Annotated in this window: 62 protein-coding genes (2 of these 62 running past the window's edge); 43 read left to right on the forward strand and 19 right to left on the reverse strand. The window is 68.4% G+C overall.

Annotated elements, in window-relative coordinates:
• A protein-coding gene (pptT, locus tag G6N58_RS20505) for a 4'-phosphopantetheinyl transferase PptT (RefSeq protein WP_115277487.1) crosses the window boundary here: on the forward strand, positions 1-217 show its end. The gene continues 446 nt to the left of window position 1, outside the view; the window shows 217 of its 663 coding nt (coding positions 447-663); its start codon lies beyond the left edge, outside the window; it ends in the stop codon at positions 215-217.
• Positions 214-1,104, forward strand: a complete 891-nt coding sequence (gene truB / locus G6N58_RS20510) for a tRNA pseudouridine(55) synthase TruB (RefSeq protein ID WP_264037778.1) — start codon at positions 214-216, stop codon at positions 1,102-1,104. Before pptT ends, truB begins: the two co-directional genes overlap by 4 nt.
• A gap of 1 nt (position 1,105) precedes the next feature.
• On the opposite strand, the gene mntR is transcribed toward truB, so the two are convergent.
• Positions 1,106-1,804 (reverse strand): manganese-binding transcriptional regulator MntR, encoded by a 699-nt coding sequence (mntR, locus tag G6N58_RS20515; RefSeq protein WP_232068127.1) that lies wholly within the window; start codon positions 1,802-1,804, stop codon positions 1,106-1,108.
• A gap of 91 nt (positions 1,805-1,895) precedes the next feature.
• Between mntR and G6N58_RS20520 the strand changes: the two genes are divergently transcribed.
• The 5 genes from G6N58_RS20520 (at position 1,896) to bla (ending at position 8,044) form a co-directional block, all read left to right on the forward strand.
• Complete coding sequence (locus tag G6N58_RS20520) at positions 1,896-2,873, forward strand: bifunctional riboflavin kinase/FAD synthetase (RefSeq protein WP_068916448.1); 978 nt, start codon at positions 1,896-1,898, stop codon at positions 2,871-2,873.
• A gap of 103 nt (positions 2,874-2,976) precedes the next feature.
• Positions 2,977-3,246, forward strand: coding sequence for a 30S ribosomal protein S15 (gene rpsO / locus G6N58_RS20525; RefSeq protein WP_060999682.1), 270 nt, complete (start codon positions 2,977-2,979; stop codon positions 3,244-3,246).
• A gap of 328 nt (positions 3,247-3,574) precedes the next feature.
• A complete protein-coding gene (locus G6N58_RS20530) occupies positions 3,575-5,842 on the forward strand; it encodes a polyribonucleotide nucleotidyltransferase (protein ID WP_115277486.1) in 2,268 nt (755 codons plus the stop codon).
• Positions 5,820-7,148 carry a M16 family metallopeptidase gene (locus tag G6N58_RS20535; protein ID WP_163908302.1) on the forward strand — a complete coding sequence of 443 codons (1,329 nt, stop codon included), beginning with the start codon at positions 5,820-5,822 and terminating at the stop codon, positions 7,146-7,148. The genes G6N58_RS20530 and G6N58_RS20535 overlap by 23 nt, the downstream gene beginning before the upstream one ends.
• A gap of 17 nt (positions 7,149-7,165) precedes the next feature.
• Entirely contained in the window at positions 7,166-8,044 is an 879-nt protein-coding gene (gene bla, locus G6N58_RS20540; protein ID WP_115281378.1) for a class A beta-lactamase, read from the forward strand.
• Positions 8,045-8,046: 2 nt separating this feature from the next.
• Here the strand turns inward: bla and G6N58_RS20545 are convergent, their stop codons facing one another.
• Entirely contained in the window at positions 8,047-8,601 is a 555-nt protein-coding gene (locus G6N58_RS20545; RefSeq protein ID WP_115277485.1) for a DUF4334 domain-containing protein, read from the reverse strand.
• Positions 8,602-8,703: 102 nt separating this feature from the next.
• Positions 8,704-9,816 (reverse strand): alanine dehydrogenase, encoded by a 1,113-nt coding sequence (gene ald / locus G6N58_RS20550; protein WP_115281377.1) that lies wholly within the window; start codon positions 9,814-9,816, stop codon positions 8,704-8,706.
• Positions 9,817-9,914: 98 nt separating this feature from the next.
• On the opposite strand from ald, the gene aldR reads away from it, so the two are divergent.
• The gene (aldR, locus tag G6N58_RS20555; RefSeq protein WP_068916454.1) at positions 9,915-10,430 is read left to right on the forward strand and encodes an HTH-type transcriptional regulator AldR; all 516 of its coding nucleotides are present in this window, start codon (positions 9,915-9,917) and stop codon (positions 10,428-10,430) included.
• A 10-nt stretch (positions 10,431-10,440) separates the two neighbouring features.
• On the opposite strand, the gene G6N58_RS20560 is transcribed toward aldR, so the two are convergent.
• Positions 10,441-11,028 (reverse strand): tRNA-specific adenosine deaminase, encoded by a 588-nt coding sequence (locus G6N58_RS20560; protein WP_115277484.1) that lies wholly within the window; start codon positions 11,026-11,028, stop codon positions 10,441-10,443.
• A 49-nt stretch (positions 11,029-11,077) separates the two neighbouring features.
• Entirely contained in the window at positions 11,078-11,911 is an 834-nt protein-coding gene (locus tag G6N58_RS20565) for an SDR family oxidoreductase (protein WP_115277483.1), read from the reverse strand.
• Between the two features lie 83 nt (positions 11,912-11,994).
• Between G6N58_RS20565 and G6N58_RS20570 the strand changes: the two genes are divergently transcribed.
• Genes G6N58_RS20570 through G6N58_RS20590 form a run of 5 tightly spaced genes read left to right on the forward strand, consistent with a single transcriptional unit; the run spans position 11,995 to position 14,729 of the window.
• Positions 11,995-12,594, forward strand: a complete 600-nt coding sequence (locus tag G6N58_RS20570) for a TetR/AcrR family transcriptional regulator (RefSeq protein ID WP_115277482.1) — start codon at positions 11,995-11,997, stop codon at positions 12,592-12,594.
• A 14-nt stretch (positions 12,595-12,608) separates the two neighbouring features.
• Positions 12,609-13,343 carry a 4-hydroxy-tetrahydrodipicolinate reductase gene (gene dapB, locus G6N58_RS20575; RefSeq protein WP_115277481.1) on the forward strand — a complete coding sequence of 245 codons (735 nt, stop codon included), beginning with the start codon at positions 12,609-12,611 and terminating at the stop codon, positions 13,341-13,343.
• 4 nt (positions 13,344-13,347) lie between these two features.
• Positions 13,348-13,803: a hypothetical protein gene (locus G6N58_RS20580; RefSeq protein ID WP_115277480.1), complete on the forward strand. Its 456-nt coding sequence runs from the start codon at positions 13,348-13,350 to the stop codon at positions 13,801-13,803.
• A complete protein-coding gene (locus tag G6N58_RS20585; RefSeq protein WP_115277479.1) occupies positions 13,800-14,252 on the forward strand; it encodes a flavodoxin family protein in 453 nt (150 codons plus the stop codon). The genes G6N58_RS20580 and G6N58_RS20585 overlap by 4 nt, the downstream gene beginning before the upstream one ends.
• 9 nt (positions 14,253-14,261) lie before the next feature.
• The gene (locus G6N58_RS20590) at positions 14,262-14,729 is read left to right on the forward strand and encodes a hypothetical protein (RefSeq protein ID WP_115277478.1); all 468 of its coding nucleotides are present in this window, start codon (positions 14,262-14,264) and stop codon (positions 14,727-14,729) included.
• On the opposite strand, the gene G6N58_RS20595 is transcribed toward G6N58_RS20590, so the two are convergent.
• Positions 14,723-15,640 (reverse strand): HpcH/HpaI aldolase/citrate lyase family protein, encoded by a 918-nt coding sequence (locus G6N58_RS20595; RefSeq protein WP_494337752.1) that lies wholly within the window; start codon positions 15,638-15,640, stop codon positions 14,723-14,725. The two genes, G6N58_RS20590 and G6N58_RS20595, sit on opposite strands and share 7 nt — an antisense overlap.
• A 19-nt stretch (positions 15,641-15,659) precedes the next feature.
• Positions 15,660-16,397 carry a dienelactone hydrolase family protein gene (locus G6N58_RS20600; protein WP_115277476.1) on the reverse strand — a complete coding sequence of 246 codons (738 nt, stop codon included), beginning with the start codon at positions 16,395-16,397 and terminating at the stop codon, positions 15,660-15,662.
• A gap of 42 nt (positions 16,398-16,439) precedes the next feature.
• On the opposite strand from G6N58_RS20600, the gene G6N58_RS20605 reads away from it, so the two are divergent.
• The 8 genes from G6N58_RS20605 to G6N58_RS20640 all read left to right on the forward strand — a co-directional run bounded on the left by G6N58_RS20605 (position 16,440) and on the right by G6N58_RS20640 (position 24,465).
• Positions 16,440-17,240, forward strand: coding sequence for a thymidylate synthase (locus G6N58_RS20605; protein WP_115277475.1), 801 nt, complete (start codon positions 16,440-16,442; stop codon positions 17,238-17,240).
• Positions 17,237-17,716, forward strand: coding sequence for a dihydrofolate reductase (locus tag G6N58_RS20610; RefSeq protein WP_115277474.1), 480 nt, complete (start codon positions 17,237-17,239; stop codon positions 17,714-17,716). Before G6N58_RS20605 ends, G6N58_RS20610 begins: the two co-directional genes overlap by 4 nt.
• Positions 17,713-18,918 carry a winged helix-turn-helix domain-containing protein gene (locus G6N58_RS20615; RefSeq protein WP_115277473.1) on the forward strand — a complete coding sequence of 402 codons (1,206 nt, stop codon included), beginning with the start codon at positions 17,713-17,715 and terminating at the stop codon, positions 18,916-18,918. The genes G6N58_RS20610 and G6N58_RS20615 overlap by 4 nt, the downstream gene beginning before the upstream one ends.
• A gap of 40 nt (positions 18,919-18,958) precedes the next feature.
• Entirely contained in the window at positions 18,959-20,140 is a 1,182-nt protein-coding gene (locus G6N58_RS20620; protein WP_115277472.1) for an acyl-CoA dehydrogenase family protein, read from the forward strand.
• Between the two features lie 285 nt (positions 20,141-20,425).
• Entirely contained in the window at positions 20,426-20,989 is a 564-nt protein-coding gene (locus tag G6N58_RS20625) for a sigma-70 family RNA polymerase sigma factor (RefSeq protein WP_115277471.1), read from the forward strand.
• A gap of 218 nt (positions 20,990-21,207) precedes the next feature.
• Positions 21,208-22,017, forward strand: coding sequence for an alpha/beta hydrolase (locus tag G6N58_RS20630; protein WP_115277470.1), 810 nt, complete (start codon positions 21,208-21,210; stop codon positions 22,015-22,017).
• 250 nt (positions 22,018-22,267) lie between these two features.
• Entirely contained in the window at positions 22,268-23,806 is a 1,539-nt protein-coding gene (locus tag G6N58_RS20635) for a GMC family oxidoreductase (RefSeq protein WP_115277469.1), read from the forward strand.
• Positions 23,807-23,850: 44 nt separating this feature from the next.
• Complete coding sequence (locus tag G6N58_RS20640) at positions 23,851-24,465, forward strand: sigma-70 family RNA polymerase sigma factor (RefSeq protein ID WP_115277468.1); 615 nt, start codon at positions 23,851-23,853, stop codon at positions 24,463-24,465.
• On the opposite strand, the gene G6N58_RS20645 is transcribed toward G6N58_RS20640, so the two are convergent.
• Positions 24,443-24,946: a molybdopterin-binding oxidoreductase gene (locus G6N58_RS20645; RefSeq protein WP_232067943.1), complete on the reverse strand. Its 504-nt coding sequence runs from the start codon at positions 24,944-24,946 to the stop codon at positions 24,443-24,445. The genes G6N58_RS20640 and G6N58_RS20645 overlap by 23 nt on opposite strands.
• A 128-nt stretch (positions 24,947-25,074) precedes the next feature.
• On the opposite strand from G6N58_RS20645, the gene thyX reads away from it, so the two are divergent.
• The 4 genes from thyX to G6N58_RS20665 all read left to right on the forward strand — a co-directional run bounded on the left by thyX (position 25,075) and on the right by G6N58_RS20665 (position 29,728).
• Positions 25,075-25,827 carry an FAD-dependent thymidylate synthase gene (thyX, locus tag G6N58_RS20650; protein ID WP_068916472.1) on the forward strand — a complete coding sequence of 251 codons (753 nt, stop codon included), beginning with the start codon at positions 25,075-25,077 and terminating at the stop codon, positions 25,825-25,827.
• 31 nt (positions 25,828-25,858) lie between these two features.
• Positions 25,859-26,761, forward strand: a complete 903-nt coding sequence (dapA, locus tag G6N58_RS20655) for a 4-hydroxy-tetrahydrodipicolinate synthase (protein ID WP_115277466.1) — start codon at positions 25,859-25,861, stop codon at positions 26,759-26,761.
• A gap of 15 nt (positions 26,762-26,776) precedes the next feature.
• Positions 26,777-28,453, forward strand: coding sequence for a ribonuclease J (locus tag G6N58_RS20660; protein WP_068916474.1), 1,677 nt, complete (start codon positions 26,777-26,779; stop codon positions 28,451-28,453).
• A gap of 75 nt (positions 28,454-28,528) precedes the next feature.
• Positions 28,529-29,728, forward strand: coding sequence for a TerC family protein (locus G6N58_RS20665; protein ID WP_115277465.1), 1,200 nt, complete (start codon positions 28,529-28,531; stop codon positions 29,726-29,728).
• 5 nt (positions 29,729-29,733) lie between these two features.
• Here G6N58_RS20665 and G6N58_RS20670 read toward each other — a convergent pair whose 3' ends face one another.
• Positions 29,734-30,552 (reverse strand): mycofactocin-coupled SDR family oxidoreductase, encoded by an 819-nt coding sequence (locus G6N58_RS20670; RefSeq protein ID WP_115277464.1) that lies wholly within the window; start codon positions 30,550-30,552, stop codon positions 29,734-29,736.
• Position 30,553: 1 nt separating this feature from the next.
• The gene (locus G6N58_RS20675; protein ID WP_115277463.1) at positions 30,554-30,868 is read right to left on the reverse strand and encodes a putative quinol monooxygenase; all 315 of its coding nucleotides are present in this window, start codon (positions 30,866-30,868) and stop codon (positions 30,554-30,556) included.
• 159 nt (positions 30,869-31,027) lie between these two features.
• Here G6N58_RS20675 and G6N58_RS20680 point away from each other — a divergent pair, with 159 nt between their 5' ends.
• Entirely contained in the window at positions 31,028-33,565 is a 2,538-nt protein-coding gene (locus G6N58_RS20680; protein ID WP_115277462.1) for an FtsK/SpoIIIE family DNA translocase, read from the forward strand.
• Positions 33,566-33,912: 347 nt separating this feature from the next.
• Positions 33,913-34,527 carry a DUF559 domain-containing protein gene (locus G6N58_RS20685; RefSeq protein ID WP_232067944.1) on the forward strand — a complete coding sequence of 205 codons (615 nt, stop codon included), beginning with the start codon at positions 33,913-33,915 and terminating at the stop codon, positions 34,525-34,527.
• Here G6N58_RS20685 and G6N58_RS20690 read toward each other — a convergent pair.
• Positions 34,524-35,021: an amino-acid N-acetyltransferase gene (locus G6N58_RS20690; protein ID WP_435406127.1), complete on the reverse strand. Its 498-nt coding sequence runs from the start codon at positions 35,019-35,021 to the stop codon at positions 34,524-34,526. The genes G6N58_RS20685 and G6N58_RS20690 overlap by 4 nt on opposite strands.
• Positions 35,022-35,075: 54 nt before the next feature.
• Between G6N58_RS20690 and pgsA the strand changes: the two genes are divergently transcribed.
• The 5 genes from pgsA (at position 35,076) to pspM (ending at position 38,347) form a co-directional block, all read left to right on the forward strand.
• On the forward strand, positions 35,076-35,672 hold the full coding sequence (gene pgsA / locus G6N58_RS20695; protein ID WP_068919767.1) for a CDP-diacylglycerol--glycerol-3-phosphate 3-phosphatidyltransferase: 597 nt from the start codon (positions 35,076-35,078) through the stop codon (positions 35,670-35,672).
• Entirely contained in the window at positions 35,650-36,150 is a 501-nt protein-coding gene (locus G6N58_RS20700; protein WP_115277460.1) for a CinA family protein, read from the forward strand. Before pgsA ends, G6N58_RS20700 begins: the two co-directional genes overlap by 23 nt.
• 80 nt (positions 36,151-36,230) lie before the next feature.
• Positions 36,231-36,563 carry a transcriptional regulator ClgR gene (gene clgR, locus G6N58_RS20705; RefSeq protein WP_068919768.1) on the forward strand — a complete coding sequence of 111 codons (333 nt, stop codon included), beginning with the start codon at positions 36,231-36,233 and terminating at the stop codon, positions 36,561-36,563.
• Between the two features lie 138 nt (positions 36,564-36,701).
• Positions 36,702-37,517: a phage shock protein PspA gene (gene pspA / locus G6N58_RS20710; protein WP_068916481.1), complete on the forward strand. Its 816-nt coding sequence runs from the start codon at positions 36,702-36,704 to the stop codon at positions 37,515-37,517.
• 11 nt (positions 37,518-37,528) lie between these two features.
• Entirely contained in the window at positions 37,529-38,347 is an 819-nt protein-coding gene (pspM, locus tag G6N58_RS20715; protein ID WP_115277459.1) for a phage shock envelope stress response protein PspM, read from the forward strand.
• On the opposite strand, the gene G6N58_RS20720 is transcribed toward pspM, so the two are convergent.
• Complete coding sequence (locus G6N58_RS20720) at positions 38,344-38,772, reverse strand: limonene-1,2-epoxide hydrolase family protein (RefSeq protein ID WP_115277458.1); 429 nt, start codon at positions 38,770-38,772, stop codon at positions 38,344-38,346. The genes pspM and G6N58_RS20720 overlap by 4 nt on opposite strands.
• Before the next feature lie 41 nt (positions 38,773-38,813).
• On the opposite strand from G6N58_RS20720, the gene G6N58_RS20725 reads away from it, so the two are divergent.
• From G6N58_RS20725 to recX, 4 genes are all read left to right on the forward strand, one after another.
• Positions 38,814-39,968, forward strand: coding sequence for a glycosyltransferase (locus G6N58_RS20725; protein ID WP_115277457.1), 1,155 nt, complete (start codon positions 38,814-38,816; stop codon positions 39,966-39,968).
• Between the two features lie 9 nt (positions 39,969-39,977).
• Positions 39,978-40,172 carry a DUF3046 domain-containing protein gene (locus G6N58_RS20730; protein ID WP_068916485.1) on the forward strand — a complete coding sequence of 65 codons (195 nt, stop codon included), beginning with the start codon at positions 39,978-39,980 and terminating at the stop codon, positions 40,170-40,172.
• A gap of 152 nt (positions 40,173-40,324) precedes the next feature.
• On the forward strand, positions 40,325-41,368 hold the full coding sequence (recA, locus tag G6N58_RS20735; RefSeq protein ID WP_068916486.1) for a recombinase RecA: 1,044 nt from the start codon (positions 40,325-40,327) through the stop codon (positions 41,366-41,368).
• Positions 41,337-41,870 (forward strand): recombination regulator RecX, encoded by a 534-nt coding sequence (gene recX, locus G6N58_RS20740; RefSeq protein WP_115277456.1) that lies wholly within the window; start codon positions 41,337-41,339, stop codon positions 41,868-41,870. Before recA ends, recX begins: the two co-directional genes overlap by 32 nt.
• A gap of 5 nt (positions 41,871-41,875) precedes the next feature.
• Here the strand turns inward: recX and G6N58_RS20745 are convergent, their stop codons facing one another.
• The 5 genes from G6N58_RS20745 to G6N58_RS20765 all read right to left on the reverse strand — a co-directional run bounded on the left by G6N58_RS20745 (position 41,876) and on the right by G6N58_RS20765 (position 46,238).
• The gene (locus G6N58_RS20745; RefSeq protein ID WP_115277455.1) at positions 41,876-42,862 is read right to left on the reverse strand and encodes a ketopantoate reductase family protein; all 987 of its coding nucleotides are present in this window, start codon (positions 42,860-42,862) and stop codon (positions 41,876-41,878) included.
• Positions 42,863-43,035: 173 nt separating this feature from the next.
• Positions 43,036-43,926: an amino acid ABC transporter permease gene (locus G6N58_RS20750; RefSeq protein WP_115277454.1), complete on the reverse strand. Its 891-nt coding sequence runs from the start codon at positions 43,924-43,926 to the stop codon at positions 43,036-43,038.
• A complete protein-coding gene (locus G6N58_RS20755; protein ID WP_115277453.1) occupies positions 43,926-44,606 on the reverse strand; it encodes an amino acid ABC transporter permease in 681 nt (226 codons plus the stop codon). The genes G6N58_RS20750 and G6N58_RS20755 overlap by 1 nt, the downstream gene beginning before the upstream one ends.
• A gap of 40 nt (positions 44,607-44,646) precedes the next feature.
• The gene (locus G6N58_RS20760; protein WP_115277452.1) at positions 44,647-45,486 is read right to left on the reverse strand and encodes a glutamate ABC transporter substrate-binding protein; all 840 of its coding nucleotides are present in this window, start codon (positions 45,484-45,486) and stop codon (positions 44,647-44,649) included.
• A 23-nt stretch (positions 45,487-45,509) separates the two neighbouring features.
• A complete protein-coding gene (locus tag G6N58_RS20765) occupies positions 45,510-46,238 on the reverse strand; it encodes an amino acid ABC transporter ATP-binding protein (RefSeq protein WP_170314379.1) in 729 nt (242 codons plus the stop codon).
• Between the two features lie 177 nt (positions 46,239-46,415).
• Here G6N58_RS20765 and miaB point away from each other — a divergent pair, with 177 nt between their 5' ends.
• Positions 46,416-47,927 (forward strand): tRNA (N6-isopentenyl adenosine(37)-C2)-methylthiotransferase MiaB, encoded by a 1,512-nt coding sequence (gene miaB, locus G6N58_RS20770; protein WP_115277450.1) that lies wholly within the window; start codon positions 46,416-46,418, stop codon positions 47,925-47,927.
• Positions 47,924-48,511: an Rv2732c family membrane protein gene (locus G6N58_RS20775; RefSeq protein ID WP_115281375.1), complete on the forward strand. Its 588-nt coding sequence runs from the start codon at positions 47,924-47,926 to the stop codon at positions 48,509-48,511. Before miaB ends, G6N58_RS20775 begins: the two co-directional genes overlap by 4 nt.
• On the opposite strand, the gene G6N58_RS20780 is transcribed toward G6N58_RS20775, so the two are convergent.
• A complete protein-coding gene (locus tag G6N58_RS20780; RefSeq protein WP_115277449.1) occupies positions 48,508-49,878 on the reverse strand; it encodes a DUF349 domain-containing protein in 1,371 nt (456 codons plus the stop codon). The genes G6N58_RS20775 and G6N58_RS20780 overlap by 4 nt on opposite strands.
• Positions 49,879-50,084: 206 nt before the next feature.
• Between G6N58_RS20780 and G6N58_RS20785 the strand changes: the two genes are divergently transcribed.
• From G6N58_RS20785 to hflX, 5 genes are read left to right on the forward strand one after another with little or no spacing between them, the layout of a single operon-like run.
• Positions 50,085-50,954 carry a DMT family transporter gene (locus G6N58_RS20785; protein ID WP_115281374.1) on the forward strand — a complete coding sequence of 290 codons (870 nt, stop codon included), beginning with the start codon at positions 50,085-50,087 and terminating at the stop codon, positions 50,952-50,954.
• 11 nt (positions 50,955-50,965) lie between these two features.
• The gene (locus tag G6N58_RS20790) at positions 50,966-51,634 is read left to right on the forward strand and encodes a class III extradiol ring-cleavage dioxygenase family protein (protein ID WP_115277448.1); all 669 of its coding nucleotides are present in this window, start codon (positions 50,966-50,968) and stop codon (positions 51,632-51,634) included.
• Complete coding sequence (gene miaA, locus G6N58_RS20795; RefSeq protein ID WP_115281373.1) at positions 51,631-52,551, forward strand: tRNA (adenosine(37)-N6)-dimethylallyltransferase MiaA; 921 nt, start codon at positions 51,631-51,633, stop codon at positions 52,549-52,551. The genes G6N58_RS20790 and miaA overlap by 4 nt, the downstream gene beginning before the upstream one ends.
• Positions 52,552-52,555: 4 nt before the next feature.
• Positions 52,556-53,446, forward strand: a complete 891-nt coding sequence (gene dapF, locus G6N58_RS20800; protein WP_115277447.1) for a diaminopimelate epimerase — start codon at positions 52,556-52,558, stop codon at positions 53,444-53,446.
• Between the two features lie 45 nt (positions 53,447-53,491).
• Positions 53,492-54,892 carry a GTPase HflX gene (hflX, locus tag G6N58_RS20805; RefSeq protein WP_115277446.1) on the forward strand — a complete coding sequence of 467 codons (1,401 nt, stop codon included), beginning with the start codon at positions 53,492-53,494 and terminating at the stop codon, positions 54,890-54,892.
• Here the strand turns inward: hflX and G6N58_RS20810 are convergent.
• On the reverse strand, positions 54,889-55,797 hold the 3' portion of the coding sequence (locus tag G6N58_RS20810; protein ID WP_115277445.1) for a molybdopterin guanine dinucleotide-containing S/N-oxide reductase. It continues 1,389 nt past the right edge of the window; the window shows 909 of its 2,298 coding nt (coding positions 1,390-2,298); the start codon falls outside the window, past its right edge — the gene reads right to left on this strand; the stop codon is at positions 54,889-54,891. The genes hflX and G6N58_RS20810 overlap by 4 nt on opposite strands.

Raw genomic sequence — 55,797 nt, forward strand, 5'->3', positions numbered from 1 at the left:
GGAGGCCACCTACAAGGCCTGGTTTCCGCTGACCCACCGCTGGTTGGGTTTCGAGGACGCCCACATCACGTTCGCGGTGGACGGCCCGGGGCACACCGGTAGCTTCGAGTCCGAGATCCTGATCGACCCGGCGGCCGAGCGCGGGCCTCCCGTGGCCCGGCTGCGCGGCCGGTGGTCGGTGGCGGGCGGCCTGGTGTTGACGGCGATCACCCTGTGACAGCGCCTCCGGAACCCGGCATCGTCGTGGTGGACAAGCCGGGCGGGATGACCAGCCACGACGTGGTGAGCCGGTGCCGGCGCATCTTCGGTACCCGCAAGGTGGGGCACGCGGGAACGCTGGACCCGATGGCCACCGGCGTGCTGGTGATCGGAATCGAGCGGGCCACCAAGCTCCTGGGGCTGGTGGCCGGCGAGTCCAAGACCTACCTCGGCACCATCCGGCTGGGTCAGTCCACGTCCACCGATGACGCCGAAGGTGAAGTGCTGCAGTCTGTTCCGGCAGATCTGCTCGCCGACGACCAGTTGCACGCCGAGATCGCCGCGCTGCGCGGCACCATCGAGCAGGTGCCATCGACCGTCAGCGCCATCAAGGTGGCAGGCAAACGCGCCTACCAACTTGCCCGCGACGGCGAGACGGTGGAACTGGCCGCGCGGACGGTGACCATCGACCGGTTCGACGTCCTCGACATCCGGCGCACCCCGGGCCGCATCGATCTGGATGTGGTGGTGGACTGCTCGTCGGGCACCTACATCCGCGCGCTGGCCCGCGACATCGGTGCCGCGCTGGGCGTCGGCGGGCACCTGAGCGCCCTGCGCCGCACCCGGGTGGGTGGGTTCGGCTTGGCCCAGGCCCGCACGCTGGACCAGCTCGCCGACGTCCCGCACCTGAGTTACTCGCTGGATCAGGCGTGCCTGCAGGCGTTTCCGCGCCACGATCTCAGCGATGACGAGGCAGTGGCGGTCAGTCACGGAAAGCCGTTGCCGGCAACGGGACTCGACGGGATCTACGCCGCGGTGGCTCCGGACGGGCGGGTGATGGCTCTGCTGCGCGACAGCGGCCGTCGCACCACGTCGGTGGTGGTCATCCGGCCGTCCACGCTATAGCTCAGGTGCACCGGACGATGAAGATCGACTGAGCGGCGGGGCTGCCGAGCTCAACGGTGCGTTCGCCGCCGTCCCCGTCGCGGATCGACACCGACACCGTGCCGGCGAAATCCCGGCGCGCCAGCACCGACACGTGGGCGTCCAGGGCGATGCCCACATCGTCGAAGTACCGCAGCATCTCCGGATCGGAGTCGCTGATCCGGGCCACAGCGCCGTGGTCCCCGTCGCGGCATTCCGACAGCGGCTGCGCGGGCGGCGTGGGCACCTGACCGTCCGATCCCGGGATGGGGTCGCCGTGCGGGTCGCGCTGCGGGTAGCCCAGCTTGGCGTCGATGCGCGCCATCATCAGGTCGGAGACGGCGTGTTCCAGGATCTCGGCCTCGTCGTGCACCTCGTCCCAGCTGTAGCCGAGTTCGCTGACCAGGAACGTCTCCAGCAGCCGGTGCCTGCGCACCACCGACACCGCAGCCCGGCGGCCTCGTTCGGTGAGCGTCACCGCACCGTACTTCTCGTGGTCCACCAGGCCCTGATCGGCCAGCTTGCGGATGGACTCCGACGCAGTGCTGGCCGACACGCCGATGCGTTCGGCCAGCATCTTCGTGCTGACCTTGTCGTGTGACCACTCCTGCGCCGTCCAGATGGTCTTGAGGTAATCCTGGGCCACTGTCGAGAGGTCGGGGGTCCCGGTCTCGGGGCTCACGTCCGGCGTCACACCCGAAAGTTTAGGCATCCTTCACCTGTCGTGGGACTCCAGAGGCGCCGGCCCGGGCCGGGCACCGTAGGCTGGGCGCGTGTTGCGGTGGCGGGGACAAGACGAGATTCCCTCTGACTGGGGCAGGTGTGTTCTCACCATCGGCGTGTTCGACGGGGTACACCGGGGGCACGCCGAGCTGATCGCGCGTGCGGTCAAGTCGGCGCGGGCGCGGGGAGTGCCCGCAGTGCTGATGACCTTCGACCCGCACCCGATGGAAGTGGTGTTCCCGGGCAGCCACCCCGCGCAGCTCACCACACTGACCCGGCGCGCCGAACTCGCCGAGCAACTCGGTATCGACGTCTTCCTGGTGATGCCGTTCACCACCGACTTCATGAAACTCACCCCCGAGCGCTACATCCACGAACTGCTCGTCGAGCGGCTCCATGTGGTCGAGGTGGTGGTGGGGGAGAACTTCACGTTCGGCAAGAAGGCCGCCGGCGACGTCGCGCAGCTGCGCAAGGCCGGCGAACGCCTCGGCTTCGCCGTGGAGGGGATGTCGCTGGTGGCCGACCAGCATTCGACCGAGACGGTGACCTTCTCATCGACCTACATCCGCTCCTGCGTGGACGCCGGTGACGTGGTGGCCGCCACCGAAGCGCTGGGACGCCCGCACCGCGTCGAGGGTGTGGTGGTGCGCGGTGACGGCCGCGGCAAGGTGCTCGGCTTCCCGACCGCCAACGTGGCGCCGCCGATGTACTCGGCCATCCCGGCCGACGGCGTGTACGCCGCGTGGTTCACGGTCCTCGGTCACGGCCCCGTGATGGGCACCGTCATCCCGGGCGAGCGGTACGAGGCCGCGGTGTCGGTGGGCACCAACCCCACCTTCTCCGGACGCACCCGCACGGTTGAGGCCTTCGTGCTCGACACCGCGGCCGACCTCTACGGCCAGCACGTGGCCGTCGATTTCGTCTCCCGCATCCGCGGGCAGGAGAAGTTCGAGGACGTCGACGACCTGGTCACCACCATGAAGCGCGATGTCGAGAAGACCAGGGCGATCCTCGCCGATTCTGTCTGAGCAGGGTCTCGCTGCTAAGCTCTGCGGCGGTATCCACCCGTGCTGCAGTTCGCGGCGGCCGGGGTTGTCGTTCCTACGCGGACCGTGAGAAAAGAGTGACATCGTGGCGCTTACCGCCGAGCAGAAAAAAGAGATCCTGGGCCAGTACGGTCTGCATGACACCGACACCGGTTCCCCCGAGGCGCAGGTCGCACTGCTGACCAAGCGCATCTCGGATCTCACCGAACACCTCAAGCAGCACAAGCACGATCACCACTCGCGGCGCGGTCTGCTGCTGCTGGTGGGTCGTCGTCGCCGGCTGCTGAAGTACGTTGCCCAGGTCGACGTCGCGCGCTACCGCTCGCTGATCGAGCGTTTGGGCCTGCGTCGCTGACGCAGACACTCCGCACCCGCCACCGTGCCGCGCACGGTGGCGGGTTTTGTGGTGCCTGCACAGATTCTCGAACCCTGCAAGTCGGGGTGTAGAGTAGGGCTGTTCTGCGCCGGTCAGCCGGCGCAGGCGGCAGGTACGAGACGCACACCGCGTCGCCGTTCCGGCTCGTCATGATCGACCCATCCAGGTGGGCGGTCTTCGGTAGTGGCTGCCGGGCTCCTCAAGGAGAGCCCGACAGCTTCGATCGACGGCCGTAGCCACTGGGGTTGACGCGTGACGACGCGAAACCATGTGAAGAAACAACCCAGGAAGGCCCAGACGGTCCTCTATGTCTGCAGCTGAAATTGACGAAGGCGTGTTCGAAGCCACCGCCGTCATCGACAACGGGAGCTTCGGCACCCGCACCATCCGATTCGAGACCGGCAGGCTGGCCCAGCAGGCCGCCGGCGCCGTCGTTGCCTACCTCGACGACGAGACCATGCTGCTGAGCGCCACCACCGCCAGCAAGACCCCCAAAGACCACTTCGATTTCTTCCCCTTGACCATCGACGTCGAGGAGCGGATGTACGCCGCGGGGCGCATCCCCGGATCCTTCTTCCGCCGTGAAGGCCGCCCCTCCACCGACGCGATCCTGACCTGCCGTCTGATCGACCGGCCGCTGCGCCCGACGTTCATCTCGGGTCTGCGCAACGAGATCCAGGTCGTGGTCACGGTCCTGAGCCTCGACCCCAAGGACCTGTACGACGTGCTGGCGATCAATGCCGCGTCGGCATCCACCCAGATCTCCGGTCTGCCGTTCTCCGGCCCGGTCGGCGGCGTCCGCGTCGCGCTCATCGAAGGCCAGTGGGTCGCCTTTCCGACGGTCGAGCAGCTCGAGAACGCGGTGTTCGACATGGTGGTCGCCGGGCGTAAGGCCGGCGATGACGTCGCGATCATGATGGTCGAGGCCGAAGCCACCGACAACGTGATCGACCTGATCGCCGCCGGTGCCGGTGCCCCCACCGAAACCGTTGTGGCCGAGGGCCTCGAGGCCGCCAAGCCGTTCATCGCCACCCTGTGCGACGCCCAGCAGGCGCTCCATGAGGCCGCCGGTAAGGCGACCGCCGAGTACCCGGTGTTCCCGGACTACCAGGACGACGTGTACTACGCGGTGGCCTCGGTGGCCACCGATGAGCTGTCCAAGGCCCTGCAGATCGCCGGCAAGGCCGAGCGGGACGACCGCACCAACGAGATCAAGGCCGAGGTCCTCGAGCGCCTCGGCGAGCAGTTCGCCGGCCGCGAGAAGGAGATCGGCGCTGCCTACCGGTCACTGACCAAGAAGCTGGTGCGCCAGCGCATCCTGACCGACCACTTCCGCATCGACGGCCGTGGGGTCACCGACATCCGCGCGCTGTCGGCCGAGGTGGCCATCATCCCCCGCGCGCACGGCAGCGCGCTGTTCGAGCGCGGCGAGACCCAGATCATGGGCGTCACCACCCTCGACATGGTCAAGATGGCCCAGCAGATCGATTCGCTGGGACCGGAGACGTCCAAGCGCTACATGCACCACTACAACTTCCCGCCGTTCTCGACCGGTGAGACCGGCCGCGTCGGCTCGCCCAAGCGCCGCGAGATCGGCCACGGAGCGCTGGCCGAGCGGGCCCTGATGCCCGTGCTGCCCAGCGTCGAGGAGTTCCCCTACGCCATCCGCCAGGTGTCGGAAGCGTTGGGCTCCAACGGTTCCACCTCGATGGGCTCGGTGTGTGCCTCCACCCTGTCGCTGCTGAACGCCGGTGTGCCGCTCAAGGCTCCGGTGGCCGGTATCGCGATGGGTCTGGTCTCCGATGATGTCGAGGTCGACGGCAAGACCGAGCGTCGTTTCGTCACGCTGACCGACATCCTCGGCGCCGAGGATGCCTTCGGCGACATGGACTTCAAGTGTGCAGGTACCAAGGATTTCGTCACCGCCCTGCAGCTCGACACCAAGCTCGACGGCATCCCCTCCCAGGTGCTCGCGGGCGCCCTGGCCCAGGCCAAGGACGCGCGCATCACCATCCTCGAGGTCATGGCCGAGGCCATCGACGCGCCGGACGAGATGAGCCCGTACGCGCCGCGGATCACCACCATCAAGGTGCCCGTGGACAAGATCGGCGAGGTCATCGGGCCCAAGGGCAAGATGATCAACTCGATCACCGAGGAGACCGGCGCCCAGATCTCCATCGAGGACGACGGCACGGTGTTCGTCGGTGCGGCCGACGGCCCGTCGGCGCAGGCGGCGATCGACAAGATCAACGCCATCGCCAACCCGCAGCTGCCCAAGGTGGGCGAGCGCTTCCTGGGCACCGTGGTGAAGACCACCGACTTCGGTGCCTTCGTCTCGCTGCTGCCGGGTCGCGATGGGCTGGTGCACATCAGCAAGCTGGGCCGCGGCAAGCGGATCGCCAAGGTCGAGGACGTGGCCAAGGTGGGCGACAAGCTCCGCGTGGAGATCGCCGACATCGACAACCGCGGCAAGATCTCGCTGGTCCTGGTGGCCGAGGATGAGACTGCTGCGGAAGGAAACGGAACGGGTGCAACCGATTCCGCACCTGCCGATGCTGCGACCACCAGTTCGTAACAACGGAGAGTCCGTCGCGGAGGCCACCGGGGTTCGGCGTACCACGCTGCCCGGTGGTCTCCGCGTCGTCACCGAATTCGTCCCGTCCGTGCGCTCGGCGTCGGTCGGGGTGTGGGTCGGTGTCGGGTCCCGCGACGAGGGGCCGACGGTCGCAGGTGCGGCCCATTTCCTGGAACACCTGCTGTTCAAGTCCACGCCCACCCGGTCCGCGGTGGACATCGCGCAGTCGGTGGATGCCGTCGGCGGGGAGCTGAACGCTTTCACGGCCAAGGAGCACACCTGCTACTACGCCCACGTCCTGGACAACGACCTGTCCCTGGCCGTGGACCTGGTGGCCGATGTGGTGCTCAACGGGCGTTGCGCGCCTGAGGATGTCGAGCTCGAGCGTGACGTCGTGCTCGAGGAGATCGCCATGCGCGACGACGATCCCGAGGATGCGCTGGGAGATGTGTTCTTGGCGGCCATGTTCGGTCGCCATCCCGTGGGGCGCCCGGTGATCGGCAGCGTCGAATCCATCGAGGCGATGACCCGCGCCCAGCTGCACTCCTTCCACGTGCGGCGGTACACCCCGGAGCGCATGGTGGTGGCGGTGGCGGGCAACATCGACCACGACGAGGTGGTGGCGCTGGTGCGCGAGCACTTCGGCCCGCACCTGGTGACCGGTAAGGAGCCCCAGCAGCATCGCAAGGGCACGGGCCGGGTCGGGGGTTATCCGAACCTGCAAGTGGTGCAACGAGATTCAGAACAGACTCACATGCTTCTCGGGGTGCGTACCCCCGGTCGGTACTGGGAGCACCGCTGGGCGCTGACGGTGCTCAACACCGCGCTCGGCGGCGGGCTGAGTTCTCGCCTGTTCCAGCAGATTCGCGAGTCGCGCGGGTTGGCCTACTCGGTGTACTCCTCGGTGGACACCTTCTCCGACAGTGGGGCGCTGTCGGTGTATGCCGGATGTTTGCCGGAACGCTTCGACGAGGTGGTGGCCGTCACCGCCGACGTGCTCGAGGTGGTTGCGCGCGACGGGATCACCGAGAACGAGTGCCGCATCGCCAAGGGCTCGCTGCGCGGCGGAATGGTGCTCGGACTAGAAGATTCCGCGTCCCGGATGCACCGGTTGGGCCGTGGTGAGCTGAACTACGGGCGTCATCGCAGTCTCTCGGAGAGCTTGGAGCAGATCGACGCAGTGACACTGGAAGAGGTGAACGCGGTGGCGCGGTCTTTGCTGACCAAGCAGTTCGGCGCCGCGGTACTGGGTTCCGGCGTCACCAAACGGACTCTGCCGCAACGTCTTCGACGCATCACAGGCTGACGTGTAGCGTGGCGGTCATGCATCGACTGTCGCGGAGAAACGTCCTGGCCGGAGGCCTCACCCTGACGGCGATGGCCGCGCTGAGTGCACCTCTGGCGCGCGCCGAGGCGGCCCCGGCAGCCGAGCGGCTGGCCGAACTGGAGCGGCGCCACAACGCGATGGTGGGGCTGTACGCCGTCGACCTGCAGACCGGGCGGACGTTGGTACACCGCGAGAACGAGCGGTTTGCGGTGTGTTCGACGTTCAAGGCCTATCTGGCTGCCCGCACGTTGCAGGCGGCGGCGCGTGGTGAATTCGCGATGACCGACACCGTGACCGTCCGCGCCGAAGACCTGCTGCCGAATTCACCGGTCACCGAGACCCGGGTCGGACACACCATCACGCTGGCCGAGCTGTGCGCGGCCGTGCTGCAGGTCAGCGACAACGCCGGCGCCAACTACCTGTTGCACCAGATCGGCGGTCCGCCGGCCATCACGGAATTCGCCCGCAGCATCGGCGATCAGGAGACCCGGCTCGATCGCTGGGAGACCGAGTTGAACTCCGCGGTGCCCGGGGATCCGCGCGACACCAGCACCCCGACAGCGCTGGGCAACGGTTTCCGGGCGCTGATCACCGGGGATGCCCTCGAGCCGCAGGCCCGCACGCAACTGATGGACTGGATGCTGGCCAACACCACGTCGAGCCTGCGCCCGGGGCTACCAGCTGACTGGACGTTCGCCGACAAGACCGGCAGCGGCGATTACGGCACCACCAACGACATCGGCGTGGCCTTCGGTCCCGACGGGCGCGCGGTGCTGCTGTCGGTGATGCTGCGCTCGGCCTCCGACGACCCCGACGCCGAGGGCTTCCGTCCGGTCATGCCGGAGATCGCGACCCTGGTGCTACAGAACCTCTGAGGCTAGACAAGTCTGCGCGAGTCGTCGCGGCGCAGTACGAAGAAATACGGACGCGACGAGCCGCGCAGGTCCATCGCGCCGATCACGGCGTCCTCGGACAGCTGCCGGAACACGTCGCTGATGGGCAGCTGGTCGTAGATCATCGTGGCGGTGTCGGTACCGCGGTAGCGGGTGGTGCGCAGCCGGGCCTTCGGGGCGCGGGTCTGCAACACCGACCGCATGGTGGAGATCGGTTTCTTGAACGACCGGCTCTTGACCCCGGGTAGCTTCGCGGCCACCCCGAGGCCGCCGAACGCCAGCACCGGATTGAGTGCCCACAGCCCGGCGCCGTCCGCGGTGGGGAACAGCAGCGGGTGCACGGTCTCGGAGTCGAGGAACTGCTTGCCCCACCAGCCGCTGGCGGCCAGGAACCCGTCGAGGGGGTGGCCGGTGGGCAGTTCGGCGCCGTGCCAGGTGCCGATCATGAACTCCGGAGCCACCGGCGGGGCGGCGTCGAAGACGGCCAGCGCCTCGGCAGTGGTGGTGGGTGCGCTCGGGAGGACGTCACTCAGCATCATGGCTCCACCATACTTGACACCTGTCAATTGACGATCGGGTGTGGGAAACGACATCGCCCGGCCGGCTTGTCAGCCGACCGGGCGAGTTGCGGAGCGAATGGTCTAGAGCACCGAGGCGGGATCGGTGAACGGCAGCTCCAGATCGGTGGCCACCTGTTCCGACAGCAGCGCACCTTCGTGAGTGGACAGGCCCTTGGCCAGTGCGGCGTCGGTCCTGCAGGCCTCCTGCCAGCCCTTGTCGGCGAGCTTGAGCACGTACGGCATGGTCGAGTTGGTGAGCGCGAAGGTGGAGGTGCGCGGCACCGAGCCCGGCATGTTGGCCACGCAGTAGAACACCGTGTCGTGCACGGTGAACGTCGGGTCGTCGTGCGTGGTGGGCCGGGAATCCTCGAAGCAGCCGCCCTGGTCGATGGCGATGTCGACCAGCACAGCGCCCGACTTCATCTGTGCCACTGTCGAATTGGTGATCAGCTTGGGGGCCTTGGCGCCAGGTACCAGCACGGCGCCGATCACCAGGTCGGCGGCGGTGACGGCGGCCTCGAGATCGAGCGCTGATGAGTAGCGCGTGGCGATGGTGCCGCCGAATTCGGCGTCGATCTTGCGCAGCGTGTTGATGTTCAGGTCGAAGACGGTGACCGCCGCGCCCATGCCCTTGGCCACCCGCGCGGCGTTGACGCCGGCCATGCCGCCACCGATCACCACGACGTTGGCCGCGGCGACACCGGGCACGCCGCCCATCAGGACACCGCGTCCACCCTGGGTGCGCATCAGGTGGTAGGCGCCCACCTGGGCGGACAGTCGGCCGGCGACCTCACTCATCGGCGCCAGCAGGGGCAAGGCCCCGTCGGCGGTCTGCACGGTCTCGTAGGCGATGGAGGTGGTGCCCGAGGCCAGCAGGGCGTCGGTGCACGGCTTGGACGCGGCCAGGTGCAGATACGTGAACAGGGTCTGGCCCTTGCGCATCCGGGCGTACTCGGCCTCGATCGGTTCTTTCACCTTCAGCAGGAGGTCGGACTCGGCCCACACCTGCTCGGCGCCGGTCACGATCTCGGCGCCCGCGGCCTTGAAATCGGTGTCGGCGATGGCGGATCCCTCGCCGGCGCCGGCCTGGACGGCGACATCGTGGCCGCGGCGGACGAGTTCGGCCACACCCGCGGGGGTGATGGCGACGCGGAACTCGTTGTTCTTGATCTCGGTCGGGATGCCGACGCGCATGATCACTCCTGTGTGTGGGGCTGTCTGGTTGTCATCAATTTTGAAGAAACATCGATCGGATGGCAACGATCTCGACGATGATTCGCTAGGTTGCTTACATGGCAGAAGAATCGGCGGGAATGCGCGATCGTGGACCGTCCACGTCGAAGGATGTTCGGCCTGGTGATCTCGACGAGGTGGACCGGCGGATTCTCAACGTCCTGCATGGTGATGCGCGCATCTCCAACAGCGCCCTGGCCGAGGCGGTCGGGATCGCGGCGTCGACCTGCCACGGCCGGGTGCGGCGGTTGCAAGAGCTGGGGGTGATCCGGGGCTTCTACACCGACATCGATCCCGCAGCCGTCGGGCTCTCGCTGCAGGCCATGATCTCGGTGAGCCTGCAGTCCAACGCCCGCGGCAAGATCCGGCACTTCATCGGACAGATCCGGCGCAAGCCTCAGGTGATGGACGTCTACTTCCTGGCCGGCGCCGACGATTTCATCCTGCACGTCGCTGCCCGCGACATCAACGACCTGCGGGCCTTCGTGGTGGAGAACCTCAACGCCGATACCGACGTGGCCGGCACCCAGACCTCGCTGATCTTCGAGCATCTGCGTGGTGCCGCGCCGCTGTGACCGCCGTGCGTCAGTTCAGCGGAATGTTGTTGTCGCCCTTGCTCTTCTGATACTGGTCCGACATCGCGTCGTATTGCCTGCGGATACGGTCACGCTGTGCTGAGAGCTCCGGCTGGTCCACGGCCGCGATGAGGTCATCGATCGCATAGGCCGTCCAGAACTCATTGCGCCGGCGATAACCACCGGGTTCGAGACCGAACAGCTCCTTGAGGATCACCAGGTCGTGTGGGATGGCGAACGCGTCGCGGGAGTCCTCGTGGCTGTAGAAGTAGTAGAAGTTGTCGAATCCCGCCCAGGTGATCGCCGACATGCACAGGGTGCAGGGCTCGTGAGTGGTCAGAAAGATCAGCTCCCTGGTCGACGGACGCTCGGGCCGCTCGTAGAACTGGCGCAGGGTATTGATCTCGCCGTGCCACAGGGGATTGTCGGTCTCGTCGTTGGTGCCTGCGATGACCAGGGACAGGTCCGATTTGCGCAGCAGCGCCGCGCCGAAAACTTTGTTTCCGGCAGCGACGCCGCGTTCGGTCAGGGGCACGATCTCGTTCTCGATGACGTCGAGCAGTCGCGCCACCATCGCGCTGGATGTCTGGTCGGGCATGGAGAACCCTAACGTCGCGGGGCCGGCTGCGCTGGCTGGCCGGACCGTCTCAGAAGCTGGTATCCAGCGACCGCTCGCGCCAGGGGGCCAGGTCGGCGGCATCGGAGGCCACCCGGCCCTCGGTCGCAGCAACGGCGTCCGGGCCGATCGGCAGCCGGGTCGGCGGATCGCCCGCGGTCACCACGTCGAAGACCAGCGCTGCCAGCTTGGCGGGGTCACCTTCCTGGGTCTGGTTCATCGGCCCGATCCCGGCCAGGGTCTCGCGCGCCGGGCTGCCGTCGTAGTCGGCGATCGCACCGTCATCCTCGGGCGTCCACACCGTGTCGGATTCCAGGAAGTCGGTGCGGAACGCGCCCGGTTCGATGGCCAGTACCGAGATGCCCAACGGGGCCAGATCGTGGCGCAGCCCGGCAGTCAACCCTTCGACGGCGAACTTGGTGGCGTTGTACATCGACGACGCCGGGAAGCCGACCACCCCGCCTGCGGAGCTGACGTTGACGATGGTTCCGGATCGCTGGGCGCGCAGGGTCGGCAGGACGGCGCGGATGACGTCGATGGTGGCGAAGACGTTGAGATCGAACTGATCACGAATCTGCTTGTCTCCCATCTCTTCCAGCACGCCCAGCAGGGCGCGGCCGGCGTTGTTGACCACCACGTCGATCCGGCCGAAGCGCTCGACCGCGGCCCTCACCGCCCGCTCGATCTGCGCGGGCTCGGTGACGTCGAGGGGCAGGGGGAGCAGACCATCGTCGCTGCCCAGTGCATCGGTGACCTTCTGCGGGTCACGGGCGGTGGCTGCGACCTGGTCTCCCTGCTCCAGAGCGTGCCGGGCGATCGCGGCACCCAGTCCTTGTGATGATCCGGTGATGAACCACGTGGTCATGCTTCCTCCTGAAGTAAGTAGACTCTTACATCTAAATGTATGAACCCTCTTACATCCTGTCAAGGAGGTGCTATTACTAGTGCATGGCACGCTCCACCTACCACCACGGCGATCTGCGTGCCGCGCTGATCGACGCCGGGCTGGAGATGGTGGCGGCCAACGGGATCGCAGCGCTGTCGGTGGCCGACGCCGCCAAGCGCGCCGGTGTCAGCGCGGCGGCACCGTACCGGCACTTTCCGAATCGCAAGGCGTTCCTGGCCGCCGTCACCACCGCCGCGGCGCAGGAATTCGGCGCTGAGGTGCAGGCGGCCGTCGACAAGGTGGCCGGCGATGATCCGCTGGACCTGATGGAGGCCACCGCGCAGGCCTATGTGCGGTTTGTGATCCGGCGACGCATCGGCTGGGACGTGATCTTCGGCAACGACTTACGCGACCTGCCCGACGCGGACCTGGCCGTCACCCGTTCACTCAGCGACGCCTTCCTGGCGCCGGCACTGGAGGTCACCGCCGGCGACGTCCCCGCGGCGCTGCGGCTGGTGGAACACGAGATCGCCGCGTGTCACGGGTATGCCAGCCTGTACCTGGCCGGGATGTTCGACCCGAAGTACCCCGAAGTCGACAGGGCTGCCACCCAGGCCGGCCTCATCACCCGTGCCCTGGCCGAGGCGGCCCGTTTTCGCTGACTACGCTGCTGGGCATGCGAGTCGCAGTGCTGGGAGCACAGGGCAAGGTCGGGGCCACCATGGTGGCGGCGGTGCAGGAGGCCGACGATCTGGAACTGTCGGCCGGCGTCGACGCCGGGGATCCGCTGTCCACCCTGACCGACAGCGGCACCGAGGTGGTCATCGACTTCACCCATCCGAGCGTGGTGATGGACAACCTGAAGTTCCTGATCGACAACGGGATCCACGCCGTCGTCGGCACCACCGGCTTCACCGACGAGCGCATCGACCAGGTACGCAGCTGGCTGTCCGAGCGGCCCGGCAGCGCCGTGCTGATCGCCCCCAACTTCGCCATCGGCGCCGTATTGTCCATGCACTTCGCCAAGCAGGCCGCCCGCTTCTTCGAGTCCGTCGAGGTCATCGAACTGCACCACCCCCACAAGGCCGATGCCCCATCGGGCACCGCCGCGCGCACCGCCGCCCTGATCGCGCAAGCGCGTCAGGGCCTGCCGCCGAGTCCCGACGCCACCAGCACCGGCCTCGACGGCGCCCGGGGTGCCGACGTCGACGGCGTACGGGTGCACTCGGTGCGCCTGGCCGGGCTGATCGCCCACCAGGAAGTCCTGTTCGGCACCATGGGGGAGACGCTGACCATCCGGCACGACAGCCTGGATCGCACCTCGTTCGTGCCCGGTGTGCTGCTGGCGGTGCGCGCCATCGCGTCCCGGCCCGGGCTCACCGTCGGCATCGAACCCCTGATGGACCTCTGACGCCGTGCGGGCCCTGCGCACCCAGCTCCTGATCGGGTTCTTCTGCCTGGCCCTGGTCCTGTACTTCGTGATGCTGGGTCGCATCGCCGTGGCGCTGATCGCCGACGGGCGGCCGGCGCCGGTGGGTCTGGGGATCGCGCTGCTACTACTGCCGATCGTCGGGGCCTGGGCGATGTTCGCCACGCTGCGCGCCGGGTTCGCCCACCAGCACCTGGCCCGCCGGGCCCGTGAGGCGGGGATGGATCTCGATGTCAGCGACCTGCCGCGACGGGCGTCGGGCCGCATCGAACGCGACGCGGCCGACCAGCTGTTCGCCACCGTGCGTGCCGAACTCGACGCCGACCCCGACAACTGGGTGCGCTGGTACCGGGTGGCGCGGGCGTACGACTACGCCGGTGACCGCAGCCGTGCCCGGGAAGCCATGCGTACCGCCGTCGAGAAGGAGCGGCAGCAGCGGTGACCACGCTGCTGGTGGTCCACCACACTCCGTCACCGTCCACCCGTGAGGTGCTCGAAGCGGTGCTCGACGGCGCCAGGGACCCCGAGATTACCGGCGTCGACATCGTGGTCCGGCCTGCGCTGGCCGCCACGCTGCCCGACGCGCTGGCCGCCGACGGCTACCTGTTCGGCACCCCGGCCAACTTCGGCTACATGTCGGGCGCGCTGAAGCACTTCTTCGACACTGTCTACTACCCGATCCTGGATCACGTGGCCGGGCGGCCCTACGGTCTGTGGGTGCACGGCAACGACGACACCGCCGGCGCCGCGGCGGCCGTGCAGCGGCTGGCCACCGGGCTGGCGCTGCGCCCGGCGGCAGAGGTCCTGCACGTCACCGGCGATGTTGATGCCGACATGCGGTCACGCGCCCGCGAACTGGGCGGTACCCTCGCCGCGACACTGATGAACTAGGGGGAGCCGATGCCCGGTCTCGCTGAGATCGCCCTCGCGGGCGCGCCCATCGCCGGTGGCGCACTGTTGGGACTGGCGGCCGGGAACATGCGCGCGCCCGACGTGCGGGCGTTGATCAAGCAGGACATGGAGTTGCTGGAGCTGATACCGGCCGAGCAGGTGGAGCGGCGCGCCGAGCTGCAGCGGGTGATCGACCTGCGGATCGACGACCTGATCGCCGCGGTGGACAAGAACCGGGAGCTGCGCCAGATCGCCACCTCCTACCAGGGGAACTGGCGTGACATCGTGGTGTTCGTCTGCGCGGTCCTGTTCACCATCGTCTGGTGGAACGTCAGCCACAGCCGGTCCAACTGGCTGGTGATGTTCATCGTGCTGATCGTGCTGTGCGTCGTGGCAGCCGTCTACGCCGCCCGGGGTGTGCTGCGTGCCCTGGCCACCTACCTGCAGTCGCGGCGCCGGGCGCACGACACTCAGTAGTGGTAGGTGTCCGAGGGCGCCGGGGCGTGGGTTTCGGAGTCGTCGAACGGTGACTCCTCGATGCCGTAGGCCCGGGCCAGATCCAGGATCTTGTTGGCCCTGGCGATCCGGGGCAGGTCCGACCCGTTGCGGATCTCGCCGCCGTCGCGTTCGAATTCGGCGAAAAACTCCTTGGCCCAACTGATCTCGTCCTTCGACGGGGACAGCCCCTCGTTGACCGTGGCGCACTGATCCGGCGTCAGGCAGATCTTTCCGGTCATCCCGAACTCCGTGGACACCGCCGTGGCCTCGATGAGCCTGAGCGCGCTGGTACCGATGGTGGGCCCGTCGATGGCACTGGGCAGGTGGGCGGCCTTGGCTGCGATGGTGAACCGCGACCTGGCGTAGGCCAGCGTCGCCGGGTTGTCCCCGAAACCGGTGTCGCGGCGGAAGTCACCGATGCCGAAGGCCAGCCGGAAGGTTCCCTTGGCCGCGGCGATCTCGGTGATCCGCTCCAGCCCGCGCGCGGTCTCCACCAGCGCGACGATGGGGACACCGGGTAACCGCTTGGCAGTCTCCACCACATGGTCCACCGACTCCACCATGGCCAGCATCACCCCGCCGACGGACGTCCCGGACAGCAGTTCGAGGTCGTCGGCCCACCACTGGGTGCCGAAGCCGTTGACGCGCACCCAGTCGCTGTTGCCGTCGGCCAGCCAACGGGCCACGTTGTCCCGGGCCAGCGCCTTGTCCTTGGGCGCCACGGCATCTTCGATGTCCAGCACCACGATGTCGGCGCGGGAGCGCGCCGCGGCGGCGAAACGGTCCTGCTGGGCCCCGTTGACCAGCAGCCAGCTGCGGGCCAGCAGCGGGTCTATCCGTGAACCGGCGGGCTGGTCGTCGGAATGGGTCGGGTCCACCTGGTCATACACGGCGCCTATGGTCGCACGGTCACGGCAGCGCCGCGGCGAAGACCTCACGCATCGCGTCCCAGTGCCGCTGCGCTGCGGCCTCGTCATACGGAGCATTGTCGGGCACCGCGAAGCCGTGCCCGGCGTCGTAGACGACGACGGTGTGCTCGACGCCCGCCGCGGTGAGCGCCTTGTCCAGCGTCTCGGCGTCGTCTGCGGTGAACGACTGATCTTCGGCGGCGCCGGCCACGTAGACGCGGGCCTGGATCCGGTCGGCCCACCGGTGCGGGCTGTCGGCGTCGTCGGTGACCAGCCCGCCGCCGTGGAAGGACATGGCCGCCGCCACCCGGTCCGGGACACGGCCGGCGACGGTGATGGACGTCCGCCCACCCATGCAGTAACCGGTGGTGCCGAACCGCTCACCCCGGACGTCGGGGCGCGCGGCCAGATAGTCGAACAGGGCGCTGGCGTCGGTGGCCATGGCCTCGGGGGTGACCGAGCCGATCATCGCGAACAGCCGCTTGCGTTCGTCGGGGTCACCGAACACCGTGCCCATGTCGAACGGCGCCCAGTCGCCGCTGCGGTAGTACACGTCCGGCACCACCACCACATAGCCGTGGCCGGCCAGTTCGGCGGCCATCTGGTCGAAGGTGGGGCGGCGTCCGCCGGCGTCGGGATACATCACCACACCCGGCCACGGCCCGTCGCCGTCCGGGGTGGCGACGGTGACGCGGCACGTCCCGTCGGCGGTGGTCACGGTGTCGGTCGCGATCGGCATGGGATCCGTTGTACTCCGACACCGTGCACGTAAGCTGAGCGGGTGCCGATTGCCACTCCCTATGAGGATCTGCTGCGCCACGTGCTCGCCCACGGCACCCCCAAGTCGGACCGCACCGGGACGGGTACCCGCAGCGTGTTCGGCCACCAGTTGCGCTATGACCTGGGTGCCGGCTTCCCGTTGATCACCACCAAGAAGGTGCACCTGAAGTCCATCGTCTACGAATTGCTGTGGTTCCTGCGCGGCGACTCCAACGTGCGCTGGCTGCAGGAGCGCGGGGTTTCCATCTGGGACGAATGGGCTTCCGAGACAGGCGAACTGGGTCCGGTCTACGGCGTCCAGTGGCGGTCGTGGCCCACGCCGTCGGGGGAGCACATCGACCAGATCAGCGCGGCGCTGCAGTTGCTGCGCACAGATCCGGACTCCCGTCGCAACATCGTTTCGGCATGGAACGTCGGCGAGATTCCGCAGATGGCGCTGCCGCCGTGCCACGCGTTCTTCCAGTTCTATGTCGCCGAGGGCAAGCTGAGCTGCCAGCTGTACCAGCGCAGCGCGGACCTGTTCCTCGGGGTGCCGTTCAACATCGCGTCGTATGCGCTGCTGACGCACATGATGGCGGCCCAGGCCGGGTTGGGCGTCGGGGAGTTCGTCTGGACCGGCGGGGACTGCCACATCTATGACAACCACGTCGAGCAGGTGCGCACCCAACTCGGACGCGAGCCCAGGCCGTATCCGGAACTCGTTCTGGCGCAACGCGATTCGATTTTCGACTACACCTACGAGGACATCGAGATCAAGAACTACGATCCACACCCCGGCATCAAGGCGCCGGTCGCCGTATGACACTGAACCTGATCTGGGCGCAGTCGTCGTCCGGGGTGATCGGGCGCGACAACGGCATCCCCTGGCACGTTCCCGAGGACATGGCGCGGTTCAAGGAACTCACCATGGGTCATACGGTGATCATGGGCCGGTTGACGTGGGAATCCCTGCCCGAGAAGTTCCGGCCGCTGCCGGGCCGCAAGAATGTCGTACTCACCCGGCAAACTGACTTCATGGCTGACGGAGCAGATGTGATCACCTCGCTCGACGAGGTGGATTTCAGCGATGCGTGGGTGATCGGCGGTTCACAGGTCTACGGCCTGGCACTGCCCCACGCCACCCGCTGTGAGGTCACCGAGGTCGACATCGACCTGCGCCGCGAGGACGACGACGCGCTGGCTCCGATGCTCGACGAATCGTGGACCGGCACCGAAGGGAACTGGCAGGACAGCTCGTCGGGGCTGCGCTACCGGTTCTACAGCTACACCCGGTCGTGACGCTCACCCGGGCGCAGGCGCGCCGGGTTGCCGTCGCCGCACAGGGATTCACCGAATCCGCGCCCCGCGGCGCGGTGAACCGGGCTCACCTGCGCCGGCTCATCTCCCGCATCCAGGTGCTGCAGCTGGATTCGGTGTCGGTGGCGGTGCGCGCCCACTACGCGCCCATCTTCAGCCGGCTGGGCCCCTATGACCGCGACGTGCTGGACCGCGCCGCCTGGAGCCACAGCGCCAAGGCGCCGCGCCTGCTGGTCGAATACTGGGCGCACGAAGCGGCCCTGATGGCCGTGGAGGACTGGCCGCTGCTGCGCTGGCGGATGCGGCAGTACCGGCACGGGCGGTGGGGAACCGAGATCGTCGCCAAGAACCCACAGCTCGTCGACGACGTGGTGGCCGCGGTCACCGAGCTGGGGCCCGCCACGGCCGGCCAGATCGAGGCGTACCTGGAGTCCGAACCCCGGGGTCGGAAAGGTCCGTGGTGGGACCGCAGCGACACCAAGTGGGTGGCCGAGGCGCTGTTCGCCTCCGGCGTGCTGACCACGGCGACGCGGGTGGGCTTCGCCCGGCACTACGACCTGACCGAGCGGGTACTGCCCCCGCAGGTGCTCGCCCGTGAGGTCGACGACGCCCAGGCCGTGCGCGAGTTGACCCTGCGGGCCGCCGGTGCCCTGGGGCTGGCCACCGAAGCCGACATCCGGGACTACTTCCGACTGACCGCCGGGCAGGTGAAACCAGCGCTGGCGCAACTGGTTTCCGAGGGTGAGCTGGACCAGGTGCAGGTCGAGGGCTGGCCGGCGCCGGCGTATCTGCGGGCGGGGCAGACCGTGCCCCGCGCCGACCGGGGTACCGCGCTGCTGTGCCCGTTCGACCCGCTGATCTTTTTCCGGCCCCGGGTGGAACGACTGTGGGGATTCCACTACCGCATCGAGATCTACACCCCGGCACCCAAGCGCCAGTTCGGCTATTACGTGTGGCCGTTTCTGCTGGACGGCCAGCTGGTGGGCCGGGTCGACCTGAAGGCCGACCGGACGGCCGACGTCCTGCAGGTGGTGGGCGCGTTCACCGAAGACGGGCAGGACCGGGCGCGGGTGGCGCGTGCCCTGGCGGCCGAACTGTCCACCATGGCGCAGTGGCTGGGGCTGGGCGGTGTCGCGGTGGGCCGGCGGGGGGATCTGGTGCCTTCACTGCGGCCGTTGTTCTGACGCGGTGAATCTGTAGGCGCCCGCAGGCGTCTACAGATGCATGAGCGAATCATCCAGTGCTGTCGTCGACCCCGCATCGCCGGTGGATCCCGCACTTCTGCCCGCGCTGCTGCGGCCGGTCATCGAGGCCACCGCGCTGGAGAAGGAATTGCGCAGTGCCGCACCGCAACGCCTGCGGGACGCGTTGCGGGACTCCGGTGCGTTGCGGATGTTCACCCCGCGCGAATACGGCGGTAGCGAGACCCGGTTGACCACGGCGCTCGGGGTGTATGAAGGTCTCGGCCGGGTGGACGCCTCCACGGGCCTGCTCGTCTGGAACGCCAACTTCGGCTTCATCGCCGCCCTGCTCAGCGAGGCCGGCGCCGCCACCATCTTCGGAGGTGTTCAGGAGCCGATCCTGGCGAACTCCGGGCGCGTCGGCACCGCGGAACGAATCGCCGGTGGGTTCCGGCTGAGCGGGACCTTCCCCATCGTGACCGGCGTGACGCACGCGGACTGGCTGGTGGTGTGCGCCGTCGTCACCGAGGGCGGAGCGCCGCGTCTGGTCGACGGGGCGCCCGACCTGCGCCTGTGCGCGGTGCGTTCGGATCAGTTCACCGTGGACTACGCGTGGAACGTCACTGCCATGCGGGGCACCGGCAGTCACAACGCACAGATCGAGAATCTGGTGATCCCCGCCGATCTGGTGTCCGCGCAGCTGTCCGAACCCCCGCGGATCGACCGCCCCCTCTACCGCGGCTATCTGCCGGCCCTGGTCTTCGGCGGAGCCACCGCGGTGGCCCTCGGGGTGGCCAGATCGGCGATCGAAGAACTGATCGCACTGTCGGAGCGCACGTCGTCGACCACCACCGCGCAGCGCGCCGATGACCCGCATTTTCAGTACACCGTTGCCAAGTCGGACGCCGCGGTGGCCGCCGCACACCTGTTGCTCTTCGACGCCGCCGATGCGCTGTCCACGGCTGCCGAGCGCGGTGACGCCGTGACACTGCACCAGCGAGCCGCCTTCCGGGCGGCCATGAGCCACGCCGCAGAAGTCAGCAGACAGACGCTGGTGGCGGTGTACGAAGCGGCGGGATCGGCTGCACTGTACCGGCGTAACCCGATCGAGCAGATCTTCCGCGACGGGATGGCGACCTTGCAGCACGCCAACCATTCCCGGGTGTTCCTGGAAGCGGCCGGCCGGGTCTGGCTCGGCCGCGAGCCCGGGCTGCCGTTGTTCTGACACCGGTGAATAGTTCTGCTTGCGGGCACGTGTAAGACGGTGTGGCAGAGGCAGAAGGTATCGGTCCGCTCACGCAGTTCCTGCGGACCCACCGCGCTGCGGCGCGAGGAGGGTGGCGACCCTGGGCGTCCCGGCCACGCACCGGTCAGTCCGATCGCAACCCACCTGCGCTCAGGGCGGCCCGGAAATCTCCATCTGATCTCCAGGCCTTCGCCATGTAACGCGTTGCCGCGCCGGCAATCATGAACGCAGCCGAGAAACGCCGACGTTCGAACGAGAGTTGACATGACAATCTGTGCCAGTGCTGATGTGGCAACCGCCGAGCCCACTTTCGAGACTCAGGTGATGCCGTTGGCGGACGACCTGTTCCGCCGGGCCAGGATGTACACCGGCAACACCGCCGACGCCGAGGATCTGGTCCAGGAGACGCTCCTCAAGGCCTACCGTGCATTCCACACCTTCGGACAGGATCGCCATCTCAAGGCCTGGCTGCTGCGGATCATGCGGAATACCTGGATCAACAATTACCGGGCAGGGTTGAGTCGGCCGACGGAAGCGCTGGTCGGCGACGTCAGCGACGGGTATCTCGACACGGTCCCGCGGCGCGCGCAACACGAGAGTTCCGCTGAGCATCTTGCGCTGCTGGGCTTCGCCGATGAGGACCTGCTGTCGGCAGTGCTGGAACTCCCTGAAAAGCTGCGTCTGACACTGTATTACGTCGTCATTGTCGGGTTGTCGCATCGTGAGGTGTCAGCCGTGATGAAGGTGCCCGCCGGCACGGTGATGTCGCGGATGCACCGCGGCCGGCTGATGCTGCGGAAATCACTATCGGTGGCCGCGGCCGCGTGAGCTGACGGTGGGGGCATCTCGCGGCTCGCCGACGTCGTAGTCGGCTTGACCTTCCCGTAACGGGAAAGCAGACCGTGGCTCCGGACCATCCGGGGCCATGGTGTCGTGCCGAATTCACGTGGAAGTTCCTTGACAAAGTGAGGAATGCAGAATGCAATATATTGCGTTCCACACAGCAGCGGCCTACGTCGCTACTCCACCTCCCAGAAGGGCATGACATGTTGAAGACGGTTCTGACGATGACCATGGGCGTTGTGGCGACGATGTTCGCCGCGGGCACCGGCGGCGCTGCGGCGGAACCCGCGCCGCCGGCCAACCAGCCGACCGTGGTGCTGGTGCACGGCGCCTTCGCCGATTCGTCCAGCTGGAACGGCGTGGTCAGCAAGCTGGAAGCTGACGGTTATCCGGTGCTCGCGGTGGCCAACCCGTTGCGCGGCCTGGCCTCCGACGCCGACTATGTGCGCAGCGTGGTCGCCGGTGTGCCCGGCCCGGTGGTCCTGGCGGGGCACTCCTACGGCGGATCGGTCATGAGCCAGGCTGCCGACGGGCTGCCGAACGTCAAGGCGCTGGTGTACGTCGCCAGCTTCATCCTCGAGCCGGGGGAGAGCACCGGCGAACTGGCCGCCAAGTATCCCGGTGCCCAGCTCGGGACCGCACTCGACAGCGTGCCCTTCCCGCTGCCTGGCGGCGGCGAAGGCACCGACCTCTACATCAGGCAGGACCAGTTCCAGCGCGTGTTCGCTGCCGACGTTCCCGCCCACATCACCGCACAGATGGCTGCGACCCAGCGGCCGATCGCGGCGGCAGCGCTCGAAGAACCTGCCACCAAGGCGGCCTGGAAGACCATTCCGTCCTGGAACCTGATCACCACCCAGGACCTGGCCATCCCGGCGGAATCGATGCGATTCATGGGCCAGCGCGCCAACTCGCACAACGTCGAGATCACTGCGTCGCACGCAGTCACGGTGTCTGCGCCGGATGCGGTGGCCGATCTGATCAACCAGGCCGCCACCTCGACGCGCGACTGAGCGCACCCGCAGGGGAGGGCCGGCGAGCGATCGCCGGCCACCCCCGCCCGACACAGCCACGAGGAACCACGCTGTCGATGCTGCTGGTCGAACTGAACCACCACACTGAGCGCGCCACGCCCGCAACCGTTCTCGGGCCGTTCCACAGTGCGGGATCGCACTTCGACTTCATCCTGCAACGGCACCCTGAGCGCGCGCCGCCCACCACACCCGGGAACCGCACGGTCCCCGCCGATTCCGGAGGACACCCATGTCACAAACACCCGCCGACCGCTATGACTACGTGGTCATCGGCGCCGGTTCGGCCGGCTGCGCGCTGGCTGCCCGGCTCTCTGAAAACCCCTCGGCTCGAGTGCTGTTGCTCGAATCGGGTCCGGACGAAACCCGTCCGGAGATCACCACACCGGCCGCCTGGCCGACTCTGTGGGGTTCTGCGGTCGACTACGCCTACGACACTGTGCCCCAGCCGGGTACCGGCGGACTGCCCCACAACTGGCCTCGCGGGCACGTCCTCGGGGGTAGCGGCAGTCTCAACGCGATGGTGTTCCTGCGCGGGCATCCCAACGACTTCGATTCCTGGGCCAGAAAAGGCTGTGCCGGTTGGGACTACGATTCGGTGCTGCCCTACTTCCGGCGCATCGAGTCAGTGCCCGGGGCCGACCCGCGTTACCGCGGCACCGATGGGCCCATGGCACCCGCTCCGGTTTCGGCCGAGATGGCGAACCCGCTGTCGGGGGTTTTCCTCGACGCCGCGGCAGCTGCAGGCCACCCGCTGACCGACGATTTCAACGGCGCGGTCGCCGAGGGTGCGGGCTGGCACGATCTGTCGATCACGGCCGGCTCACGCCAGAGCACCGCGGTGGCCTACCTGAACCCGATCCGGCGCACCCGACCCAACCTCACCGTCTCGGCGCAGTCCCGGGTGCACCGCCTGCTGATCGAGGACAACCGGTGTGTCGGTGTCGAGGTGAACCAGGGCGGGCAGCTTCGTACCGTGCACGCCGATGCCGAGGTGATCGTCTCCGCAGGAGCAGTGGATTCCCCACGGCTGCTTCTGCTCTCCGGTATCGGACCGGCAGCCGAGCTCGAGGCGGTCGGCGTCCCCGTCGTCCATCACCTGCCGGGCGTGGGCAAGAACCTACACGACCACCCGCTCTGCGGCGTGGTATACGAGGCAGCTCAACCGATTCCGCCGGCGCAGACCAACCACGCCGAATCGTCGATGGTGTGGCGCAGCCACCCGTCGCTCCCGGGCCCCGACATGCAGCTGATGTTCATCCACGTCCCCTTCCATTCGCCGCATCTGGTGGCCCCGGCCAACAGCTACACCCTGGCGATCGCGCTGGTACCGGAGTCGCGCGGATCGATCCGTCTGGCCGGGCCGGACCCGGAGGGCACGCCGCTGATCGATCCGAACTACCTGGGGGAGGAGGCCGATGTCCGGCGCATGCTGCACGGTCTGCAGGTGGCGCGCGACATCGCGGCGGCCGAACCGTTCGCCCCGTGGCGGGGTCGTGAGGTGCTGCCCGGGCCGGGTGTCACCGATGAGTCGGATCTGCGAGAGTTCCTGGCCCGCAACACCGGAACCTACTACCACCCCGTCGGCAGCTGCGCGATGGGGACCGGAGAGGACGCGGTGGTGGGTCCTGATCTGCGGGTGCACGGCCTCGCCGGACTGCGGGTGGCCGACGCGTCCGTCATGCCCACGATTCCCACCGTCAACACCAACGCCGCCACGATCATGATCGGGGAGAAGGCAGCCGACCTCATTGCAGGTCACCACAACTGAGGTACGGACCGAACGCAGCCGCTGCGTTCGGTTGAGGGGGGAAGATGAGACCAGGGACGTTCGACGCCGATCACCAGCACTTCATCGCCGGGGCGCTACCGCTGCGGGAGGACCTGATGAGGGTTGCTCGTCGCTACACCACCAACGTCCACGACGCCGAAGACCTGGTGCAGGACACCATCATCAAGGCGTGGCTCGGATTCGGTTCGCGGACAAGCGATGCCAACCTGCGGGCGTGGTTGGTGCGCATCATGGTCAACACGTGGATCGACAATCATCGCAAGACCCGGAGCCGACCGCGCGAGGTGTTGGCCGGCAGCGTGTCCGACGCGGACGTCCCGGTGGAGCGGCAGATGCGTATGCAGGCACCGTCGGCGGAGGACACGGCGTTGGCGCGGATGCCGGACGACCAGTTGACTGCGGGGATGCGCACATTGCCGGCGCCGCTGCAGGTGGCCCTGTATTACGCCGAAGTGTGCCAGTTCCCGCTACGGCGGATCGCCGAGATGGAGCGTATCCCCGTGGGCACGGTGATGTCGCGGCTGCACCGAGCGCGCCGGCGGCTGCGCTCGGCGCTGCTCGGCGCCGCGGTGCCCAGCGCGACCAGTTGCGGGAAGGCGGCCGAGGCGCCGGATGCTATCTCGCCGGGAGGACGATGACCCGGAGCGTCTGCACGTCGTTGACGTACCGGGCGCCGGTGAGATCGCCGGGGACCACCAGGCGGGGTGCCGACAGCGCGGCGTCGTCCTCGCGGCACGCCAGCACCGCAGGCCGCGGCGCCGACGAGGCGGCGACCTCGCCCCACGACAGAGTGGCGGCATACCCGTCGGCGCCGGTGGCGACGATGGCGACGGTCAGGTTGGGGTGCTCGGGATCGGGGCCCGGCGCAGTCCCGGCCGCGGTGACCAGGTCCTCCACCGACGGGCCGACGTAGGTGTGCGCCTGTTCGCCCGCGTGGGTGCGAAACGTCACCGATTCGGTGCGAGTGGGCAAGGCGCACAATGCTTCCGGGGTGTAGGACCCCGGCGCCTGTACATCGCCGACGACACCGACCGCACCGGGCTGCGCGGGCTCTGCCCAGGCAGCGGGTGTCTGTGCCGGCAGGGCCGCCAGCACTGCTGCCACCGCAACCGCCGTCACGCGATTCGGTGTCCCTGTCAACGCGACCATCTGATGCCCCCCTGTGAACGGTCCCCGGCTGCAACCTATCAGGCCCGGCGCGGAAGTTGTTGCCACACCGGCACGCAACGGTGTACTAGGCTCACCGGGTGGCCGAGATCGCCCCGCTGCGGGTGCAACTGATTGCCAAGACGGAGTTCACCGCTCCTGCTGATGTGCCGTGGAGCACCGACGCCGACGGCGGCCAGGCGCTGGTGGAGTTCGCCGGCCGTGCCTGCTACCAGAGTTGGGACAAGCCGAATCCGCGGACGGCCACCAACGCCGGTTACCTGCAGCACATCATCGACGTCGGCCACTTCTCGGTCCTCGAACACGCCAGCGTCAGCTTCTACATCACCGGCATCTCGCGCTCGTGCACCCACGAGTTGATCCGGCACCGGCACTTCTCTTACTCACAACTGTCGCAGCGCTACGTCCCCGAAAACGAGTCCGAGGTGGTGCTGCCGCCGGGAATCGAAGACGATCCGGATTTGCAGCAACTGTTCGCCGACGCCGCCGACGCCAGCCGCGCGGCCTACACAGAGTTGCTGAGCAAGCTCGAGGACAAGCTCGCCGGTCAACCCAACGCCACCCTGAGGCGTAAACAGGCCCGGCAGGCCGCTCGGGCGGTGCTTCCCAACGCCACCGAGACCCGCATCGTCGTCACCGGCAACTACCGGGCCTGGCGGCACTTCATCGCGATGCGCGCCAGTGAACATGCCGACGTGGAGATCCGCCGGCTCGCGATCGCGTGTCTGCGCAGCCTGATCGGGGTTGCACCGGCGGTGTTCGCCGATTTCGAGATAGCGACCCTGGCCGACGGCTCCGAGGTGGCGACATCCCCGCTGGCCACCGAAGCGTGATCGGGTTGAAGGGCCGGGTAACCTTAGGCCCGTGAGCACCGGTGGGATAGACGCACAGGCACGGTTGGGAACCGTCCTGACTGCCATGGTGACGCCGTTTCACCCGGACGGCTCGCTGGATCTGCCCACCGCCAAGAAGCTCGCCGCCCATCTCATCGACTCCGGGTGTGACGGGCTGGTCGTCTCCGGCACCACCGGCGAGTCACCCACCACCACCGACGACGAGAAGCGGGCGTTGCTGGCGGCCGTCCTGGAGGCGGTCGGTGACCGGGCCCGCGTGATCGCCGGCGTCGGCACCTACGACACCGCGCACAGCATCCATCTGGCCGCGGCGGCCGCCGCCGAGGGCGCGCACGGGCTGCTGGTCGTCACGCCGTACTACTCGCGCCCGCCACAATCCGGGCTCATCGCCCACTTCACCGCGGTGGCCGACGCCACCGACCGTCCGGTGATCCTCTACGACATCCCGCCGCGATCCTCGATCCCGATCGAGTGGCCCACGCTGCGTGAGCTGGCCAGGCATCCCAACATCGTGGCGGTCAAGGATGCCAAGGGGGACCTGCACGGCGGCGCCCAGATCATGGCCGAGACCGGGTTGGCGTACTTCTCGGGCGATGACGCGCTGAACCTGCCCTGGCTCGCCATGGGTGCCACCGGCCTGATCAGCGTGTGGGGTCACCTGGCCGCCGGCCCGCTGCGCGACATGGTGACCGCGCTGCACTCCGGGGACCTGTCCACCGCCCGTAAGATCGCGCTCACCCTCGCGCCGCTGTGCGCGGCGCAGACCCACCTGGGTGGGGTCACCCTCGCCAAAGCCGGGCTCCGGTTGCAGGGCATCGACGTCGGCGAGCCGCGCCTGCCCCAGATGCCCGCCAACGGCGCACAACTCGAGACGCTGGCTGCCGATCTGCGTGCCGCCGGCCTGTTGCGGTGAGCAGGTGGACCGTACGTGAGCACTGAACTGGCACCACCAGGGCCGCTGGCATCCGGCGGTGTGCGCGTGACCGCACTGGGCGGCATCGGTGAAATCGGCCGCAACATGACGGTTTTCGAGCACCTGGGCCGGCTGCTGGTCATCGACTGCGGGGTCTTGTTCCCGGGCCACGACGAACCGGGTGTCGATCTGATCCTGCCCGACCTTCGTCACATCGAAGGCCGCCTCGACGACATCGAGGCGCTGGTGCTCACCCATGCGCACGAAGACCACATCGGCGCCATCCCGCACCTGCTCAAACTGCGTTCCGACATTCCGGTGGTGGGCTCGAAGTTCACCCTGGCGCTGGTGGCGGCCAAGTGCCGCGAGCACCGCATCAAGCCGGTGTTCGTCGAGGTGGCCGAGGGGCAGAGCAGCAGGCACGGAGTGTTCGAGTGTGAGTACTTCGCCGTCAACCACTCCATCCCGGACGCGCTGGCCATCGCCGTGTACGCCGGCGGATCCACTATCCTGCACACCGGTGACATCAAGCTCGACCAGCTGCCGCTGGACGGCAGGCCCACCGATCTGCCGGGAATGTCGCGCCTCGGTGATGCGGGTGTCGATCTGTTCCTCTGCGATTCCACCAATGCCGAGATCCCCGGCGTCGGACCGTCGGAAAGTGAGATCGGCCCGAATCTGCACCGATTGATCCGCTCCGCCGAGGGCCGGGTGATCGTGGCCTGCTTCGCCTCCAATGTCGCACGCGTGCAACAGATCATCGACGCCGCGGTGGCGCTGGGTCGCAAGGTCTCGTTCGTCGGCCGGTCGATGGTGCGCAACATGGCGATCGCCAAGGAACTCGGCTTCCTGACCGTCGCCGACGACGACGTGCTCGACATCGGCGCCGCCGAGATGATGCCCGCCGACCGCGTGGTGCTGATCACCACCGGTACCCAGGGCGAGCCCATGGCCGCCCTGTCGCGGATGTCGCGCGGTGAGCACCGCAGCATCACCCTCACCGACGGCGACCTCATCATCTTGTCGTCGTCGCAGATCCCCGGCAACGAGGAAGCGATCTTCGGGGTGATCGACGCCCTGGCCAAACTGGGCGCCCGCGTGGTCACCAATGCGCAAGTGCGCATCCATGTTTCCGGGCACGCTTATGCGGGTGAGCTGCTGTTCCTCTACAACGGTGTCCGGCCACGCAACGTGATGCCGGTGCACGGCACCTGGCGGCACCTGCGGGCCAACGCCGCGCTCGCCGAACAGACCGGTGTGCCTGCGGACTCGATCGTCTTGGCCGAGAACGGCGTCAGCGTTGATCTGGTGGGTGGCAAGGTCGCCATCTCCGGTGCCGTACCCGTGGGCAAGATGTTCGTCGACGGCCTCATCACCGGTGATGTCGGTGATGCCACCCTCGGTGAGCGCCTGGTGCTGTCGTCGGGATTCATCGCGGTCACGGTGGTTCTCCGCCGCGGCACCGGCAAGCTCGCCGGCCCGCCTCACCTGCATTCCCGTGGGTTCTCCGAGGACCCCAAGGCGCTGGAGCCGGCCGCGCGCAAGGTCGCCGCAGACCTGGAAAGCCTTGCCGAACAAGGGGTCACAGACGTGACCCGGATCGCCCAAGCTGCACGCCGCGCCGTCGGCAAGTGGGTCGGCGAGACCTATCGCCGTCAGCCGATGATCGTGCCCACGGTGCTGGAGGTCTGACTCAGTCCCTGCCGCCCGGGGGTTTGACCGGCCGTCGGAGTGGAGATAAGACCACCCAACGACAGGAGAGCGCCCGTGAACGTACCGTCCTGGCTGTGGGTGGCCACGATCGCCGGCATCGTGGGGCTGCTGCTGTTCGACTTCGTCTTCCATGTCCGCAAGGCACACGTGCCGTCGCTGCGGGAGGCGGCGGTGTGGTCGGCGTTCTACGTCGGTATCGCGCTCGTGTTCGGCGTGGCGCTGTTGGTGTTCGCCGGCCCGACCTACGGGGGCGAGTACTTCGCGGGATACGTCACCGAGAAGGCGCTCAGTGTCGACAACCTGTTCGTCTTCCTGATCATCATGAGCAGCTTCGCGGTGCCGCGTGAGGACCAGCAGAAGGTGCTGCTGTTCGGCATCGTCTTCGCCCTGATTGCCCGGACCGGCTTCATTTTCCTCGGTGCGGCGCTGATCAACCAGTTCGCCTGGATCTTCTACCTGTTCGGTCTGATCCTCATCCTCACCGCGGTCAACATGATCAAGGGGGAGCTGTCCGGGGGCGGGCACGGCGACGGTCAGAACTTCGTCGTCCGGTTGGCCCGGCGCTTCCTGCGGACCTCCGAGCACTACGACGGCGACAAACTGTTCACCGTCGAGAACGGCAAACGGGTGCTGACCCCGATGCTGCTGGTGATGGTGGCCATCGGCGGCACCGACATCCTCTTCGCGCTGGACTCCATCCCGGCCATCTTCGGTCTCACCCAGGAGACCTACATCGTCTTCACCGCCACGGCGTTCTCATTGATGGGACTGCGCCAGCTGTTCTTCCTGATCGACGGGCTGCTGGAACGGCTGATCTACCTGTCGTGGGGGCTGTCGGTGATCCTCGGGTTCATCGGCGTGAAACTGATCCTGCACGCGTTGCACGAGAACACGCTGCCCTTCGTCAACGGCGGTGAGCACGTCGCGGTGCCCGAGATCAGCACCGGCCTGTCCCTCGGGGTGATCCTGGGCGTCCTCGTCATCACCGTGGTGGCCTCGCTGTTCAGTGGCAAGGGCAAGGCCAAGACCACGATCGCCAACCTGCGCAGGCACCTCGACGAGTACCTCGACCTGGGCTACACGCAGGACATGGCCGAACGAGAACGGGTCTATCAGCGGGCGGTGGCCGAGGGCGAGCAATTCGGATCACTCGACCCGAAGTACCACTCCCTGGCCCAGGACGAGCCCGACCTGCTGGAGAAGATCGCCGAGGTGCGCCGCCGCCACGAACAGATGGAGGCGGGCAACCCCTGAGCGGCTCAGCGCTTGTTCACGAAGCCGGCGTCCACCGGCAGGGTGACGCCGGTGATGTAGCGCGCCGCATCCGAGACCAGCCAGGCCACCGCCTCGGCCACGTCCTCGGGCTCGAGGGCCTGCACCGGCAGCGCATTGGTCATGTCGGGGCCCTGGCCCGCTGACTGCTGGGCCAGGCCGTCGAGCCAGCTGCGGGTGAAATCGTTGTCGATCATCGGCGTGTTCACCCCGGCGGGGTGTATCGAGTTGACCCGGATGCTGTACGGGGCAAGCAGATTCGCATATGACCGCATCAGCCCGACGACGGCGTGTTTGGCGGCCGCGTAGCCCAGTGACCCGGCCATCGGTGCGGCCAGCCCCACCAGGCCGGCCACCGAACTGGTGAGCACGATGGACCCGCCCCGGCCCCCCTTGATCATCGGCTTCATCACCACGTCGACGGTGTGGAAGACGCCGGTGAGATTCACATCCAGGACGTCCTGCCAGGCGTTGTCGGCGGCCATGGGGGCGATTCCCGCGTTGGCGATGGCGATCTCGGGGGTGCCGAGTGCGTCGATACCCGCCCACAGGGCCGACTTCAGGGCTGTCCGGTCGCGGACGTCGGCCTCGGTGGCCACGATGCGCGCCCCGGTGTCCTCGACCAGTTTGACCGTAGCGGCCAGATCATCCGGGGTGGCCAGGGGATAGGGGACCGAGTCGATCTGAGCGCACAGGTCGACGGCGATGATGTCGGCACCCTCGGAGGCCAGCTTGACCGCGTGCGCGCGACCCTGACCCCGGGCCGCACCGGTGATGAACGCGACTTTTCCGTCCAAGCTGCCCATGTCAGTGCCGCACCGCGCCCTTGACGGGGTCCCCGGCGGGTACGGGTTGCAGCATCTTGATGTCCGGGGCCCCGTCGAGATGCGGACCGATCTCCCCGAACAGCCCGGTGACCCCGGGGGCGGTGCTGTGTGCCTTCAGCGCGTCGGCATCCGCCCACTGTTCGACGAAGACGAAGACGTTCTCGGCCTCGTGCAGTGCGTAGAGCTCGCATCCCGGCTCGTCGTGCACGGTGGCGATGGCGCGGGTGCAGGCGTCGCGCACCGTGTCCACGGATTCGGGTTTGACGGTGAACGTGGCGACGACGACGACCGGCATGCGTGCTCCTCGATGAGTCTGATGGCGTGATGGGACTTCGACCATATTCAGTGAACGTGCGTGAGGGCGCGGCTATCCCGTCTTCCGCTGCCGAGAGACCGGATCGTGACCAGAGTGGCGGATGGTGCAGTTGGGGTTGGTGCGACTAGGCTTACCGCTATGGCAAGTAAGACCGCCGCGCGTTCCGGGGGTAAAACGAGCAGGTCAAAGGCCACGTCGCGGCCGGCCCGCCCCGCTACGCCGCGTAAAAAGGCCCCCGCCCGCAAGCCGGCCAAGCAGGGTCCCGGCCTGGTCGGCGGCGCCGGCGTGGCCGTCGGGCGGGCCTCGCGCGCCGCCTGGCTGATGCTGGCCAAGGGCGCCGGCTCCACCGCGCGCTCGGTGGGACGCGCCCACGACATCGAACCCGGACACCGCCGCGACGGCGTGGCGCTGGCTCTGATCGGCGTTGCGGTCATCGTCGCCGCCGGCTCCTGGTTCGACGCAGCCCGTCCGGTCGGCGCGTGGATCGACACCGCACTGCGGGTGCTCGTCGGCGGTGCGGTGGTCTTGCTCCCGGTGCTCATCGCGGTCATCGCGGTGAGCCTCATGCGCACCGAGCCCAACCCCGAGACACGTCCGCGCCTGATCCTCGGTGCCCTGATGATCGGGCTCCCGGTCCTCGGGCTGTGGCACATCTGGTCCGGAGCGCCCAGCGCCCCGGCAGCCCGTCAGCAGGCCGCCGGGTTCATCGGTTTCGCCATCGGGGGCCCGCTGTCGGACGGTCTGACGGTCTGGATCGCGGCGCCGCTGTTGATCATGGGTGCGCTGTTCGGCCTGTTGTTGCTGACCGGTACCACCATCCGCGAGGTGCCCGCGACGTTGCAGGCCATGTTCAGTGCGCGGCTGGCCCGCGACGACGACGAGTACTACGACGACGACGAGTACGACGACGACCACGACGAGCGGGCCGCCGACGCCGACGACTTCTCCGACGGCTATTACGACGACCCGGTGCACCAGAGCGACGAGCCCGCGGCCTGGCCGGGCGGCTCGCCGATGGACAACTACCCGTTGGCCGAGCCGGTCGACGAGGCGCCGACAGCCCCGGAGCCGGTGGCGGTCAGGCCAGCCCGCAAGAAGCCCAAGGCCGAGCCGGCGCCTCCGCCGATGCCCAAGCAGGACACGCTGGCCCTGGACCGCGTCGTCGAGGGCCCGTATAACCTGCCCTCGCTGGACCTGCTGGTCGCCGGAGACCCGCCCAAGCTCAAGAGCGCAGCCAACGAGCAGATGGAAGACGCCATCACCTCGGTGCTGACCCAGTTCAAGGTCGACGCACGCGTGACCGGCTGCACCCGCGGCCCGACCGTCACCCGCTACGAGGTCGAACTGGGCCCCGGCGTGAAGGTCGAGAAGATCACCGCGCTGCAGCGCAACATCGCCTACGCCGTGGCCACCGAGAGCGTGCGCATGCTGGCTCCCATCCCGGGCAAGTCCGCCGTCGGTATCGAGGTGCCCAACACCGACCGCGAGATGGTGCGCCTGTCCGACGTGTTGACCGCACCGTCGACCCGTCGCGACCACCACCCGTTGGTGATCGGTCTGGGGAAGGACATCGAAGGCGACTTCATCTCCGCCAACCTGGCCAAGATGCCGCACCTGTTGGTGGCCGGCTCCACCGGCTCCGGCAAGTCCAGCTTCGTCAACTCGATGCTGGTCTCGCTGCTCGCGCGGGCCACTCCGGAGGAGGTCAGGATGATCCTGATCGACCCGAAGATGGTGGAACTGACCCCCTACGAGGGCATTCCGCACCTGATCACGCCCATCATCACCGAGCCCAAGAAGGCGGCCGCCGCGCTGGCCTGGCTGGTCGAGGAGATGGAGCAGCGCTACCAGGACATGCAGGCCTCGCGGGTGCGCCACATCGACGTGTTCAACGAGAAGGTCCGCAGCGGCGAGATCTCCGCGCCGTTGGGCAGCCAGCGCGTCTACAAGCCATACCCCTACATCCTGGCCATCGTCGACGAGCTCGCCGACCTGATGATGACCGCACCGCGCGACGTGGAAGAGGCGATCGTGCGCATCACCCAGAAGGCGCGCGCCGCCGGCATCCACCTGGTGCTGGCCACCCAGCGACCCTCAGTCGACGTCGTGACCGGCCTCATCAAGACCAACGTGCCCTCGCGGCTGGCATTCGCCACCTCGTCGCTGACCGACTCCCGCGTCATCTTGGACCAACCCGGGGCCGAGAAGCTGATCGGCATGGGCGACGGTCTTTTCCTGCCGATGGGGGCCAACAAGCCGATCCGTATGCAGGGTGCCTACATCTCCGATGAGGAGATCCACGCCGTCGTCTCGGCCACCAAAGACCAGGCCGAGCCGGAGTTCGTCGAGGGTGTCACCGCGGTCAAGGCCGGCGAGCGCAAGGACGTCGACCCGGACATCGGCGACGACATGGACGTCTTCCTGCAGGCCGTCGAGCTGGTGGTCTCGTCGCAGTTCGGCTCGACCTCGATGCTGCAGCGCAAATTGCGGGTCGGCTTCGCGAAGGCCGGCCGCCTGATGGACCTGATGGAGACCCGCGGCATCGTGGGCCCCTCGGAAGGCTCGAAAGCGCGCGAGGTCCTGATCAAGCCCGACGAGCTGGCCGGCACGCTGATGCTGATCCGTGGCGGTTCCGACGCCACCGGCGCCGACGCCGACGACGAGCCGGACTTCTAGACGGCTTCAGTGCCCGCTGGATCGAACCCAGTCAACAGAATCAGCAGGATCTGTCGACTGAGTTCGATCCAGCGAGGCTGTGGATGGGCGAATACCGATCGCCGCACCGGCTGGCAGCTTGTCCGGTCATGTCACGGGTTTTCCGCGGGAGCGAGTCGGTCGCAGCCGGGCTGGTCACGAAGTACGAACTCTCGAGGTCCTACCAGCGGTTGTTTCCGGACGTCTACGCACCACCTGGCCTCCTGACATCCGAAGAATGGATCCTCGCTGCCTGGTTGTGGTCGCGCCGCTGCGGCGTCGTCTGCGGTATCGCAGCATCAGCCTGGCGCGGAGCGAAGTGGTTCGAGATGCCAAAACCCGTGGAGCTCTGTGTGCGCAATGACAAGCCGCCGGCCAGGGTGATCACCCGACGAGACACCATCCTCGATTGCGAAATCGAGGTGATCCGGGGCGTTTCCGTGACGACGGTGGCCCGCACCGCCTTCGACCTGGCGCGTCTGCGGACCGAACGGCAAGCGGTCGCCCGCCTCGACGCGCTCGCGAGAGCCCACCCTTTCCACGCCGCGGACGTTCTCGAGGTGGCCGACCGGCACAGGGGCGTCAAGGGCCGGCCCCGGGTTGCGAAGGTGTTGCAACACGTCGATTCCGGTGCCGAGTCGCTGCAGGAAAGCTATCTGAGGCTGACGCTCACCGACGCCGGCTTCCCCCGGCCACAGACCCAGATCGCCGTGCCCAGGCCCGGTGGTCGCCGCTATTTCCTGGACATGGGCTGGCCCGAGCTGATGGTCGCGGTCGAATACGACGGCGATCATCACCGGGCCGACCGGCAGACGTACACCAACGATGTGGTCAGGTCCGAATACCTGGCGTCGGTGGGGTGGACCGTCATCCGGGTTCTCGCCGATCATCAGCAGTCAGACATCATCGGCCGGGTGCGGCGAGCCCGAGACTCGCGCAGCTAGAGGACGTGCAGCATCCGCGTGTTGCCGAGGATGTTGGGCTTGACGTAGGACAGGTCGAGGAACTCCGCGACGCCCACGTCGTAGGAGCGGCACATCTCCTCGTAGACCTCGGAGGTCACCGGTGTGCCCTCGATCTCGGTGAAGCCGTGGCGCGAGAAGAACTCCGTCTCGAAGGTCAAGACGAACACCCGCTGCAATTGCAGCTCGCGGGCCACCTCCAGCAGCCGCGAGACGATCTGGTGCCCGACGCCGTGACCCTTGACCTTCGGATGCACGGCAACCGTGCGCACCTCGCCGAGATCGGACCACATCACGTGCAGGGCCCCGCAGCCGATGATCTCGCCGTCCAGTTCGGCCACCCAGAACTCCTGGACCGCCTCGTACAGCGTGACCAGGTTCTTTTCCAGCAGGATCTTGCCGGCGTAGGTGTCGACGAGTGTTTTGATCGCCGGAACATCCGAGGTACGCGCCCGGCGTACGGTCAGCCCGCTCACGGGACGAGAGTATCGGCTGACGATGCCGAAGACGCCAACCGATATTCTGTGTCGGTGTCGGACCCTTCTGAAACGCCGCCAGCGGTCCGGCGCGTCAGAGTCGCCAACATCGCGAACCTCCTCACGGCATTCCGGCTGGTCCTCGTGCCGGTGTTCCTGCTGGTGCTCTTCGCGGGCGACGGACACGAGACCGCCAGCCGGATAACCGCTTTCGTGATCTTCGCCACCGCGGTCATCACCGACCACTGGGACGGCTACCTGGCGCGCCGGTATGACCTGGTGACCGAGTTCGGCAAGCTGGCCGATCCCATCGCCGACAAGATGCTGATAGGCGCTGCGCTGATCGGGCTCTCGATGCTGGGCGACCTACCGTGGTGGCTGACCGGCATCATCCTGTTCCGCGAGATCGGCGTCACCGTGCTGCGGCTCGCGGTCATCCGCCACGGCGTCATCCCGGCCAGCCGCGGCGGGAAGCTGAAGACGCTGGTCCAGGCCGTGGCCATCGGGCTGTTCATCCTGCCGCTGACCGAGCCGTGGCACTCCGCGGCCTGGATGGTGATGTGGGCGGCGCTGGCTCTGACGGTGCTCACCGGCCTCGACTATGCGGTGTCGGCGGTCCGGGGGGCACGTGCCCGATCCGCTGCTCGCTGACCCGATCGGCGCCGACGCCCGCAGGCTGATCGCGGCGCTGACTGCCCGCGGGGAGACGCTGGCCACCACGGAATCGCTGACCGCCGGGCTGCTGGCCGGGACACTGGCCGGCGTGCCCGGGGCCAGTTCCGTGCTGCTCGGCGGGCTGATCACCTACACCGAAGCCACCAAGATCGCGCTGGCCGGCGTCGACCCCGGCGTGCTGGCTGCCGTCGGGCCGGTGGCGGCCGAGACCGCGCAGCAGATGGCCGACGGCGCCCGGCGCCGGTGCGCCACCACCTGGGGGATCGGTCTGACCGGCGTGGCCGGTCCGCAACCACACGGCGGTCACGCCGTGGGCACCGTGTTCCTCGGACTCGCCGGGCCAGGCGGGTGCGAGGCCACCCGGCTGCACCTGCCCGGCGAACGCTGGGACATCCGTCTGGCAGCGGTGCATCGGGCCATCACGGCGCTGCTGGCCAGAATCGGTCAGGGCTGACCTCCGGCATCCGGGAACCATCTGCGCCGTCGATGACGTTCTTCTTGGAGTACCTGGATACGAAACGTAAGGAGAGCGCGATGTCGGCACTGTTGCGTGAAGTCGTTGGTGACGTGCTCCGTCGCGCCCGGACATCGCAGGGACGCACCCTGCGTGAAGTGTCTGATGCAGCGATGGTGAGCCTGGGATATCTGTCCGAGGTGGAGCGCGGCCGCAAAGAAGCATCCTCGGAACTGCTCAGCGCCATCTGCACGGCGCTGGACGTGCCGCTGTCGCACGTCCTGATCGACGCCGGGGAACGGCTGGCCCGGCATGAGGCGCTCAGCGCGCCGGTGTCGACCAACATCGATGCCAGCACCAAGGTCGTGATCCCGCCGGTGTCGCAGGACCGCGCCAGCATGGCGGTGGCCTGAGCTCGGAAAATCGGCGCCGCGCCCCCGGCGGGGGTGTGGCATCACGCGTGTACCGGATAAATTGGGCTGCAAGCGCGTATCAGCTGCGTGTGGGTCAGACATCAACGGCGACGACGAAGTGAAGGCGAAACGATCCCCATGGCAAATCCGTTCGTGAAGGCGTGGCGCTACGTGATGGCGCTGTTCAACTCCAAGATCGACGAGCACGCCGACCCCAAGGTCCAGATCCAGCAGGCCATCGAGGAGGCTCAGCGCACCCACCAGGCGCTGACCCAGCAGGCCGCCCAGGTGATCGGCAATCAGCGTCAGCTCGAGATGCGGCTCAACCGCCAGCTGGCCGACATCGAGAAGTTGCAGGCCAACGTGCGTCAGGCGCTCACCCTGGCCGATCAGGCCGTGGCCAACGGCGATGCCGCCAAGGCCACCGAGTACAACAACGCCGCCGAGGCGTTCGCCGCGCAGCTGGTGACCGCCGAGCAGAGCGTCGAGGACCTCAAGGGTCTGCACGACCAGTCGCTGCAGGCGGCCGCGCAGGCCAAGAAGGCCGTCGAACAGAACGCCATGATGTTGCAGACCAAGATCGCCGAGCGCACCAAGCTGCTCTCGCAGCTGGAGCAGGCCAAGATGCAGGAGCAGGTCAGCGCGTCGCTGCGGTCGATGAGTGATCTCTCCGCTCCGGGCAACACCCCGAGCCTCGACGAGGTGCGCGACAAGATCGAGCGTCGCTACGCCAACGCCATGGGCGAGGCCGAGCTGGCGCAGAACTCGGTGCAGGGCCGGATGATGGAGGTCCAGCAGGCCAGCGTCCAGATGGCCGGGCACTCCCGGTTGGAGCAGATCCGCGCCTCGATGCGCGGTGACGCCCTGACGGCCGGGCCCGCCGCCGACGCCACCCCGGCGCCGGCCGCCGGAGCCCAGGCCCCGGCCACACCCGAGAACCCGCTCAATCAGTAGGAGGGACCATCGTGGCGGTCAAGCCGTTCTCCCGGCAGTGGGGATCGTTGCTGCAGCGGGGGCTTGACTCTGCCAGCGAAGCAGCCGACGTGGTGGCACACCGGCTGAGCCTGGCCGCGGACCCGCGGGCCCGCCACCTGCGCAAGCGCAAATGGGCCCTGCGGTTCGCAGTGTTCTTCACCTTCTCGTCGGTGTTCTGGATCCTGGTGACGGCCCTGCTGGCCGCGTGGAGCACGCCGGTGTGGGGGCTGATCATCACCGGCGTGATCGCTGCGGGTGCAGCGTTCCCGGCGACCCTGTTCTGGTTGCGCTACCGCTTCCTGCGGGTCACACCGCTGCCGGTGCAGCGGCCCGCCAGCACGCGCCGGTTGCCCCCGCCCGGATCGGCGGCGCGGCCGGCGATGTCTGCCCTCGGTGCTTCCGAGCGTGGCCTGATGTCTCTGATCGGCGTGATCGAACGGGGTCAGCTGCTGCCGCCGGAGGAGATCCGCGAGCTCACCGAGGCCGCCAACCAGACCACCGCCACCATGATGGCCACCTCCGATGAGGTGGTGTCGATGGAGCGGACGGTCAAGAATTCGCCGCACTCCCGCGACTACCTGGTTCCCACCATCAATGCGTTCACCGCCCAGCTCGGCCACGGTGTCCGGCAGTACAACGAGATGGTCACCGCCGCGGCGCAACTGGTGTCGTCGGCCAACGGCGGGTCCATGCCGATCTCGCCGATGTCCCAGCAGCGCTACCGCGAGCAGTTGGGCAACGCCACCGATCGTCTGCTGGGCTGGGCCCAGGCGTTCGACGAACTGGGTCAGCTGCGCAAGACCTCCTAGAACTTGCGCTGCAGCGAGGGCACCGCGATCGCAGCGGTACCCCGCACCAGGGCCTTGGCGAAGTCGACGTTGTCGAAGTAGTCCCGCCACAACGTGATTCGGCCATCGTGGACCTCGAACACCCCGCACACCCAGAACACCAGCCGTAGTGGGCCGAACACCAGGACGTCGGTGCGTTCGTTGAGCACGGTGTCGCCGTCGGCGGCGCTGCGGTGGATCTTGACATCGAAGCCCATGCTGGGCCGCTGCATGCCCCGAAACAGCTTGATGGCCCGCCGCCGGCCGTGGATGGTCGGGAAGCCGACGTTCTGATAGACGAGATCGTCGGCGAGCAGGGCGTCCGCGGTGTCGAGATCCTTGTCCCGCAAGGAGTTGAGGAACTTCTCGACGGTGGCGATGTTGGTGTCGGTGATCGGCTCGGTCATGGCGTCGAGCCTACGTATCACCGGTGTGGCAGGGTAGGGCGATGCGTGTCGCGGTGGTCGCCGGCCCGGACCCCGGGCACGCGTTCCCGGCCATCGCCCTGTGCCTGCGATTTGCCGCCGCCGGGCACGCGCCGGTGTTGTTCACCGGGGTGCACTGGCTGCCCACAGCGGCAGCAGCCGGGCTGGAGGCGGCGGAGTTGCTGGGTCTTGACCCCGATCCGGCCGACGACGATATGGACGCGGGAGCGAAGATCCACCGTCGTGCCGCGCGGATGGCAGTACTCAATCTCGACCGGCTGCAGGGATTCGACCTGGTGGTCTCCGATGTCATCACCGCCTGCGGCGGGATGGCCGCCGAACTGCTGGGCATCCCGTGGATCGAATTGAATCCGCACCCGCTGTACCGGCCGTCGACGGGTTTGCCGCCGATCGGCAGCGGCCTTGCCCCGGGCACCGGACTGCGCGGCCGCGCCCGCGACACCGTGATGCGCGCGCTGACGGCGCGCTCGTGGAGGCAGGGCCTGCGGCAGCGTTCGGACGCCCGCGTGTCGATCGGCCTGTCCGCCCGTGATCCGGGTCCGGTGCGCCGTCTGATCGCCACCCTGCCTGCGTTGGAGGTGCCGCGACCGGACTGGCCGGCAGATGCCGTCGTCGTCGGGCCGCTGCACTTCGAGCCGACGGCCGAGGTGTTGGGTGTGCCGGCGGGGGACGGGCCGCTGGTGGTGGTGGCGCCGTCGACGGCCACCACCGGTACCCGGGGCCTGGCCGAATTGGCCGTCGAGGTGCTGGTGCCGGGGCACGTGCTGCCCGCCGGGGCGAGGGTGGCGGTGTCCTGGTTGGGTGGTGAGCTGGAGCTGCCGCCATGGGCCGCGGCCGGGCTGGGGCGCCAGGACGAACTGCTGGCCCAGGCCGATCTGATGATCTGCGGCGGTGGCCACGGAACGGTGTCCAAGACATTGCTCGCCGGGGTGCCGATGGTCGTGGTGCCCGGCGGGGGAGACCAGTGGGAGATCGCCAATCGTGTTGTGCGCCAAGGCAGTGGCCAGCTGATCCGACCGCTGACGGGTCCCGGGCTGGCTGCGGCGGTCCGCGAGGTGCTCGCCGGGCCGGGCTACCGCGAGGCGGCGGTCGCGGCCGGTGCGACGGCGGCGGGCGTGGCTGATCCGGTACAGGTGTGCCAGGAAGCCGTTGGGTAGGTTGGTGGGGTGCGGCTCACCGAATTCCACGAACTGGTCGACGCGCAGTTCGGCGCTGTGCGTGGGGCGTCTCTGCTGGTGGATCACGTGCTGACCAGCATCGGGGGCCGGACCGCGGCGCAGGCCATCGAGGCCGGGGTGGAGCCGCGCGACGTCTGGCGGGCCCTGTGCGCCGATTTTGACGTCCCTCGCGACCAGTGGTGACGGCGCACCTCGGCGTGTCTGCTTGAATCGAACACCTGTTCGTCTACTGTGGTCAGTGTTCGACGCGAAGTTTTGTCGGTGGCTCCCTCTAACGTCACGAGCAACCGACCAACACGGGTCAGAAGAACACGACTAGCGAAAGAGGCATCACCATGGCGCCACAGGCACCCGACCGCGAGAAAGCCCTGGAGCTCGCCCTCGCGCAGATTGAGAAGAGCCACGGCAAGGGTTCTGTGATGCGCCTCGGTGAAGAGGTCCGTCAGCCCATTTCCGTGATCCCCACCGGTTCCATCGCGCTGGACTGCGCGCTGGGTATCGGCGGCCTGCCCCGCGGCCGCGTCGTCGAGATCTACGGCCCGGAGTCCTCGGGTAAGACCACCGTGGCGCTGCACGCCGTGGCCAACGCCCAGGCCGCCGGCGGCATCGCGGCGTTCATCGACGCCGAGCACGCCCTGGATCCCGACTACGCCAAGAAGCTGGGCGTGGACACCGATTCCCTGCTGGTCAGCCAGCCGGACACTGGTGAGCAGGCGCTCGAGATCGCCGACATGCTGATCCGCTCCGGCGCGCTGGACATCCTGGTCATCGACTCGGTGGCCGCCCTGGTGCCGCGCGCGGAGATCGAAGGCGAGATGGGCGACAGCCATGTCGGTCTGCAGGCCCGGCTGATGAGCCAGGCGCTGCGCAAGATCACCGGTGCGCTCAACAACTCCGGCACCACCGCCATCTTCATCAACCAGCTGCGTGAGAAGATCGGCGTGATGTTCGGCTCGCCCGAAACCACAACGGGCGGTAAGGCATTGAAGTTCTACGCCTCGGTCCGGCTCGACGTACGACGTATCGAGACCCTCAAAGACGGCACCGATGCGGTGGGTAACCGCACCCGTGTCAAGGTCGTCAAGAACAAGGTCTCGCCGCCGTTCAAGCAGGCCGAGTTCGACATCCTGTACGGCAAGGGCATCTCCCGCGAGGGTTCGCTCATCGACATGGGCGTGGAGCACGGCTTCATCCGCAAGTCCGGCTCGTGGTTCACCTATGAGGGTGAGCAGCTCGGGCAGGGCAAGGAGAACGCCCGCAACTTCCTGCTCCAGAACGCCGATGTGGGCAACGAGATCGAGAAGAAGATCAAGGAGAAGCTCGGTATCGGTGCCGAGTTGACTGCTGATGACGTCCTCCCAGCGCCAGTCGACTTCTGAGGATCAGCAGCCGGAGAAGCGCGCGGAGCAGGCGAAGTCACTGTGCCTTCGCCTGCTCACCGCCCGGGCCCGCACCCGCTCCGAACTGGAAGCGCAGCTCGCCAAGCGGGAGTACCCAGACGATGTCAGCGCAGCGGTACTCGATCGGCTGACCAAGGCCGGACTGATCGACGACGCGGACTTCGCCGAGCAGTGGGTTCGCTCGCGGCGGGCCCACGCCGGAAAAGGCAAGCGCGCGTTGGCTGCTGAGCTGCGCACCAAAGGCGTGGATGACCAGATCATCGCTTCAGCGCTTGCGGACATCGACGCCGACGCCGAGCGGGAGCGTGCCGAGCAGCTGGTGCAGAGCAAACTGCGCCGGGAGACACTGGCCGACGGCGACGACCTCAAGCTGATGCGACGGCTGGTCGGAATGCTCGCGCGGCGTGGCTACAGCCAGGGCATGGCGGCCGACGTGGTGCGGATGGAGCTGGATGCCGAGAGGCGCCGGCGCGCGGTGTAGCGCGATCAATCACCGAGCGCCTGTTGCAGCACGGCGTCGAGATCGGGCGCGGCCTCGCGGCTCCGTGGGGTATGGCCACCGCGGGCGTGCTCGGCGGTCACCCGCTGAATCAGCTGGTTGACAGGTGCGCTGAGACCGTGCAGGCGTGCAGTCAGCACGATTTCGCCGTTCAGCCAGTCGGTTTCGACATCGCTGCGGCCCCGGGCGATGCTCTGCCACGTCGAACCGAAGGCGTCGCGACGGGCGCGGCCCTGCAGCAGATCGCCGCGGCGTTGCAGATCCTGCTCCGCGGTCACCACCGGGATGCGGGCGGCGGCCAGCACCTGCTCGCCCTCCTCACGGACGCGCCGGATCAACTCGTCGGTGTCTGGTCCGGGCTGATAGGTGGCGAGTGCCCCGTTGGCGAGGTTGGCAATCAGCTTGCGGTGCTTCCACGCCATGACGTCGGGGCGGACCTCGGAGGCGAACCCGGCTGATCGCAACAGGGCCGAGGCCGCCGCCGCGGTGGCGTCGCTGCCGGCCGGGAACCGTCCGAGATCCAGGATGCCGGCGATGGGCGAGCACTGCTGTACCACCACCCCGGGCTTCAGATGCGCCGACGGCAGCATCACGGTGATGCCGTAGACATCGGCGAACAGTCGCAACGCGGCGGCCTCGTTGGCCACTCCGTTCTGGGCGATGAACAGCGGCGTGCTGCGCGGCGCATGGGCGCGCAGGTCATCGAGTGCCGCGGCGCTCTGCTGACTCTTGACCGCGAGGATCGCCAAAGGCGCCGCCGTCCAATCGATCTCACCGGCGCTGGGTGCCGCCGGCACGCGCACCGTCTCGGAACCGGTCTGGGTCACCACCGTCAGACCGCGACGCCGAATGGCGTCGAGGTGATCGCCGCGCGCCACCGCGCTGACCGCCACACCGGCCAGGTGCAGCCGAGCGGCGATCACCCCGCCCACCGCCCCTGCGCCGTAGACGACAACGGGTCGGCTCGGTGTCATGGATGTCCTCTCGTCGCGCCGGGAGTCTCGCTGGCATCGAGCGTATGCGGGTCTCGGCGAAACTGGCGCCCACGTTCGACTACCCGGTGCTGGAACGGTTTTGGCAGCTCTGAACAGTTGCAGGCCGCCAGCCACTCGGCATTTCGGGCCCAAACGGCGGTTTGGGCGGGAAATCAGTCGGCTTTCTGGACCGTGGCGCCGGGGGCGCCTTCCTGCTCGATGGCCTGGGCATCCAGCGCTGGGGGCGCCTTCCGGGAGCGGCGCAGCCGTCTCTCGAGTTTGGTGGCCACCACCGAGAGCGCGAAGTTCACCGAGATCATCAACACCGCGATCACGATCAGGGCGGGAACGTAGTTGCCATAGGACGACCCCACCTGCGTGCCTTGGCGGACCATCTCGACGAACGTGATCTGGTAGCCGATCGCGGTGTCCTTGAGCACCACCACCAGCTGCGACACCAGCACAGGCAGCATCGAGGTGACGGCCTGCGGCAGCAGGATCGACCGCATGGTCTGACCCCAGCGCAGGCCCAGGGCGGACGCCGCCTCGGCCTGCCCGCGCGGCACCGCATGCACACCGGCGCGGACGATCTCGGCGATCACGGCGCCGTTGTAGAGAGTCAGGCCGGTGATCACACCGGCCAGCGCCAGCTGCCGGGACGGGAACACGTCGTAGGCGGCGTACAGGAAGTAGGCGAAGATCATCATGACCAGCACCGGAACGGCGCGGAAGAACTCGACGAAGATCGCGCACGGCACCCGGATGACGGCCTGGTGGGACAGTCGCCCCACACCCAGCACGAAGCCCAGGATCAGCGCCAGCACGATGGAGATGGCCGCGGCGGTCAACGTGCCCTGGATGCCGGGCAGCACGTAGGTCTTCCAGAGGTTGGCCGTCAGGAACGGCTCCCACTTGGCGGCGGTGAGCTGACCGCGTTCGGAGAACCGCGAATACACCAGCCAGGCGATCACCGCCAGCACCACCGCGGTGACGGCGGTGATGATGTGGTTGCGCAGCCGGGCCCTCGGGCCGGGGGCGTCGAACAGAACGGAGGAACCGGTCACTATCGCGACACCGCCAGTTTCTTGCCGAGCCAGCCGAACAGCAGACCCAGTGGCAGCGTCAGCACCACGAACCCGAAGCCGATGATGGCGCCCACCGTCAGCACGGCTGCGGTGTTCTCGATCATCTCCTTCATCAGCAGCGCCGCCTCGGCCACCCCGATGGCCGAGGCGATGGTGGTGTTCTTGGTCAAGGCGATGAGCACCGACCCCAGCGGGATGATGACCGCGCGAAAGGCCTGCGGCAGCAGGATGATCTGCAGGTTCTGCCCGAAGGTGAAGCCCAGCGACCGGGCCGCCTCGGCCTGGCCCAGCGGCACGGTGTTCACCCCGGAGCGCACCGTTTCACACACGAACGACGCCGTGTAGACCGTCAGCCCCAGCACGGCGAGGCGGAAATTGCTGTCCACGATCGAGGTCGGGGACTGTGGGTCCACCAGCGTGATCCCCAGAGTCTGCGAGACCCCCAGCGAACAGAACAGGATGATCAGCGTCAGCGGGGTGTTGCGCACCACGTTGACGTAGGTGGTGCCGATCCAGTTGAGCACCGGCACGGGCGACAGGCGCATGGCGGCCAGCGCCGTGCCGAGAATCAGGGACCCGACAGCCGAGTAGACCGTCAGTTTGATCGTGATCCAGAACGCCGCGAAGATTTCCTCGCGGTACTCGGTGAAGACCTCCACGGTTGCCGGGTCGTCCGATGTTCAGTGACCGAGGGCCGGATCAGTACCGGTCGATGGCCGGCGGCTGCGGTGCCTCGATGCCCGCGGGTCCCAGGTTCTTGTCGAAGGCTTCCTTCCAGGCGCCGTCGGTCTCCATCTTCTCGATGGCGTCGTTGATCTGGTTGCGCAACTCGGTGTCGCCCTTCTTCAGACCGATGCCGTAGTTCTCCTCGGAGAACTGCTCGCCGACGATCTTGAAGTCGCCGGGGCTCTGTGCGGCGTAGCCGGCCAGGATGGTTTCATCGGTGGTCACGGCGTCGATGGCGTTGTTGCGCAGGGCCTCGATGCACGCCGAGTAGGTGTCGTACTGTTGCAGCTGCACGCCCGGGTACTCGTCCTTGATCTTCTGCGCCGGCGTCGACCCCGACACCGAGCACAGCCGCTTGTTGTTCTCCAGCGAGGCCGCCCCGGTGATGTCGGTGTTGTCCGAGCGCACCAGCAGGCTCTGGCCGGTGACCAGGTACGGCCCGGCGAAGTCCACCTTCTCCTTACGGGCGTCGGTGATGGAGTAGGTGGCGGCGATGAAGCGCACCTGCCCGTTCTCGATCAGGTTCTCGCGCTGTGCCGACGGGGCCTCCACCCACTCGATCTGCTCGGGGGTGTAGCCCAGCTCGCCGGCCACGAAGGTGGCCACATCGACGTCGAAGCCGCTCATGCTGCCATCGGGGTTCTTCAGGCCGAGGCCGGGCTGGTCGAACTTGGTGCCGATGGTGATGGTGTCGCCACCTGCGTCGCCGCCTCCGCCGCCGCTGTCACCGCCGCAGGCGCTCAGGGTCAGAGCCAGCGCCGCGGCCGCTGCGACACCTGCGGTGAGCGTGCGGGAACGCTTCTGGAAAAACACGTGACTGTCCTCTCGACGGGCGGCTAGTGATTCAGGATCTTGCCGAGGAAGTCCTTGGCTCGATCGGTTTTCGGGTTGGTGAAGAACTCCTCGGGAGCGGCGTCTTCGACGATGGCGCCCTCGGCCATGAAGACCACCCGGTTGGCGGCGCGGCGGGCGAAGCCCATCTCGTGGGTGACCACCACCATGGTCATGCCCTCGCCGGCCAACGCCGTCATGACGGCGAGCACCTCGTTGATCATCTCCGGGTCCAGGGCGCTGGTGGGCTCGTCGAAGAGCATCACCTTGGGGTTCATGGCCAGCGAGCGTGCGATCGCCACCCGCTGCTGCTGCCCGCCGGACAGCTGCGCGGGGTACTTCTCGGCCTGGTTGGCCACGCCCACCCGCTCCAGCAGCGCCATGGCCTCGGCGCGCGCCTTGTCCTTGCTCAGCTTGCGCACCTTCAGCGGCGCCAGCGTGACGTTCTCGAGAATTGTCTTGTGCGCGAACAGGTTGAACGACTGGAACACCATGCCGACATCGGAGCGGAGCTGGGCGAGCTTGCGGCCCTCTGCGGGCAGCTCGTGGCCGTCGATGGCGATGGTGCCCGAGTCGATGGTCTCCAGGCGGTTGATGGTCCGGCACAGGGTGGACTTGCCCGACCCGGACGGCCCCAGCACCACGATCACCTGGCCGCGGGCGACCGTGAGGTTGATGTCCTTGAGAACGTGCAGGTTGCCGAAGTGTTTGTTGACGCCCGTCACAGCGATCATCGGCGTGCCGGACTCGGTCGGCGCATGCGCATCCACATCCGACCCAGGAGACCCCATGGGTCGCCACCATACCCAGGAATCCCACAGATCGCGCACGGACCGGCCGAAATTCAACGGTCAGAAGGGGTCCGGCCTGCGAATTTCAAGGGTGGCGTTCGGCGCCGATACCATGGACCGATGACTTCGACGGTGACGCAGGCGCAGCCGGTGTCACCTGCGCGTACCTACCAGGTCCGCACCTACGGCTGCCAGATGAACGTGCACGACTCCGAGCGGCTGGCCGGCCTGCTGGAAACCGCCGGATACCGGCGCGCCCCCGACGGCGCCGACGCCGATGTGGTGGTCTTCAACACCTGCGCGGTGCGGGAGAACGCCGACAACAAGTTGTACGGCAACCTCAGTCACCTGGCGCCGCGCAAGCAGTCCGACCCCGGCATGCAGATCGCCGTCGGCGGGTGCCTGGCGCAGAAGGACCGCGACGCGGTGTTGAAGAAGGCGCCCTATGTGGATGTGGTGTTCGGCACCCACAACATCGGCTCGCTGCCCGCCCTGCTGGAGCGGGCCCGACACAACCGCGAGGCGCAGGTCGAGATCGTCGACGCCCTCGAGCAGTTCCCCTCGACACTGCCGGCGGCCCGCGACTCCGCCTATGCCGCTTGGGTTTCCATCTCGGTGGGCTGCAACAACACCTGCACGTTCTGCATCGTGCCCGCACTGCGGGGCAAAGAAGTGGACCGCAGACCAGGTGACATCCTGGCCGAGGTGCAAGCCCTGGTGGATCAGGGTGTGCTGGAGGTGACGTTGCTGGGGCAGAACGTCAATGCCTACGGTGTGTCGTTCGTCGATCCCGAAACACCGAGGGACCGTGGCGCATTCGCGGCATTGCTGCGGGCCTGCGGCGGCATCGACGGGCTCGAGCGGGTGCGCTTCACCTCGCCGCACCCGGCCGAGTTCACCGACGACGTCATCGAAGCCATGGCCGCCACCCCGAACATCTGCCCGACGCTGCACATGCCGCTGCAGTCCGGCTCCGACCGCATCCTCAAAGCGATGCGCCGCTCCTACCGGGCGCAGCGATACCTCGGCATCATCGACCGGGTACGCGCCGCGATGCCGCACGCGGCCATCACCACCGACCTGATCGTCGGCTTCCCGGGCGAGACCGAAGAGGATTTCCAGGCCACCCTCGACGTGGTGGAGCAGTCGCGCTTCGCCACCGCTTTCACCTTCCAGTACTCCAGGCGTCCCGGCACCCCGGCTGCCGAGCTTGCCGATCAGGTGCCCAAAGCTGTTGTGCAGCAACGCTATGATCGGCTGATCGAACTGCAGGAGCGGATCTCCTGGGAGGAGAACCGCGCGCAGGTCGGCACCACGGTGGAGTTGCTGGTGGCCGCGGGGGAGGGCCGCAAGGACGCCCACACCGCCCGGATGAGCGGTCGCGCCCGTGACGGTCGGCTGGTGCATTTCACCCCCGGAGCCAGCCCGGTTCGCCCCGGCGATGTGGTGACCTGCGTCGTCACCTCGGCCGCGCCGCACCATCTGATCGCCGACGGCGCTCTGCTCTCGCACCGGCGCACCCGCGCCGGCGACGCCCACGAGGCGGGCGTCAAACCCAAGACCGTCGGACTGGGCCTTCCGGGACTCGGTGTGCCGGCGCCGCAACCCAGTGTGTCAGGGTGCTCGCTGTGAACGCCCCCGACGGAAACCAGTTCGAGCACTTCAAAGCTGACATCGAGGCGGCCGAACGCAAGGTGGGCCGCGAGATCGAACCGGGCGCCCGCGCCCTGGTGGTCTCGGTACTGGTGTTCATCCTGATCGGGTCGTTCTTCCTGTCGCACACCGGCGACGCCCGCGGGGTCGACGTGCTGCTGGGTTCTCCGGCGGCTGTCGACGCCGGCGTCACCCTGCCGTCGCGGGTGTTCAGCTGGCTGGCCCTGGTGTTCGGCATCGGGTTCTCGATGCTGGCGCTGCTGACCCGACGCTGGGCCCTGGCGTGGGTGGCCTCGGCGGGCACCGCGGTGTCCTGCGTGATCGGCATGCTGGCCATCTGGTCGCGCCAGACCGCGGCCGAGGGCCTGCCAGGACCCGGCATCGGCCTGGTGCTGGCCTGGCTGACCGCGATTGTGCTGGCGTTCCACTGGGTGCGCGTGGTGTGGTCACGCACTGCGGTGCAGCTGGCCGCCGAAGAGCACCGCCGCCGTGCCGCCGCCCAGCAGCAGTCGCGCAGCTTGCTCGACCAGTACGACGAGCAGGACCCCGACAAGCAGGGTTAGCGCTTCTTCGTCACGGCTTCGGCGGCCGTCTCCGCCCACTGCCGCCACTGCGCGGCGCTGGCCCGGGCAGATTCGGCGTCCTTGGTCTTGCCCGCGGCCTCGGCCTTGGCGGCCTGCTTCTCGAACTGCTCGGCACGCACCCGGAACTGCTCGGCGCGGGCCTGCGCCTCCGGGTCGGTGCGGCCGGCGTCGGCGGCGTCACGGACCTTCTTCTCCACCGCGCGCAGGCGCCGCTCGAGGTCGGTGCGGTCCCTGGGCACCTTGCCGATCTCGTCCCACTTGTCGGTGATCTGGCGCAGCGCGGCGCGGGCGGCGTCCGCGTCGGCGGTGTCGATGCGCTCGGCCTCGAGCAGCAGCGCCTCCTTGGCGTCGGCGTTGGCCGCGAACTCCGCGTCCCGCTCGGCGGTCACCGAGTTCCTGGCCGAGAAGAAGGTGTCCTGGGCGGCCTTGAACCGGCGCCACAGCGCGTCGTCGACATCCTTGCTGGCCCGGCCCACCGACTTCCACTCCGTCAGCAGGTCACGGAACGCCGCGCTGGTGGCGCCCCAGTCGGTGGATCCGCTCAGGGCCTCGGCGCGAACGCACAGCGCCTCCTTGGCAGCCTTGGCGCCGGCACGTTCTTTGTCCAGCTCCGAGAAGTGCGAGCCGCGCCGCCGGTTGAACGTCTCGCGTGCCGCCGAATAGCGCTTCCACAGCGCGTCGTCGGTCTTGCGGTCTAGCCCCGTGATGCCCTTCCACTCGTCGAGGATGGTGCGCAGGCGGTCGCCCGCGGCCTTCCACTGCGTGGAGTTGGCGGCCAGGTCCTCGGCCTCGGCGGCCAGGGCCTCCTTGCGGGCGATCTGCTCGGCGCGGTGCTCGTCGCGGCGGGCGCGCTCGGCGACAGCCGCGGCATCGGCGTGCTCGGCGATGGCGGTCAGCCGGGCTGCCAGCGAATCCACGTCACCCAGGACGTGGGCGTCGGGCAGGGTCTCGGCGAGGGTGGCCGCAGCGGCCTTGATCTTGCGGGCGTCACCGGTGCCCGATTCCAACCGGTGCTCCATCAGCGCGATCTCGGTGGCCAGGTCGTCGAAGCGGCGGCCGAAATGCTCGAACGCGGCTTCGGGTTCCCCCGCCTGCCAGGAGCCGACGATCCGTTCCCCGGAACCGGTGACCAGCCAGACCGTGCCGTCGTCGTCGACCCGGCCGAAGCGGTGCGGATCGCTGCTCGGCGGCGCGGGCGGAACTGGCGTGGTGGGTGGCGGAGCGGCCACGCGCGGCCCCGGGCGGGGCCCAGGCTTGGCGCCCGGACGGGGCCCGGGGGTGGGGACGGGGCGTCCGGAAGTCGAGGGCGCTGCGCCGCCGTCCGGAGCGGAATCTGATGTGGTCACTTGTCGTCCCCTGTCCGTCACGTGGGTCTCCCCACGCCCTGCCGCGCACCGCGGCGCCTGTCCTGATCGGTCACCATCTCGCCATCGGCCTGCTCGCCCGGCTTCGGCGGGACGCTACTACTGTTCCGTTGAAGGTATTCAAGCAGGTCGGGCTCGCAGATACCGCTACGTTCGTGTTGCGCGCCACAACAGGGGAGGTCGTGGTCATGGGCAAGGCGGATCTCGCCGCCCTCTTCGCCCTCGGAGCCGCCCTGTTCATCGCCATCGGCGACGTCATCCACCAACGCTCCGCGCACGAGGTCACCGAGGAGAAGGTCAGCCACGTCGGGCTGTTCCTGCGACTGCTCAAAGACCGTGCCTGGTGGCTGGGCAGCGTGGTGGCGGCGGTCGGATTCGTGCTGCAGGCGGCCGCCCTGGGGTTGGGCTCGGTGCTGCTGGTGCAGGCCCTGCTGGTGACTTCGCTGCTGTTCGCACTGCCGATCAGTGCCCGCGCGTCGCACCGCCGGGTCAGCCGCTGGGAGTGGACCTGGGCGGCGCTGCTGGCGGCGTCGGTGGCGGTGATCGTGACCGTCGGCAACCCGACCGAAGGGCAGTCGCGGGCGACCATGCAGACCTGGGCGCTGGTGGCCGCGGTCCTGGGTCCGCTGCTGGTGGCCGCCGTCATCGGGTCCCGCATCTGGTCGGGATCGATCAGCGCGGTACTGCTGGCCATGGTCTCCGGGGCGCTGTGGGGACTGTTCGCGGTGCTGCTCAAAGGCGTGGTGGATCTGCTCGGCGACGGCGTCGTGGCACTGCTGCGTTCTCCCGAGCTGTACCTGTGGGCTGCCGTCGGGATCGCCGGCACCGCCTGGCAGCAGTCGTCGTTCCGCGCGGGTGCGCTCACCGCGTCGCTGCCCACGATGACCGTCACCGAGCCGGTGGTGGCCTCCGTGCTGGGCATCGTGGTGCTCGGCGAAACCCTGCACCCGGGGGAGCTGGGCCTGTTCGTGCTGATCGCGGCCGTGGCGATCATGGTGGTGTCGACGGCCATGCTGGCCCGGGGTGAGGCTGCCGCATCCTCGACCGCTCCCGGCTAGCCTGGTCTCCCGTGTTGGTGGCCGCCGCGATCATTCCGTCTGCACCCGTGCTGGTTCCCGAACTGTCCCGCGGCGCCGCCGAGGTCGCCGACCTGCGCGAGGCCGTGTTGACCGCCGCCTCCGGGTTGCCCGACCGCTGGGTGGCAGTGGGCGTGGGCACCGAGAACCGGGTGTGGGGACCTGAGGCCGCGGGAACCTTCGCCGGGTACGGCGTGGACGTCCCCGTCAGCCTGGGCCCGGACGCGGGTCCCGTGGCACCGCTGCCGCTGTGCGCGTTGATCACCGGGTGGGTGCGCGCCCACGTGCGACCCGCTGCCCACGCGCGGGTGCACACCGTCACCGACCCCCGGAGCGCCTCGCAGCTGGGCCGGGCCTTGCGCACCGAGCTCGATGCCACCGCCGATCCGGTGGGTGTGCTGGTGGTGGCCGACGGCTGCCACACCCTGACCCCGGGCGCGCCCGGCGGGCACGACCCGTCGTCGGTGGCGGTGCAGTCCGCCCTCGACGAGGCGCTGGCCGCCGGTGACGGCCCGGCGTTGGCGGCACTGCCCGAGGCGGTGGTGGGGCGGGCCGCCTATGCGGTGCTCTCCGGACTCCTGCCGACGCCAGCCGCGGTCGACGAGCTCTACCGTGGCTTCCCGTTCGGGGTGGGTTACACCGTGTGCGTGTGGCGGCCGTGACGCAGCGGCCGATCGCCGTCATCGGACCCACCGGCACCGGCAAGTCGGATCTGGCGCTGCAGCTCGCCGAGCGGGTCGGCGGCGAGGTGGTCAACGCCGACGCCATGCAGTTCTACCGCGGGATGGACATCGGCACCGCCAAGCTGACTGTGGCGCAGCGACGCGGCATCCCGCACCACCAGCTCGACGTCCTCGACGTCACCGAAACCGCGACGGTGGCCCGCTACCAGCAGGCCGCCGCCGCCGATGTCGAGGCCATCGCCGGGCGCGCCGCGGTCCCGGTGATCGTCGGCGGATCCATGCTCTACATCCAGTCGCTGCTCGACGAGTGGGTGTTCCCGGCCACCGACCCCGACGTGCGGGCGCGCTGGGAACAACGACTGGCCGAGGTCGGGGTCGCGGCGCTGCACACCGAGCTGGGCCGCCGGGATCCGGCGGCCGCCGCGGCCATCCTGCCCACCGACGGCAGGCGGATCGTCCGCGCGCTCGAGGTCGTCGAGCTGACCGGCCGGCCGTTCGCGGCCTCGGCGCCCAGCATCGGCGCACCCCGCTGGGACACGCTGATCATCGGAGTGGACCGCGACACCGCACACCTGGATCCCCGGCTGCAGCAGCGCACCGACGCCATGTTCGACGGGGGCCTGGTCGAGGAGGTGCAGCGGCTGCTGCGCGCGGGGTTGCGTGACGGGGTGACCGCCGCCCGCGCCCTGGGATACGCGCAGGTGCTCGCCGCGCTGGACGCCGGCGGTGACGACCGGGCCCTGGCCCAGGCCCGTGAGCTGACGTTCATCGGGACCCGGCGCTATGTACGACGGCAGCGGTCGTGGTTCCGCCGCGATCACCGCGTCCACTGGCTCGACGGCGCGGCCGACGACAATGCGGCCGCGGTGCTGCGGTTGTGGCGGGCCGTATCCTGAACCCGTGGAGTTTGCCAAAGGACACGGGACGCAGAACGACTTCCTGCTGTTGCCCGACCTCGAGGCACGCCTGACGCTGGCACCCGCCGCGGTGGCGGCGCTGTGCGATCGCCGGCGGGGCCTCGGCGCGGACGGTGTGCTGCGGGTGGCGACCGCCGGGGCGCTGCTGGGGGCCGGTGTGCTGGAGCGGCTGCCCGAAGGGGTGGCCGAGGGCGACTGGTTCATGGACTACCGCAACGCCGACGGCTCCCGGGCCCAGATGTGCGGCAACGGAGTTCGGGTGTTCAGCCACTACCTGCGGGCATCGGGTCTGGAGTCCCGCGACGAGTTCGTGGTGGGCTCGCTGGCGGGTGCCCGCCCGGTGGTGATCCATGAGACCGGAGATCTGCATGCCGACGTCACCGTCGAGATGGGCAAGGCCGGTCAGTTCGGCGCGGGCACCGCTGTGGTCGGTGGGCGCCGGCTCCGCGGGCTGGCCGTCGACGTCGGCAACCCGCATCTGGCCTGTGTCGATCCGGAGCTCGACGAGGGCGGGCTGGCCGCCCTCGACGTCGGCGCCCCCGTCGAGTTCGACCGCACCCAGTTCCCCGAGGGCGTCAACATCGAGGTGCTGACCGCGCCGGTCGGTGGCGCCGTGAGCATGCGGGTACACGAACGCGGCGTGGGCGAGACCCGTTCCTGCGGCACCGGCACCGTCGCCGCCACGGTGGTCGCGTTGCAGCATCTGGGGGAGCAGACCGGGGCCCTGACCGTCCGGGTGCCCGGCGGTGCGGTCGAGGTCACGGTCACCGAGGCCACCAGCTACCTGCGCGGACCGTCCGAACTGGTCGCCCGCGGCAAATTGTCGCCGGAATGGTGGAACTCTGTGGAACCGAAAGGCAGCGCACAACGTTAATCGGGGTGCATGAACAGTGATCTCCGTGCGAATGTGTATTCGCCTATGACTCAGCCCCGATTCCCCAGTACCGGCGAACTCGCCCTCGACGACCGTGCGGCCCTGCGCCGCGTGCACGGTCTGTCGACCGAGCTCACCGACGTCTCCGAGGTCGAATACCGCCAGCTCCGTCTGGAGCGGGTGGTGCTGGTGGGTGTGTGGACCGACGGCAGTGCCGCCGACGCCGACGCCAGCCTGGCCGAACTGGCCGCCTTGGCCGAAACCGCCGGATCCGAGGTCCTCGAAGGCCTCATCCAGCGTCGCGACAAACCCGACCCGTCCACCTACATCGGCTCCGGCAAGGCCCAGGAGCTGCGCGAGGTGGTGATCGCCACCGGCGCCGACACCGTGATCTGCGACGGTGAGCTCTCACCCGCGCAGCTGAACGCGCTGGAGAAGGCCGTCAAGGTCAAGGTGATCGACCGCACCGCCCTGATCCTGGACATCTTCGCCCAGCACGCCACCAGCCGCGAGGGCAAGGCCCAGGTGTCGCTGGCCCAGATGGAGTACATGCTGCCCCGGCTGCGCGGCTGGGGTGAGTCGATGTCCCGCCAGGCCGGTGGCCGCGCCGGCGGTGCCGGCGGCGGTGTGGGTACCCGCGGCCCCGGTGAGACAAAGATCGAGACCGACCGCCGCCGCATCCGTGAGCGGATGGCCAAGCTGCGTCGCGAGATCCGGGACATGAAGAAGATCCGCGACACCCAGCGCAGTGGGCGCGTGCGCAGCGACGTCGCGCAACTGGCCATCGTCGGGTACACCAACGCGGGTAAGTCCAGCCTGCTCAACGCCTTGACCGGTGCCGGTGTGCTGGTGGAGAACGCCCTGTTCGCCACCTTGGAACCCACCACCCGGCGCGGCGAGTTCGACGACGGGCGGCCCTTCGTGCTCACCGACACGGTGGGTTTCGTGCGGCACCTGCCCACGCAGCTGGTCGAGGCGTTCCAGTCCACGCTCGAAGAAGTGGTGGGCGCGGATCTGCTGGTGCATGTGGTCGACGGTTCCGATGCCTTTCCGCTGGCCCAGATCAGCGCAGTGCGTCAGGTGATCAACGACGTGGTGACCGATCGCAACGGTGCTCGGCCACCGGAGCTGTTGGTGGTCAACAAGATCGATGCCGCCGGTGATCTGGCGCTGGCGCAGCTGCGTCGCGCCCTGCCCGAGGCGGTGTTCGTCTCCGCGCACACCGGCGACGGCCTGGACCGGCTGCGGCAGCGGATGGCGGAGCTGGTGGAGCCCACCGACGTCGCGGTGGACGTCACCATCCCCTATGACCGCGGCGATCTGGTGGCCAGAGTGCACAGCGACGGCCGGGTGGACGCTGCCGAGCACACCGAATCCGGCACCAGGATCAAAGGATTCGTGCCCGCCGGACTGGCGGCCGGGCTACGGCAGTTCGCGACGCACTAGCCAGCCGGAGGAGATGCGGCTATCAGCGTCGGGGGCTCGTGTGCCCGGACCGGCGGCAGGGTGCCGCTGAACTTCTCCACCTGGACCAGCACGTGGGCCCCGGTGCTCCCGCGCGCCAGCGTCGAGGTGCCGATATCGGTGGTCAGCACATTGGGGTTGCCGTGCACGCACATGCTGTCGGGGTCCGCCGGATCCAGCGGGTCGTACCAGGCGCCGGTCGGCAGCTGCACCACCTCGGGACGCACCGCCGCATCCACCACCACCCCGGCCAGGCAGCTGCCGCGGTCGTTGAACACCCGCACCACATCGCCGTGGCTCAGCCCGCGTGCGGCGGCGTCGCGCGGGTTCATCCGGATGGGTTCGCGGCCTTGAATTTTCGAGCCCTGGCTGGTGGCCCCGGTGTCGAGTTGGCTGTGCAGCCGGGTCGCGGGTTGGTTGGCGATCAGGTGTAGCGGGTAGCGCTGGGCGCGCGGGCCGCCCAGCCACTCCTGGGGGGCAAACCACGTGGGGTGCCCGGCACAGTCGTCGTAACCGAAGTCGGCGATGGTGTCGGAGAAGATCTCGATGCGCCCGCTCGGGGTGCCCAGGCGGTACGTGTCGGGATCGGCGCGGAAATCCGCCAACAGGGTCAGGCCCTCCTCGACCGGGAGCCGCAGCGATCCGGCCGACCAGAAGTCCTCGAAGGTGGGCACGGTGAAATCGAGAGTGCGCGCCCACCCGTCGTACAGATGTGCCAGCCACTGCCGCTCGGTGCGGCCCTCGGTGAACTGCTCGCCGAAGCCCAGGCTCTCGGCCAGCGCGGCGAACGTCTCATAGTCGTTGCGGGAGTTCGCAAACGGTGTCGCCAGGGCAGGCATGGCCATGAACACGGGGTCGTTGCGGGAACCGGAGAAGTCGTTGCGCTC

The sequence above is a fragment of the Mycolicibacterium tokaiense genome, assembly GCF_010725885.1.
GTDB classification, from domain to species: Bacteria; Actinomycetota; Actinomycetes; order Mycobacteriales; family Mycobacteriaceae; genus Mycobacterium; species Mycobacterium tokaiense.

Bases quoted from the DNA above. Each gene is read 5' to 3' on its own strand.
- clgR (WP_068919768.1), top strand. From the start codon at position 36,231: ATGTCGGCACTGTTGCGTGAAGTCGTTGGTGACGTGCTCCGTCGCGCC.
- G6N58_RS20625 (WP_115277471.1), top strand. From the start codon at position 20,426: ATGACAATCTGTGCCAGTGCTGATGTGGCAACCGCCGAGCCCACTTTC.
- G6N58_RS20565 (WP_115277483.1), bottom strand. From the start codon at position 11,911: ATGACCACGTGGTTCATCACCGGATCATCACAAGGACTGGGTGCCGCG.
- recA (WP_068916486.1), top strand. From the start codon at position 40,325: ATGGCGCCACAGGCACCCGACCGCGAGAAAGCCCTGGAGCTCGCCCTC.
- G6N58_RS20560 (WP_115277484.1), bottom strand. From the start codon at position 11,028: ATGCCCGACCAGACATCCAGCGCGATGGTGGCGCGACTGCTCGACGTC.
- G6N58_RS20685 (WP_232067944.1), top strand. From the start codon at position 33,913: ATGCCAAAACCCGTGGAGCTCTGTGTGCGCAATGACAAGCCGCCGGCC.
- bla (WP_115281378.1), top strand. From the start codon at position 7,166: ATGCATCGACTGTCGCGGAGAAACGTCCTGGCCGGAGGCCTCACCCTG.
- pspA (WP_068916481.1), top strand. From the start codon at position 36,702: ATGGCAAATCCGTTCGTGAAGGCGTGGCGCTACGTGATGGCGCTGTTC.
- G6N58_RS20535 (WP_163908302.1), top strand. From the start codon at position 5,820: ATGCTGCGACCACCAGTTCGTAACAACGGAGAGTCCGTCGCGGAGGCC.
- G6N58_RS20680 (WP_115277462.1), top strand. From the start codon at position 31,028: ATGGCAAGTAAGACCGCCGCGCGTTCCGGGGGTAAAACGAGCAGGTCA.
- ald (WP_115281377.1), bottom strand. From the start codon at position 9,816: ATGCGCGTCGGCATCCCGACCGAGATCAAGAACAACGAGTTCCGCGTC.
- G6N58_RS20570 (WP_115277482.1), top strand. From the start codon at position 11,995: ATGGCACGCTCCACCTACCACCACGGCGATCTGCGTGCCGCGCTGATC.
- G6N58_RS20610 (WP_115277474.1), top strand. From the start codon at position 17,237: ATGACACTGAACCTGATCTGGGCGCAGTCGTCGTCCGGGGTGATCGGG.
- miaB (WP_115277450.1), top strand. From the start codon at position 46,416: ATGACTTCGACGGTGACGCAGGCGCAGCCGGTGTCACCTGCGCGTACC.
- recX (WP_115277456.1), top strand. From the start codon at position 41,337: ATGACGTCCTCCCAGCGCCAGTCGACTTCTGAGGATCAGCAGCCGGAG.
- G6N58_RS20620 (WP_115277472.1), top strand. From the start codon at position 18,959: ATGAGCGAATCATCCAGTGCTGTCGTCGACCCCGCATCGCCGGTGGAT.
- G6N58_RS20600 (WP_115277476.1), bottom strand. From the start codon at position 16,397: ATGCCGATCGCGACCGACACCGTGACCACCGCCGACGGGACGTGCCGC.
- G6N58_RS20640 (WP_115277468.1), top strand. From the start codon at position 23,851: ATGAGACCAGGGACGTTCGACGCCGATCACCAGCACTTCATCGCCGGG.
- G6N58_RS20670 (WP_115277464.1), bottom strand. From the start codon at position 30,552: ATGGGCAGCTTGGACGGAAAAGTCGCGTTCATCACCGGTGCGGCCCGG.
- G6N58_RS20675 (WP_115277463.1), bottom strand. From the start codon at position 30,868: ATGCCGGTCGTCGTCGTCGCCACGTTCACCGTCAAACCCGAATCCGTG.
- hflX (WP_115277446.1), top strand. From the start codon at position 53,492: ATGACTCAGCCCCGATTCCCCAGTACCGGCGAACTCGCCCTCGACGAC.
- aldR (WP_068916454.1), top strand. From the start codon at position 9,915: ATGGCAGAAGAATCGGCGGGAATGCGCGATCGTGGACCGTCCACGTCG.
- G6N58_RS20725 (WP_115277457.1), top strand. From the start codon at position 38,814: ATGCGTGTCGCGGTGGTCGCCGGCCCGGACCCCGGGCACGCGTTCCCG.
- G6N58_RS20635 (WP_115277469.1), top strand. From the start codon at position 22,268: ATGTCACAAACACCCGCCGACCGCTATGACTACGTGGTCATCGGCGCC.
- dapB (WP_115277481.1), top strand. From the start codon at position 12,609: ATGCGAGTCGCAGTGCTGGGAGCACAGGGCAAGGTCGGGGCCACCATG.
- G6N58_RS20530 (WP_115277486.1), top strand. From the start codon at position 3,575: ATGTCTGCAGCTGAAATTGACGAAGGCGTGTTCGAAGCCACCGCCGTC.
- G6N58_RS20785 (WP_115281374.1), top strand. From the start codon at position 50,085: ATGGGCAAGGCGGATCTCGCCGCCCTCTTCGCCCTCGGAGCCGCCCTG.
- G6N58_RS20630 (WP_115277470.1), top strand. From the start codon at position 21,208: ATGTTGAAGACGGTTCTGACGATGACCATGGGCGTTGTGGCGACGATG.
- G6N58_RS20545 (WP_115277485.1), bottom strand. From the start codon at position 8,601: ATGATGCTGAGTGACGTCCTCCCGAGCGCACCCACCACCACTGCCGAG.
- G6N58_RS20590 (WP_115277478.1), top strand. From the start codon at position 14,262: ATGCCCGGTCTCGCTGAGATCGCCCTCGCGGGCGCGCCCATCGCCGGT.
- G6N58_RS20720 (WP_115277458.1), bottom strand. From the start codon at position 38,772: ATGACCGAGCCGATCACCGACACCAACATCGCCACCGTCGAGAAGTTC.
- G6N58_RS20765 (WP_170314379.1), bottom strand. From the start codon at position 46,238: ATGATCGCTGTGACGGGCGTCAACAAACACTTCGGCAACCTGCACGTT.
- G6N58_RS20745 (WP_115277455.1), bottom strand. From the start codon at position 42,862: ATGACACCGAGCCGACCCGTTGTCGTCTACGGCGCAGGGGCGGTGGGC.